The sequence below is a fragment of the Pseudomonas sp. genome, from assembly GCF_051660785.1.
GTDB lineage: Bacteria > Pseudomonadota > Gammaproteobacteria > Pseudomonadales > Pseudomonadaceae > Aquipseudomonas.
The window spans coordinates 1-57,072 of record NZ_JBOFQE010000012.1 but is presented as its reverse complement, the minus strand read 5'-3'; the positions used below and the strand labels follow the sequence as shown (position 1 = coordinate 57,072).

General features: G+C 59.3%; 47 protein-coding genes and 1 tRNA gene (1 of these 48 only partly in view). 18 read left to right on the top strand and 30 right to left on the bottom strand.

The features are described from left to right. The 3 genes from ACRC4F_RS03595 to ACRC4F_RS03585 form a co-directional block, all read left to right on the top strand. A protein-coding gene (locus tag ACRC4F_RS03595; RefSeq protein WP_438658126.1) for a GGDEF domain-containing protein crosses the window boundary here: on the top strand, window positions 1–1,105 show its 3' portion. The gene continues 185 nt to the left of window position 1, outside the view; only the last 1,105 of its 1,290 coding nucleotides appear in the window; its start codon lies off the left edge, out of view; it ends in the stop codon at window positions 1,103–1,105. Between the two features lie 90 nt (window positions 1,106–1,195). Next, window positions 1,196–2,992, top strand: coding sequence for an acyl-CoA dehydrogenase C-terminal domain-containing protein (locus ACRC4F_RS03590; RefSeq protein WP_438658116.1), 1,797 nt, complete (start codon window positions 1,196–1,198; stop codon window positions 2,990–2,992). A gap of 187 nt (window positions 2,993–3,179) precedes the next feature. Continuing rightward, the gene (locus ACRC4F_RS03585) at window positions 3,180–4,958 is read left to right on the top strand and encodes an acyl-CoA dehydrogenase C-terminal domain-containing protein (protein ID WP_438658115.1); all 1,779 of its coding nucleotides are present in this window, start codon (window positions 3,180–3,182) and stop codon (window positions 4,956–4,958) included. Window positions 4,959–5,190: 232 nt separating this feature from the next. Here the strand turns inward: ACRC4F_RS03585 and ACRC4F_RS03580 are convergent, their stop codons facing one another. Further along, on the bottom strand, window positions 5,191–6,105 hold the full coding sequence (locus ACRC4F_RS03580) for a LysR family transcriptional regulator (protein WP_438658114.1): 915 nt from the start codon (window positions 6,103–6,105) through the stop codon (window positions 5,191–5,193). A 169-nt stretch (window positions 6,106–6,274) separates the two neighbouring features. On the opposite strand from ACRC4F_RS03580, the gene ACRC4F_RS03575 reads away from it, so the two are divergent. Continuing rightward, window positions 6,275–7,516 (top strand): aspartate aminotransferase family protein, encoded by a 1,242-nt coding sequence (locus ACRC4F_RS03575; RefSeq protein WP_438658113.1) that lies wholly within the window; start codon window positions 6,275–6,277, stop codon window positions 7,514–7,516. 205 nt (window positions 7,517–7,721) lie between these two features. Next, a complete protein-coding gene (locus ACRC4F_RS03570) occupies window positions 7,722–7,880 on the top strand; it encodes a YqaE/Pmp3 family membrane protein (protein ID WP_007904205.1) in 159 nt (52 codons plus the stop codon). A gap of 136 nt (window positions 7,881–8,016) precedes the next feature. Here ACRC4F_RS03570 and ACRC4F_RS03565 read toward each other — a convergent pair whose 3' ends face one another. The 10 genes from ACRC4F_RS03565 to ACRC4F_RS03520 all read right to left on the bottom strand — a co-directional run bounded on the left by ACRC4F_RS03565 (window position 8,017) and on the right by ACRC4F_RS03520 (window position 18,973). Further along, window positions 8,017–9,843 (bottom strand): S9 family peptidase, encoded by a 1,827-nt coding sequence (locus ACRC4F_RS03565; RefSeq protein ID WP_438658112.1) that lies wholly within the window; start codon window positions 9,841–9,843, stop codon window positions 8,017–8,019. Next, a complete protein-coding gene (gene pqqE, locus ACRC4F_RS03560; protein ID WP_438658125.1) occupies window positions 9,809–10,951 on the bottom strand; it encodes a pyrroloquinoline quinone biosynthesis protein PqqE in 1,143 nt (380 codons plus the stop codon). The genes ACRC4F_RS03565 and pqqE overlap by 35 nt, the downstream gene beginning before the upstream one ends. 4 nt (window positions 10,952–10,955) lie before the next feature. Further along, window positions 10,956–11,231, bottom strand: coding sequence for a pyrroloquinoline quinone biosynthesis peptide chaperone PqqD (pqqD, locus tag ACRC4F_RS03555; protein ID WP_438658111.1), 276 nt, complete (start codon window positions 11,229–11,231; stop codon window positions 10,956–10,958). Further along, a complete protein-coding gene (gene pqqC, locus ACRC4F_RS03550; protein ID WP_438658110.1) occupies window positions 11,228–11,980 on the bottom strand; it encodes a pyrroloquinoline-quinone synthase PqqC in 753 nt (250 codons plus the stop codon). The genes pqqD and pqqC overlap by 4 nt, the downstream gene beginning before the upstream one ends. Before the next feature lie 139 nt (window positions 11,981–12,119). Beyond that, window positions 12,120–13,031, bottom strand: a complete 912-nt coding sequence (gene pqqB, locus ACRC4F_RS03545) for a pyrroloquinoline quinone biosynthesis protein PqqB (protein ID WP_438658109.1) — start codon at window positions 13,029–13,031, stop codon at window positions 12,120–12,122. A gap of 79 nt (window positions 13,032–13,110) precedes the next feature. Next, a complete protein-coding gene (gene pqqA, locus ACRC4F_RS03540) occupies window positions 13,111–13,185 on the bottom strand; it encodes a pyrroloquinoline quinone precursor peptide PqqA (RefSeq protein WP_009045898.1) in 75 nt (24 codons plus the stop codon). A 155-nt stretch (window positions 13,186–13,340) separates the two neighbouring features. Then, window positions 13,341–15,767 (bottom strand): pyrroloquinoline quinone biosynthesis protein PqqF, encoded by a 2,427-nt coding sequence (gene pqqF / locus ACRC4F_RS03535; protein ID WP_438658108.1) that lies wholly within the window; start codon window positions 15,765–15,767, stop codon window positions 13,341–13,343. Between the two features lie 48 nt (window positions 15,768–15,815). Then, window positions 15,816–16,610: a carbon-nitrogen hydrolase family protein gene (locus ACRC4F_RS03530; protein ID WP_438658107.1), complete on the bottom strand. Its 795-nt coding sequence runs from the start codon at window positions 16,608–16,610 to the stop codon at window positions 15,816–15,818. A 12-nt stretch (window positions 16,611–16,622) separates the two neighbouring features. After that, complete coding sequence (locus ACRC4F_RS03525) at window positions 16,623–18,305, bottom strand: flavin monoamine oxidase family protein (RefSeq protein ID WP_438658106.1); 1,683 nt, start codon at window positions 18,303–18,305, stop codon at window positions 16,623–16,625. Window positions 18,306–18,511: 206 nt separating this feature from the next. Continuing rightward, window positions 18,512–18,973 (bottom strand): Lrp/AsnC family transcriptional regulator, encoded by a 462-nt coding sequence (locus ACRC4F_RS03520; protein WP_007980298.1) that lies wholly within the window; start codon window positions 18,971–18,973, stop codon window positions 18,512–18,514. Between the two features lie 174 nt (window positions 18,974–19,147). On the opposite strand from ACRC4F_RS03520, the gene ACRC4F_RS03515 reads away from it, so the two are divergent. The 3 genes from ACRC4F_RS03515 to ACRC4F_RS03505 all read left to right on the top strand — a co-directional run bounded on the left by ACRC4F_RS03515 (window position 19,148) and on the right by ACRC4F_RS03505 (window position 22,639). Continuing rightward, window positions 19,148–21,502 carry a glucose/quinate/shikimate family membrane-bound PQQ-dependent dehydrogenase gene (locus ACRC4F_RS03515; protein ID WP_438658105.1) on the top strand — a complete coding sequence of 785 codons (2,355 nt, stop codon included), beginning with the start codon at window positions 19,148–19,150 and terminating at the stop codon, window positions 21,500–21,502. A 113-nt stretch (window positions 21,503–21,615) separates the two neighbouring features. Beyond that, complete coding sequence (locus tag ACRC4F_RS03510; protein WP_438658104.1) at window positions 21,616–22,293, top strand: peptidase M41; 678 nt, start codon at window positions 21,616–21,618, stop codon at window positions 22,291–22,293. 109 nt (window positions 22,294–22,402) lie between these two features. Continuing rightward, window positions 22,403–22,639 carry a DUF2188 domain-containing protein gene (locus ACRC4F_RS03505; RefSeq protein ID WP_438658103.1) on the top strand — a complete coding sequence of 79 codons (237 nt, stop codon included), beginning with the start codon at window positions 22,403–22,405 and terminating at the stop codon, window positions 22,637–22,639. Between the two features lie 189 nt (window positions 22,640–22,828). Here the strand turns inward: ACRC4F_RS03505 and ACRC4F_RS03500 are convergent, their stop codons facing one another. Beyond that, window positions 22,829–23,137, bottom strand: a complete 309-nt coding sequence (locus tag ACRC4F_RS03500; protein WP_438658102.1) for a DUF3077 domain-containing protein — start codon at window positions 23,135–23,137, stop codon at window positions 22,829–22,831. A gap of 451 nt (window positions 23,138–23,588) precedes the next feature. Here ACRC4F_RS03500 and ACRC4F_RS03495 point away from each other — a divergent pair, with 451 nt between their 5' ends. Beyond that, window positions 23,589–23,783, top strand: a complete 195-nt coding sequence (locus tag ACRC4F_RS03495) for a hypothetical protein (RefSeq protein ID WP_438658101.1) — start codon at window positions 23,589–23,591, stop codon at window positions 23,781–23,783. 125 nt (window positions 23,784–23,908) lie between these two features. Further along, window positions 23,909–24,094, top strand: coding sequence for a hypothetical protein (locus tag ACRC4F_RS03490; RefSeq protein ID WP_438658100.1), 186 nt, complete (start codon window positions 23,909–23,911; stop codon window positions 24,092–24,094). Window positions 24,095–24,414: 320 nt separating this feature from the next. Here ACRC4F_RS03490 and ACRC4F_RS03485 read toward each other — a convergent pair. The 5 genes from ACRC4F_RS03485 to rpsU form a co-directional block, all read right to left on the bottom strand. Then, window positions 24,415–24,491, bottom strand: a tRNA-Ile gene (locus ACRC4F_RS03485). A 15-nt stretch (window positions 24,492–24,506) separates the two neighbouring features. Then, the gene (locus ACRC4F_RS03480; protein WP_438658099.1) at window positions 24,507–28,253 is read right to left on the bottom strand and encodes a bifunctional diguanylate cyclase/phosphodiesterase; all 3,747 of its coding nucleotides are present in this window, start codon (window positions 28,251–28,253) and stop codon (window positions 24,507–24,509) included. Window positions 28,254–28,375: 122 nt separating this feature from the next. After that, on the bottom strand, window positions 28,376–30,223 hold the full coding sequence (gene rpoD / locus ACRC4F_RS03475; protein ID WP_438658098.1) for an RNA polymerase sigma factor RpoD: 1,848 nt from the start codon (window positions 30,221–30,223) through the stop codon (window positions 28,376–28,378). A 67-nt stretch (window positions 30,224–30,290) separates the two neighbouring features. Continuing rightward, window positions 30,291–32,270: a DNA primase gene (gene dnaG, locus ACRC4F_RS03470; RefSeq protein ID WP_438658097.1), complete on the bottom strand. Its 1,980-nt coding sequence runs from the start codon at window positions 32,268–32,270 to the stop codon at window positions 30,291–30,293. Between the two features lie 481 nt (window positions 32,271–32,751). Beyond that, on the bottom strand, window positions 32,752–32,967 hold the full coding sequence (gene rpsU / locus ACRC4F_RS03465) for a 30S ribosomal protein S21 (RefSeq protein ID WP_002551877.1): 216 nt from the start codon (window positions 32,965–32,967) through the stop codon (window positions 32,752–32,754). A 199-nt stretch (window positions 32,968–33,166) separates the two neighbouring features. Between rpsU and tsaD the strand changes: the two genes are divergently transcribed. Then, window positions 33,167–34,192: a tRNA (adenosine(37)-N6)-threonylcarbamoyltransferase complex transferase subunit TsaD gene (tsaD, locus tag ACRC4F_RS03460; protein WP_438658096.1), complete on the top strand. Its 1,026-nt coding sequence runs from the start codon at window positions 33,167–33,169 to the stop codon at window positions 34,190–34,192. Between the two features lie 35 nt (window positions 34,193–34,227). Here tsaD and plsY read toward each other — a convergent pair whose 3' ends face one another. Beyond that, a complete protein-coding gene (gene plsY / locus ACRC4F_RS03455; RefSeq protein ID WP_438658095.1) occupies window positions 34,228–34,797 on the bottom strand; it encodes a glycerol-3-phosphate 1-O-acyltransferase PlsY in 570 nt (189 codons plus the stop codon). A 74-nt stretch (window positions 34,798–34,871) separates the two neighbouring features. On the opposite strand from plsY, the gene folB reads away from it, so the two are divergent. After that, window positions 34,872–35,228: a dihydroneopterin aldolase gene (folB, locus tag ACRC4F_RS03450; RefSeq protein WP_008051601.1), complete on the top strand. Its 357-nt coding sequence runs from the start codon at window positions 34,872–34,874 to the stop codon at window positions 35,226–35,228. Next, a complete protein-coding gene (gene folK / locus ACRC4F_RS03445) occupies window positions 35,219–35,737 on the top strand; it encodes a 2-amino-4-hydroxy-6-hydroxymethyldihydropteridine diphosphokinase (protein WP_438658094.1) in 519 nt (172 codons plus the stop codon). Before folB ends, folK begins: the two co-directional genes overlap by 10 nt. A gap of 82 nt (window positions 35,738–35,819) precedes the next feature. Here the strand turns inward: folK and ACRC4F_RS03440 are convergent, their stop codons facing one another. The 11 genes from ACRC4F_RS03440 to ACRC4F_RS03390 form a co-directional block, all read right to left on the bottom strand. Further along, entirely contained in the window at window positions 35,820–37,049 is a 1,230-nt protein-coding gene (locus ACRC4F_RS03440) for a multifunctional CCA addition/repair protein (RefSeq protein WP_438658093.1), read from the bottom strand. A 63-nt stretch (window positions 37,050–37,112) separates the two neighbouring features. Beyond that, entirely contained in the window at window positions 37,113–38,675 is a 1,563-nt protein-coding gene (locus ACRC4F_RS03435; protein WP_438658092.1) for a SpoVR family protein, read from the bottom strand. Continuing rightward, a complete protein-coding gene (locus tag ACRC4F_RS03430) occupies window positions 38,672–39,943 on the bottom strand; it encodes a YeaH/YhbH family protein (RefSeq protein WP_149416529.1) in 1,272 nt (423 codons plus the stop codon). Before ACRC4F_RS03430 ends, ACRC4F_RS03435 begins: the two co-directional genes overlap by 4 nt. A gap of 204 nt (window positions 39,944–40,147) precedes the next feature. Further along, a complete protein-coding gene (locus tag ACRC4F_RS03425) occupies window positions 40,148–42,070 on the bottom strand; it encodes a PrkA family serine protein kinase (RefSeq protein WP_010467160.1) in 1,923 nt (640 codons plus the stop codon). Window positions 42,071–42,366: 296 nt separating this feature from the next. Beyond that, window positions 42,367–42,696 carry a thiosulfate sulfurtransferase GlpE gene (gene glpE, locus ACRC4F_RS03420; RefSeq protein WP_109635326.1) on the bottom strand — a complete coding sequence of 110 codons (330 nt, stop codon included), beginning with the start codon at window positions 42,694–42,696 and terminating at the stop codon, window positions 42,367–42,369. A 33-nt stretch (window positions 42,697–42,729) separates the two neighbouring features. Then, on the bottom strand, window positions 42,730–43,614 hold the full coding sequence (locus ACRC4F_RS03415) for a symmetrical bis(5'-nucleosyl)-tetraphosphatase (protein ID WP_438658091.1): 885 nt from the start codon (window positions 43,612–43,614) through the stop codon (window positions 42,730–42,732). Then, window positions 43,614–43,994: a Co2+/Mg2+ efflux protein ApaG gene (gene apaG, locus ACRC4F_RS03410; protein WP_438658090.1), complete on the bottom strand. Its 381-nt coding sequence runs from the start codon at window positions 43,992–43,994 to the stop codon at window positions 43,614–43,616. The genes ACRC4F_RS03415 and apaG overlap by 1 nt, the downstream gene beginning before the upstream one ends. Window positions 43,995–44,117: 123 nt before the next feature. Further along, window positions 44,118–44,936, bottom strand: coding sequence for a 16S rRNA (adenine(1518)-N(6)/adenine(1519)-N(6))-dimethyltransferase RsmA (rsmA, locus tag ACRC4F_RS03405; RefSeq protein WP_438658089.1), 819 nt, complete (start codon window positions 44,934–44,936; stop codon window positions 44,118–44,120). Further along, the gene (gene pdxA, locus ACRC4F_RS03400) at window positions 44,933–45,922 is read right to left on the bottom strand and encodes a 4-hydroxythreonine-4-phosphate dehydrogenase PdxA (protein WP_438658088.1); all 990 of its coding nucleotides are present in this window, start codon (window positions 45,920–45,922) and stop codon (window positions 44,933–44,935) included. The genes rsmA and pdxA overlap by 4 nt, the downstream gene beginning before the upstream one ends. Further along, entirely contained in the window at window positions 45,919–47,235 is a 1,317-nt protein-coding gene (gene surA, locus ACRC4F_RS03395) for a peptidylprolyl isomerase SurA (RefSeq protein WP_438658087.1), read from the bottom strand. The genes pdxA and surA overlap by 4 nt, the downstream gene beginning before the upstream one ends. Beyond that, window positions 47,216–50,029 carry an LPS-assembly protein LptD gene (locus ACRC4F_RS03390; RefSeq protein WP_438658086.1) on the bottom strand — a complete coding sequence of 938 codons (2,814 nt, stop codon included), beginning with the start codon at window positions 50,027–50,029 and terminating at the stop codon, window positions 47,216–47,218. Before ACRC4F_RS03390 ends, surA begins: the two co-directional genes overlap by 20 nt. Window positions 50,030–50,159: 130 nt before the next feature. On the opposite strand from ACRC4F_RS03390, the gene ACRC4F_RS03385 reads away from it, so the two are divergent. Genes ACRC4F_RS03385 through ACRC4F_RS03375 form a run of 3 tightly spaced genes read left to right on the top strand, consistent with a single transcriptional unit; the run spans window position 50,160 to window position 52,616 of the window. Beyond that, complete coding sequence (locus ACRC4F_RS03385; RefSeq protein ID WP_438658085.1) at window positions 50,160–51,179, top strand: aminoglycoside phosphotransferase family protein; 1,020 nt, start codon at window positions 50,160–50,162, stop codon at window positions 51,177–51,179. After that, window positions 51,176–51,847, top strand: coding sequence for an N-acetylmuramate alpha-1-phosphate uridylyltransferase MurU (gene murU / locus ACRC4F_RS03380; RefSeq protein ID WP_438658084.1), 672 nt, complete (start codon window positions 51,176–51,178; stop codon window positions 51,845–51,847). The genes ACRC4F_RS03385 and murU overlap by 4 nt, the downstream gene beginning before the upstream one ends. 1 nt (window position 51,848) lies before the next feature. Beyond that, window positions 51,849–52,616, top strand: coding sequence for a TerB family tellurite resistance protein (locus ACRC4F_RS03375; protein ID WP_438658083.1), 768 nt, complete (start codon window positions 51,849–51,851; stop codon window positions 52,614–52,616). 142 nt (window positions 52,617–52,758) lie between these two features. On the opposite strand, the gene ACRC4F_RS03370 is transcribed toward ACRC4F_RS03375, so the two are convergent. Then, on the bottom strand, window positions 52,759–53,751 hold the full coding sequence (locus ACRC4F_RS03370) for an alpha/beta hydrolase family protein (protein ID WP_438658082.1): 993 nt from the start codon (window positions 53,749–53,751) through the stop codon (window positions 52,759–52,761). A 73-nt stretch (window positions 53,752–53,824) separates the two neighbouring features. Here ACRC4F_RS03370 and ACRC4F_RS03365 point away from each other — a divergent pair, with 73 nt between their 5' ends. Together ACRC4F_RS03365 and ACRC4F_RS03360 are read left to right on the top strand one after the other, a co-directional pair. Next, window positions 53,825–56,221 carry a PAS domain-containing sensor histidine kinase gene (locus ACRC4F_RS03365; protein ID WP_438658081.1) on the top strand — a complete coding sequence of 799 codons (2,397 nt, stop codon included), beginning with the start codon at window positions 53,825–53,827 and terminating at the stop codon, window positions 56,219–56,221. A gap of 99 nt (window positions 56,222–56,320) precedes the next feature. Continuing rightward, on the top strand, window positions 56,321–56,974 hold the full coding sequence (locus ACRC4F_RS03360; RefSeq protein ID WP_438658080.1) for a response regulator: 654 nt from the start codon (window positions 56,321–56,323) through the stop codon (window positions 56,972–56,974). Window positions 56,975–57,072: the final 98 nt, after the last annotated feature.

Genomic DNA, 57,072 nt, shown 5'->3' with positions numbered 1-57,072 from the left:
GTTGTTTCTGATGGTGACGGTGTACATCGCCTACTTTCTGCTCGATACCCAGACCGACTATTACCGCGACAACGGCAAAGTCAGGGATGACGCGGCCGTGGTGTTCCATCTCTGCTGTCTGTTGCTCCCCCTGTTGTTCGGCGTGTTCGCGGCCTGGCAGGAACGCACTCATTTGTTTCAGGACATGGTGGCGCGTTTCGCGGTATTGCTGGCCGTCGGCAGTGTCGCGTTGGGGCTGGAGCAAAGTTATCCCCAGGCCTTGCTGATGTGGCTGTCGGAAATCCGTTGGCCGGCGCTGCATGGCGCCTGGATGAGCCTGATCCAGCTTTCCTATCCTGTATTCATCGCTTCGTTCCTGCTGCTGAGCTGGCAATACTGGCGCAACCCCAGACCTTTGCACGCTGCACAACTGGTGGGTTTGCTCGGGTTGTTCTGGGCATTGCCGAAAACCTTCATCCTGCCGTTCACCCTGAACATCATGTGCAGCCAGGTGATGTTGATGATTGCCGCAGCGGTCGCCCACGAGGCCTATCAAATGGCCTTCCGCGACGAGCTCACCGGCCTGCCGGGGCGCCGCGCCTTGAACGAGCGGATGCAGCGATTGGGGCGCAACTACGTGCTGGCCATGAGCGACGTCGATCACTTCAAGAAATTCAACGACACCCACGGCCACGATGTCGGTGACCAGGTCCTGCGACTGGTCGCCAGCAAGCTGTCGAAAATCGGCGGCGGCGGTAGGGCATATCGCTACGGCGGTGAGGAATTTGCCCTGGTGTTCGCGGGCAAGACCCTCGAAGAGTGCATGCCGCACCTGGAAGTCATCCGCGAGTCCATTGCCACCTACAACATCCAATTGCGCAATCAGGACGCCCGCCCGCAGGACGATCAACAGGGGCGTCAGCGTCGCGCGGGCTCCGGCGCTTCAAGTGTGTCGGTCACCGTCAGCATCGGTGTCGCCGAACGCGTGGAGCAGCGAACCCCCGAAAAGGTGCTCAAGTCCGCTGACGAAGCGCTCTATAGCGCCAAAGGCGCCGGGCGAAATTGTGTGGTGGCTTTCGGTCAGTCTCGTCGTGGCGCGGTTCGGATGGATGCTGCTGCGGGTTGAGTGATGATGGCGCATTCAGCGTCTGGACTGTGATTGTGAGGCAGGGTGGGCGGCAGTAGGTTTGAGGAATCTGCTGACGGAGAAACGACCATGCCCGAGTACAAAGCTCCCCTGCGCGATATGCGCTTTCTGATCGACCACGTCTTCGACTTCCATACGAACTACGCAGCGCTGGGTGCTACCGACGCCAGCCCGGACATGGTCAATGCGATCCTCGAAGAAGGCGCGAAGTTCTGCGAGAACGTTCTCGCACCGTTGAATCGCAGCGGCGACGAAGAAGGCTGCCATTTCGACAATGGCGTGGTGACAACGCCTACAGGTTTCAAGCAAGCCTTCGCACAATACGTGGAGGGCGGCTGGCATGGTCTGGCGGCTGATCCGGCGTATGGCGGACAGGGTTTGCCCAGCTCACTGGGCCTGGTCATCAGTGAAATGGTCGGCTCCAGCAATACCTCCTGGGGCATGTACCCCGGCCTGACCCACGGTGCGATGTCGGCCATCCACGCCCACGGCACCGAAGCGCAGAAAAACACCTACCTGAGCAAACTCACCGCAGGCCAATGGACCGGCACCATGTGCCTGACCGAGGCCCATTGCGGCACGGACCTGGGCATCATCAAAACCCGCGCCGTCCCTTCCGCCGACGGCAGCTACGCGATTTCCGGCAGCAAGATTTTCATCTCGGCCGGCGAACACGACATGAGCGACAACATCATTCATCTGGTGTTGGCGAAACTGCCGGATGCTCCGGCAGGCACCAAGGGCATTTCCCTGTTCATCGTTCCCAAATTCCTACCCGATGCCGAGGGTGAAGCCGGCGAGCGCAACGGCGTTTCCTGTGGCTCGATCGAACACAAAATGGGCATCAAGGCGTCGGCCACCTGCGTGCTGAACTTCGACGAGGCCAAGGGCTTCCTGATCGGCGAGCCGAACAAGGGCTTGAACTGCATGTTCACCATGATGAACCACGCGCGGCTTGGCACCGGCATGCAGGGGCTGTGTCTGGGCGAGGCGAGTTTCCAGGGTGCGATCAAGTACGCCAACGATCGCCTGCAAATGCGTTCGCTCACCGGTCCCAAAGCACCGGAAAAAGCCGCCGACCCGATCATCGTTCATCCTGACGTGCGCCGGATGTTGCTGACCATGAAAGCCTTCAACGAAGGCAACCGCGCGCTGACCTATTTCACCGCGCAGCTGCTGGACGCGGCGCACCTGAGCCCGGATGAAACGGCGCGCCAGGACGCCGAAGACCTGCTGGCGTTCCTGACGCCGATCTGCAAAGCCTTCATGACCGACACCGGGCTGGAAGTGACCAACCACGGCATGCAAGTGTTTGGCGGTCACGGCTTCATCCGTGAATGGGGCATGGAACAGTTGGTTCGCGACTGCCGGATCGCGCCGATCTACGAGGGCACCAATGGCATTCAGGCGCTGGATCTGCTCGGGCGCAAAGTGCTGGGCAGCCAGGGCAAACTGCTGCGTGGCTTTACCAAAATCGTCCACAAATTCTGCGCGGCGAATGCCGAGCATCCGCAACTGGGCAGCTATGTGGCGCAACTCAATGGCCTGAATCAGCAGTGGGGCGAGTTGACCACCCAGGTCGGCATGGCTGCGATGAAGAATCCGGATGAAGTAGGTGCTGCGTCGGTGGATTACTTGATGTACAGCGGTTACATCATCCTCGGCTATCTGTGGTTGCGTATGGCGCTGGTGGCTCAGGCGCAGCTCGACGCGGGCAGCGGCGATGCCGATTTTTGCCGGGGCAAACTGGCCACCAGCGAGTTTTACTTCAAGCGTTTGCTCCCGCGCACGGCCGCTCATCGGGCGGCTATTGAAGCGGGCAGCGATTGCCTGATGAAGCTGCCGGCGGAGTTGTTTGCGCTTTAATCCCTGAATCCACTGACAAAGGAGCCCGCGTTGTTGCGGGCTTTTTCATGACTGAATAGTCAGTGACTAAACATTACAAAACGGTCACTGGCTGACCCTATGTGTCGCAAAAGTTGTTGGGTTACACTCGGACCCAACGAAAAAATCATTCCCACGATTCACCTGTTTAGATCTTGCGAGGTTTGCCATGGCTGACTACAAAGCGCCCCTGCGCGATATGCGCTTCGTCCTCAATGAAGTTTTCGAGGTCGCCAAACTCTGGGCCGAGTTGCCGGCGCTGGCCGAGACCGTCGATGCGGAAACCGTCGAAGCCATTCTCGAAGAAGCCGGCAAGGTCACCAGCAAAAGCATCGCACCCCTGAGCCGCGCGGCTGACGAAGAAGGTTGCCATTGGGCGGACGGTGCCGTCACCACGCCGGCAGGTTTCCCACAGGCTTATCAGACTTATGCCGAAGGCGGTTGGGTCGGTGTCGGTGGCGATCCGACCTACGGCGGCATGGGCATGCCCAAGGCCGTTTCCGCGCAAGTCGAAGAAATGGTCAACTCCGCCAGCCTGTCCTTCGGTCTGTACCCGATGCTGACCGCCGGCGCCTGCCTGTCGATCAACGCCCACGCCAGCGAAGAGCTGAAAGCGGCGTACCTGCCAAACATGTACGCCGGGATCTGGGCCGGTTCCATGTGCCTGACCGAGCCGCACGCCGGTACGGACCTGGGGATCATCCGCACCAAGGCCGAACCTCAGGCCGACGGTTCCTACAAAGTCAGCGGCACCAAGATCTTCATCACCGGCGGCGAACACGACCTGACCGAGAACATCATCCACTTGGTGCTGGCCAAGCTGCCGGACGCACCGGCGGGGCCGAAAGGCATTTCGCTGTTCCTGGTGCCGAAGTTCATGGTCAACGCCGATGGCAGCCTGGGCGCGCGCAACCCGGCCAATTGCGGTTCGATCGAACACAAGATGGGCATCCAGGCGTCCGCGACCTGCGTGATGAACTTTGACGAAGCCATCGGTTACCTGGTCGGCGAGCCGAACAAAGGCCTGGCAGCGATGTTCACCATGATGAACTACGAGCGTCTGGGCGTTGGTATTCAAGGCCTGGCGACCGGCGAGCGCTCCTACCAGAACGCTGTTGAATACGCCCGCGATCGCTTGCAAAGCCGTTCGCCGACCGGCGCGCAGAACAAAGACAAGGTCGCTGACCCGATCATCGTCCACCCGGACGTGCGTCGCATGCTGCTGACCATGAAAGCCTCGAACGAAGGTGGCCGTGCGTTTTCTACTTACGTGGCCATGCAACTGGACACCGCCAAGTTCAGCGAAGATGCGACCACCCGCAAGCGTGCGGAAGATCTGGTGGCATTGCTGACGCCGGTGGCCAAGGCGTTCCTCACCGACCTCGGTCTGGAAACCACCGTTCACGGCCAGCAGGTGTTCGGCGGCCACGGTTACATCCGCGAGTGGGGCCAGGAGCAACTGGTGCGCGACGTGCGCATTACCCAGATCTACGAAGGCACCAACGGCATTCAGGCGCTGGACCTCGTAGGACGCAAGATCGTCGGCACCGGCGGCGCGTTCTACAACCTGTTCGCGGATGAGATCCGTCATTTCACCGCCACGGCCAGCGCCGACCTGGCTGAGTTCACCAAACCGCTGAACGATGCCGTGACCACCCTCGACGAATTGACTTCATGGCTGCTGGACCGGGCAAAAAACAACCCGAACGAAATCGGCGCGGCCTCAGTCGAGTACTTGCAAACCTTCGGTTACGTGGCGTACGCCTACATGTGGGCTCTGATGGCCAAGGCAGCCTTCGGCAAAGAAGCGCAGGACGATTTCTACGCGAGCAAATTGGGCACGGCGCGGTTCTATTTCGCCCGTCTGCTGCCGCGTATTCACTCGCTGAGTGCATCGGTGAAGGCGGGGAGCGAGTCGCTGTTCCTGCTGGACGCTGCACAGTTCTGACAAAGGCGCGTCATGTAAGCATTCTCTTACATGACGTGCTGCCGTTCTCCCATAGGCGAAGATTGGATCCAGAGCTAATCTACTTCACATGGACGTCGCGCAGGAAGCGCAAAGCAACAACACGGACACGTAGGATTCTGCCAGGACGGCGGAGTGAAATGGATGTCAGGGAAACAGTCTGCAAAGCCCCGCTTCGGCGGGGTTTTCTTTTGCCTCGAGAAAAGTATTCAGCTCAACCCGTCGAGTTGCTCAAGCGCTCGTCCGGCCGGTTCATCACTTCCTCCAACAGCGTACGTAACAAGGCCAGCGAGGCTTGTTGCCGTTGCACATCCCGACACACCAACCCGACTTTGAGCGGCACTCGCGGCTCGGTTAGTGGTTTCCACAGCAGTTCATTGTTGCCGAGCGCTTTTTGCGAGCGCCCGGGCAGGACAGTGGCCAGCCGGGTGTGGGGCAGACTGTCGAGAATCCCCGCCATGTTGTTCAGTTCTGCCTGCACCTGCGGGCGTCGTCCCAGATTGGCCAGTTGTGTCTGCCAGATCTGCCGCACCTGAAATTCTTCACCCAGCAACAGCATGGGCAACTCGGCGGCCTGACTCATCGAGACTTTCTTGAATTCACGCAGCGGATGGTCTGCCGGGATGACCAGGGTCAGTTCATCTTCGTACAACATGACGCCATGCAAACCCGGCTGACGGGGCGGCAGGTAGCTGATGCCGATGTCGAGTGAACCATTAAGCAGCCGCCGCTCGATTTCCAGGCCCGTCAGTTCATAGATCTGCACCACCAGATGTGGCTGCGCCTTGCGCACGCGTTCAAGCATCTGCGGCACCAGGCTGGTGTGGACCGTCTGCAACACGCCAATGGCCAAGGTGCGTAAAGCCTGGCCTTTGAAATTGCCCAACGCTTCGCGTGCCCGTTGCAAGCCATCGAGCAAGGGCAGGGCGTGGTTGTACAAAGTATGGGCGGCCAGGGTGGGCAGCAGGCGCTTGCTGCTGCGTTCGAACAGGCTCACATCGAGGTTCTGTTCGAGCTGGCGGATCTGCTGGGACAGTGCCGGCTGGGAAATTGAGAGTCGCTCGGCTGCCCGGCCTACGTGGCCCTCTTCGTAGACCGCGACGAAATAACGCAGTTGCTTGAAATCCATAAGGTGCGCTTATCGAAAATGCTGGGAAATCGAAATGGCTCAACGCCGTGCTTGACCCTAGTCTAACCGCATTCACAAGGCTTACAGGGCCAGAGCGCACGATGAATACCGTTTGCAGCAATGGTGTTTACATAGGTAAGGCAAAAAACCTCAAACGAGGTTTGTCCCGATGAATTTGTTCAGTTTGCGCCGCAGTCCACCGAGTCTCGATGACTTGGTCGCAGATACTTATCAGTCGTCCAGAAGCGACAGCCTTTCCAGCGAGTGCCTGATGCCTAGTGTCGAGCGGCCGAAACAGATTTTCGTCCGCGGCCAGGGCTCATGGTTGTGGGACAGCGATGACCGCGCTTATCTGGATTTTTCGCAGGGTGGCGGCGCCAATAGCCTGGGCCACAGCCCTTCGGTGCTGGTCAATGCGATTTCGGAGCAGGCTCAATCGCTGATCAACCCCGGTTGTGGCCTGCATAACCGCGGCATGCTCAACCTTGCCGAGCGGCTGTGTAGCAGCACTGGCAGTGATCAGGCGTACCTGCTCAACAGTGGCACCGAAGCCTGTGAAGCAGCGATCAAACTGGGTCGTAAATGGGGTCGACGACATCGTGGCGGGGCTTCGCGGATCATCGTTGCGAGCAACGGCTGCCATGGCCGTAGTCCCGAGACGATTTCAACGTCGGACTTGCACCACGTTCCCTTCAATGATCTTGCGGCGATGCACGCGGCGGTCGATGCCCGGACCGTGGCCATCATGCTCGAACCGATCCAGAACGAAGCCGGGGTGATTCCGGCCACCGAGTCTTACCTCAAGGGTGTCGAACACCTGTGCCGAGAACTGGGTATTTTGCTGATCCTTGACGAAGTACAAACCGGTATCGGTCGCTGCGGCACCTTGCTTGCCGAGCAATCCTATGGCGTTCGAGCCGATATCGTCGCCCTCGGCAAAGGGCTTGGCGGCGGCGTGCCATTGGCTGCGTTGATGGCGAGAGGCAAGGCTTGCTGCTTCGAGGTGCGCGAACTGAGCGGAACTCATCATGGCAATGCCCTGATGACGGCTGCCGGTCTTGCCGTGTTCAACACGATTCAGGACAAGGGTTTTCTCGATCATGTGAGCGAGACCGGTCAGCACCTGCGCGAAGGACTGACTCGGTTGTCCCATCGCTACGGTCACGGCGAACTGCGCGGGCAAGGACTGCTCTGGGGACTGACCCTGTCCGACGATTCAGCTGATGCCGTAGTCAAATCAGCATTGTACGAAGGCTTGTTGCTCAACGCCCCGCAACCCGATTGCCTGCGCTTCACCCCGGCCCTCACCGTCAGCAAAGCCAACATCGACGAAATGCTCCTGCGCCTGTCCCGCGCCTTTTCCCGCGTACGCACCGCGCAGCTGCAGTGCCGTAAAGGGATTGCGGTCTGATCAGACCTTTCCCGCACGAAATCCAGAACCGTCTCGCGGTAATAACGCATCGCCCCACGTTTGATTCTTTTCGCGTGGGGCGTTTTTTTGTCTGCGATTCATTAGGTCCCGGTATTCGGCCAGGTTCCTAGTGAACCCTGACGAACGGCGCAGGTCGATTAACAGTAGGACTCACACGAGCCCACTTCAAATCAGGAGCTGCCCCATGGATTTCATTCGCATCATCATTGCTATTCTGTTGCCACCACTGGGTGTGTTTCTGCAAGTCGGTTTCGCCGGCGCGTTCTGGCTGAATATCCTGCTGACGTTGTGCGGTTACATCCCGGGGATCGTGCATGCGGTGTACATCATCGCCAAGCGCTGAGCTCTGCAGCATTAGATAGATCGCCATCGCGAGCAGGCTCGCTCCCACATTGGATGTGTAAACGACGCAAATCCCCTGTGGGAGCGAGCCTGCTCGCGATGGAGGCACCGCAATTATCTGCACAGATCGCAGAAATTCAGTCCGACAACTCCATCACCCGCCGATAAAACAACCACTCCTGCTCCAGCGCATGGGCCTGGTTCCCCGCCTTGCGAAAGCCATGACGTTCGTCCGCGTAGTAATGCGCGTCAACCAGAATGCCGTTGCCCTGTAGCGCCTTGACCATGTCGCGAGTCTGTTGCGGCACGACCACGGCGTCCAGTTCGCCCTGAAAGAAAATCACCGGAACACTGATGTTGCTCGCGTGCAGCAACGGTGTGCGTGCGGCGTAGCGTTCGGCATCCTGTATCGGGTCGCCGATCAGCCAATCCAGGTAATCGCCTTCGAACTTATGGGTTGCGTGGCCGAGTGCTACTGGGTCGCTTACACCATAAAGGCTGGCACCCGCGCGGAAGACGTTGTGAAAGGCCAACGCACAAAGGGTGGTGTAACCGCCGGCACTGCCACCGCGGATAAAGGCCTTTTCGCCGTCGATCAATCCCCGTTCGGAGAGATGAGCGACTACGGCGCAGGCATCCTCTACATCGACTTCGCCCCAACTCAAATGCAGCGCCTGGCGATAAGCCCGGCCATAACCACTGCTGCCGCGGTAATTGAGATCGGCCACGGCGAAGCCGCGCTGCGCCCAGTATTGAATACGTGGATCGAGCATCGGGTAGCAGGCTGAGGTCGGGCCGCCGTGGATGAACACCACCAGCGGCGGTTTCGCCTCGCCGGTCATCGCCGGATAGAAGAAACCGTGGGCCTCGCCCGAACCGCTCGGGTAGCGCAGGGTTTGCGGGACGCTGATCTGCTCGGCGGGTAACGGTGCAATGCCCCCGGCGAGGATTTTGACCTGTCGGGTATCGCGCTCGATCGCGATCACCGCCGAAGAACTGACGGGTGATGCCGCGATGCAGTAGATGAATCGCTCATCCAGTGCGAGATGGCGAAAGCGGCTGTAATCAGCGGTGAAATCTTCAGCGGCGTCACCGCAAATGCCCAGTTTGCCAAACCCGTCTTCGGTCCAACTGGCCAGATAGTTGCCTTCGCCCAGCGGCATCCAGGTGTTGCCACCCAGCTGCCACGGCGCCGGACCGTGATCAGCGGCGGCGCTCGGCAACGGGCTCAGGCCTTCTGCGGATTCCACCCAAGGCTGCCAGTAGCCGGCACGATCCGTCAGGCAAAACAGACGGCCGTCGCTGTCGAAACGAGGTTGTTGCAGCGACTCCTGAATACCTTCGCCCGCCACACAACGCGGTTGAGCAAAGCCTCCATCGTCCCGGCGTTCGGCAACCATCAGCCGAGTCGCGGTCCATGGCTGATCCGGGCGGCTCCATTCGATCCACGCCAATCGTTGCGCGTCGGGACTCAGCGTCGGCGCAGCATAGAAATCGGCGCCTTCGGCCAGCAGATGACGCCGGCCGTCAGCCACATCGATCGCGACCAGACGATGCCGGTCACGGTTCTCTTCAACCGCGAGCACCTGGCCATTGGTAAATTGCAGATCGCCGAAACGGCATTCACTCGAGGTCAGTACCTCAGGTGTCTCGCCCGCCAGGGATTGCCGATAGAGCTGTTGGTCCGCCTCGTTGACGAAAACAATCCCGTCATCGGTCAGACAAAACGCGCCACCGCCATATTCGTACACTCGACTGCGGACGCTGAAGCCGGCCGGCGTAAGGCAACGGGCCTGACCGTCGCGCCAATGCCAGATCCTGCACGCGGCATCTTCGGGTCGGTATTCGTTCCAGAACAGGCCATGCTGGCCGACCAGCAACTCGGCGAAGTCGATACCGGCCGCGACGGCCCGGGAGGCGCTGAAGGGTTCAGCTTTTGGCGATGAGGCGTGAGTTTCGTTCATTGCGAAAGGCCAGTTGTTCGATGGTCTGGGTCGCGTGCTCGGCTTCTTCGCGGGCCTTGAGAATCACGCCGTGATGTTCCGACTTGCTGCACACCGGGTCGGCGTTGCTCGCGTCACCCGTGAGCATGAACGCCTGGCAGCGACAGCCGCCGAAGTCTTTTTCTTTCTCGTCGCAGGAGCGGCACGGCTCGGGCATCCAGTCGTAACCGCGATAGCGGTTGAAGCCGAACGAGTCGTACCAGATGTGCTGCATGCTGTGGTCGCGCACGTTGGGAAACTGCACCGGCATTTGTCGGGCGCCGTGGCAGGGCAGGGCAGTGCCGTCCGGCGTGACGGTCAGAAAGATGCTGCCCCAGCCATTCATGCAGGCTTTCGGGCGTTCTTCGTAGTAGTCCGGTGTGACGAAAATCAGCTTGCACGGATGCCCTTCGGCTTCCAGCTTGGCGCGGTATTCGTTGGTGATGCGTTCGGCGCGGACCAGTTGTTCCTTGGTCGGAAGCAGGCCGACCCGATTGAGCTGCGCCCAACCGTAAAACTGGCAGGTGGCGAGTTCGACGAAGTCGGCCTCAAGGGCGATGCACAGCTCGATGATCCGGTCGATCTTGTCGATGTTGTGCCGATGGGTGACGAAGTTCAGCACCATCGGATAACCGTGGGCCTTCACCGCGCGTGCCATTTCCAGCTTCTGCGCGAAGGCTTTTTTCGACCCGGCCAGCAAGTTATTCACTTGCTCGTCGCTGGCCTGAAAACTGATCTGGATATGGTCCAGGCCAGCCTTTTTGAAATCGCTGATTTTCTGTTCGGTGAGACCAATGCCGGAGGTGATCAGGTTGGTGTAGAAACCCAGTTTGCGCGCCTCGGCGATCAGCTCGGCGAGGTCCTGGCGCACCAGCGGTTCACCACCGGAAAAGCCCAATTGCGCGGCGCCCATTTCCCGCGCTTCGCGGAACACCTTGATCCACTGTTCGGTGCTCAACTCTTTGCCTTGCTCAGCGAAGTCCAGCGGATTGGAGCAGTACGGGCATTGCAGCGGGCAGCGATAGGTCAGCTCGGCCAGCAGCCACAAGGGCAGGCCGATTTCCGGTTTGGGCGGTAACTTGCCTGACATGGAATCAGGCAAGTTCGATCCAGTGCTGAGCACGGGCAACCTCCATGAACTGCTCGATGTCCTCAGCGAGCTCGGGTACGCCGGGGAACTGCGTGTCCAGTTCGGCGATGATCGCCGCAACATCACGCTGGCCATCGATCAAACCGCCAATCAATGCGGCACTTTCATTGAGCTTGATCATGCCTTCCGGGTAGAGCAGCACATGGCCTTTCTGTGCCGGTTCGTACTGGTAGCGGTAGCCCTGACGCCAGGTCGGGATCTTGCTGCGATCAAAACTCATAAGGTGATTCCTTTATGCCAGACCCGCTGGTCGGTCACGCTGTGATACGGCGGGCGGTTCAATTCGTAGGCCATGCTCATGGCATCGAGCATGCTCCAAAGGATGTCCAGTTTGAACTGGAGAATTTCCAGCATGCGCTCCCGGCCTTCCCGCGTCGTGTAGTGCTGCAAGGTGATGGCCAGACCGTGCTCGACATCCCGGCGCGCCTGACCCAGGCGGGTACGGAAATACTCGTAGCCGGTCGGGTCGATCCACGGGTAATGCTGCGGCCAGCTGTCCAGGCGTGACTGGTGGATCTGCGGCGCAAACAATTCGGTCAGTGAGCTGCTGGCAGCTTCCTGCCAACTGGCCCGGCGGGCGAAGTTGACGTAGGCGTCCACGGCAAATCGCACGCCGGGCAGCACTAATTCCTGCGACCGTAGCTGATCCGGGTCGAGGCCGACCGCCTGGCCCAAACGCAACCAGGCTTCGATGCCGCCGTCTTCACCGGGGGCGCCGTCGTGATCGAGCAGGCGCTGAATCCACTCGCGACGGATCTCGCGATCCGGGCAGTTGGCGAGGATGGCCGCGTCCTTCAGGGGGATGTTCACCTGATAGTAGAAGCGGTTGGCGACCCAACCCTGGATCTGCTCGCGGCTCGCCCGGCCTTCGTACATCGCCACGTGATAGGGGTGGTAGATGTGGTAATAGGCGCCCTTGGCGCGCAGGGCCGCTTCGAATTCGGCGGGGGACATTGGGGTGTCAGTCATTGCGGTTCTCCGGGGACGACCGGTGGATTTTGTCGTGTCTGGACCGGCCTCATCGCCAGCAGGCTGGCTCCCACAGTTGATCGCATTCCCCTGTGGGAGCCAGCCTGCTGGCGATAGACCGCGCAGCGGTCTCGTTGCCCTACAACACTATACTCATGCCGTCATAAGCCACTTCAACCTTGCGCCGAACCAGCTCGGCCCGTTCCGGCGAATCCTCATCAAGAATCGGATTGGTGTTGTTGATGTGGATAAGCACCTTGCGCTGCTTGGGCAACTGTTCCAGCACTTCGAGCATGCCGCCGGGGCCGTTTTGCGCCAGATGGCCCATTTCCCGTCCGGTACGCGTGCCGACGCCACGGCGCTGCATTTCGTCGTCATCCCACATCGTGCCGTCCACCAGCAGGCAATCGCTGCCGGCCATGATGTCCAGCAACGGCGCATCGACTCTGCCCAGGCCCGGGGCATAGAACAGTTTGCCGCCGGTGTTCAGGTCTTCGACGATCAGGCCGATGTTGTCGCCCGGGTGCGGGTCGAAGCGGTGCGGCGAGTACGGTGGCGCAGCGCTGCGCAGGGGCAGCGGGGTGAAGCGCAGGCTCGGGCACGCGGGGATGGTGAAGCTGCGGTCGAGTTCAATGCGGTTCCAGGTCAACCCGCCATTCCAGTGGGTGAGCATTTTGAACAGCGGAAAACCGGTGCTCAGGTCTTCGTGGACCATATCGGTGCACCAGACCTGATGCGGGCAACCTTCACGCAGGCTGAGCAGGCCGGTGGTGTGGTCGATCTGGCTGTCCATCAGGATGATCGCACTGATGCCGGTATCGCGCAGGGCGCGGCCCGGTTGCATCGGGGTATAACTCTGGAGTTGGGCGCGGATGTCCGGCGATGCGTTGCACAGAATCCAGTTCACGCCGTCATCGGAAATGGCGATGGACGACTGGGTCCGCGCCTTGGCGTTCAGGCTGCCGTTGCGAAAACCGGCGCAGTTCACGCAGTTGCAGTTCCACTGGGGGAAACCGCCGCCGGCGGCGGAACCTAGAATCTGGACAAACATGGACGCTCCATCATTTCAACGCTGAAAATAAAAACGCCCCGGTAAACCGAGGCGTTGCACATCATGACAACGACAGACCTTAGCGGCTTGCGAAGTACATGGTGACTTCAAAGCCGATACGCAGGTCGGTGTAAGCGGGTTTGGACCAGGACATGGGAGCGCTCCTTCAGGTGATGAGACAGTTGAGATCTATACATATAGTCCACCTCCAGCCGGAGATGTTCAGATAGTTAGGTGGCTATGTTACTCAAAATTTCAGAGCGATTGGCCGCGAATCTTTGAGAAAGCTAATTGCAGCGTCGGTAATGATCATTTTGCCGCTTGCCAGGGCGCCGTTGTGCAGGCGCTGCTTGCCAAGCAGCGCCAACCACCTTCGGCTTGATTCAGTCGTCGGGTGGCGGCTTTCAACTCTTCGCGATCGATCACCTGAATCGCTTCAGGCAGATGCTCCAGATAATCCGACGAGTGGCCGGCCAGTTTCCCCTGCCAAAGCAGCTCGGCCGCCTGAGGATGGGGCAGTGCGGTGCAGTGGAATTGATCGGCCAAGGCCTGTCGCTGGGCGATGAAGGTCGCGTCATCGATGCCCTCAATCATTGCAGGCATTTCGCTCAAGAAGCGTTCGATGTGTTGCAGCAGATCCTGAGGAGTAACGCTCGGTGATTGAACGCCGAACAACAGCCCGGTTTGCCCATTGATCTGACGTAGGCCGCTGAACACGGCATAACCCAATTGCAGCTCAACTCTCAGGCGCTGATAGAACGGAGTCTGGCACAGGTGCGCGAGCAATCGCCACGCGGCTTCGTCCGCGATGTCCGGCGTGGCCGTCGGACAAAACAGCAACAGTGCGTGTTCGCTGGAGCCGGTGTCGATCGCGCTCCACAGACGCCGAGAGTTTATCGAGGCGGGCGGCGACGGTTGATCGTCCGCAACACCTGGCACGCGGCTCAGAGCCAGGCCCATCGCCGCTTGAGTTTGTACCGACAGGCCCGTCGCCAGACCTTGCCAGCGTGCGCTCGTCCACAGCTGCTGCACGTCATCACTTTCAGCGGTGCGCTCAAGACAATGCTCGGGCAGCGCCTTCAGCAGCTGTCTGATCGGCATCAACGGCACGCTTGGCGGTTCTTCCTGTGGGAAACCGGCGTCAGCTTTTGTCAGCTCTTTCAGCGCATGTTCGAGGACGGTCGGCATCGGCTCCTGCAGTCCTGTCATCTTCAGCAGCCATTCATTGCCGGATGCACTGAAGGAAAAGTCGACGCCCGCCTGACAGGCATCTTCGCTCAAGGGTTGCAGGCGATGTTCCAGGTTCGATTGAAGACGAGGGTGAGGTTTGGCCTGCAATCGCCAGCGCAAATAAATCGCGCCTTCGTCGGTGTTATCCGGTAACGCCTGACTGAACTGCATCGGAGAGTTTTCGCGACGGCTGCGCGAGCGGTCCTGGGCAAATGTCCGCAGGCCGCGGTGTTTGCTGGTCTGGCCACGAATCAGCCCGGCATTGGCCACTAGCGCTTCAGCACGTAAAAAAGGGTTGGGCGTTGGCAATTGCCATTCACTGCTGAAGTTATCCACAGCGCCGATTTTCTTCAGGATGTCCTGGAGCGCTACGACGCCCTGTTCGGATAAGCCTGCTTCAAGCTGCTCGCTGTCCAGTCGCACCCGTTGCAGGGCGCTGCTGACTTGTTGCTGACGGTCGAGCAGGGCGGTGTACTCTTTGCGCAACTCGGTCCAGTTCTGGTGAGCAGCAAAAAAGCCCAGCCAATCCACAAGCCGCTCGCGGATCGTGCTCCCCGGTTTATCTGTGGTGAACTCGACGTGCAGCAACGCTTGCCCGGCGAACTGATACAGCGGCGTGGCCTTCAGGCTGTCCGCCAGCCCTTGCTCGCGCAATTCAGCCAGCAGACCGCCAGGTTTCGCGGCGTTCAGCCAATGACACAGGAACGCTAAAGCTTCGCGGGATGAGTCGGGCAACGCTTCGAACGCGAACAGAAGATCGAGCCGATGTTCGCCAGCCTGTTGATAACTTTTGTCGGAAGAATCCATCAGCGGTGCAGGCGCTTGTTGCGCGACCTTTTCCCCGACGGCAATCGCATCGCCAAAGTGCTGAGCCATTGCCCTCAACTCATCGAGACTTTGTGGGCCAGTCAGGCTCAACGTCATCTGCCCGGTCTGATAAAACTGCCGATAGAAATCCTTCAACGCTTGCTGAAACTCCGGCTGCGGCACCGGCAGGCTGTACCGGTTGCCTGCATGAAATGCCCGAAGCGGATGAGCGGCCGACAATCCATCGAACAACGCGAACTGCTGCTGAGCGGTGGCATCCCGGGACCATGCGACAAATTCAGCGTGCAGCACTTCCCGTTCCCGCTTCTGATCGTCCAGATTCATACGCGGATGAGCGAGCATGTCTGACAGACGCTCCAGCCCACCGTTAAACGCCTGAGGCGGCAGTTCGAAAAAGAAGTCGGTCGTGCGTTCGCTGGTGCGCGCATTGACCTGGCCGCCATGGCCTTGCACGTAGGCCATCAGCCCTTGCCCTGCAGTAAAGCGCTCCGTACCCAGAAACAGCAAGTGCTCAAGAAAATGCGCGAGGCCGGGCCATGCCAGCGGCACGTCGTGACTGCCCGCGAAAACCCGCAACGCAGCGGCGCAGCGCTTCAAATCGGGAGCATGACGCAGCGTCACCCGCAGGCCGTCGGCCAGGGTTTCAGTGTGGGGGCGAGGGTGATTCAGCGCAGGCATGAGCACTTCCAGAGCAGAGAAGTGCCAATGCTAGCGGATAACGATGGATCAGCGCTTGTTCAGCTCGCCGTAAAGCTCTGGGCGGCGATCGATCAAGTAACGATTGGCGGCGCGGGAATCGACCATCAACTGACGATCCAGCTCACCGACAATCAGTGCTTCATCCAGGCCCGCCTGGGCGATGCGGCTGCCATCCGGCGCGGCGATGCTGCTTTGGCCGCAGTAATTGATCTCGCCTTCCTTCCCGCAGTAGTTGGCGTAGGCCACATAACACTGGTTTTCGAAGGCGCGGGCACGGACGGTGACGTCGGCAACGAAGTCGAAGGGAATCATGTTCGCCGTCGGCACCAGGATCAGCTCGGCGCCGGCCAGGGCCAGGCGTCGGGCGTTCTCCGGGAATTCCAGGTCGTAGCAGATCAGAAAGCCGAGTTTCCAGCCATTGAGCTCCACCAGCGGAAACTGATCTTGACCGGCGCTGAACATCGAGTGATCGAGGTCGCCGAACAGGTGAGTCTTGCGGTAGTTGCACAGGCGCTCGCCGTTGGCGTCGATCAACTGCACGGCGTTGTAGATCTGCCCGCCCTCGGTACGCTCGGGGTAGCCGTACAAAATGGCGATCCCGGCCGTCTTGGCAATGCGCGCGATCTGTTGCGCCGACTCACCGTTGTGCACCTCCGCGAGGACACTGACGGCATCGACGCCGATGTTGTAGCCGGTCAGGAACATCTCCGGCAGCACCAGCAAATCTGCGCCTTTGGCCTCAAGCGCCAATTGATGCAGGCGGTGCAGGTTGCCGGCGACATCCAGGGGCAGCGGCGGACATTGGTAAAGGGCTACGCGCATTTAGAACTCCTTTTACTCGGGCAGGGCGATCGGACCGATCTCGTTGAACACATCACCTGGACCCGGGTTCTCGGCGTGAGTTTCACCGCCGAAGTGTTTCATGATGCCCCACACCGCATTGAGCGAGGTCTGCACCGCGCCTTCAACCCACGCCGGCGTCCATGAAACGTCGTCGCCCGCGATGAAAATCCCGCGTTGTTCGGCCGGCATGTCGTCCTGCATGAAGTGCGCGTACATGCGCTGGTTGTACCGGTAGTGGCCGGGCAGGGCGCCTTTGAACGCGCCGAGGAAGTGCGGGTCGGCTTCCCAAGACACGGTGATCGGATCGCCGATGATCCGCGCGGCGATGTCGACTTTCGGGTAGATCTTTTTCAACGCGTTCAACGCGAGTTCTACGCGTTTTTCCACGGGGTGCGGGAGCATTTTCAACGCATCGCTCATCCACGAGTACGAAAGGCAAATCACGCCCGGCTTGTCGTCGCCGTTGTCGAACAGGTAAGTGCCGCGGGTCAGGCGATCGGTGAGGGTCATGCTCATCAGGTCGCGGCCGGTTTCCGGATCCTTGTCTTTCCAGAACGGGCGGTCGACCATCACGAAGGTTTTCGACGACTGCATGTAGCGGGTGCGGTCGAGGGCCATCCACATCTTTTGCGAGAACAGGGTTTCGTCGCATTCGATCTGCGTGGTCAGCAGCCAGCTCTGGCAGGTGGTCAGCACTGCTGCGTATTCGCGGGTGTCGCCGTTGTTATCGGTGACCGCAAAACGGCCGTCCGCAGCGTGGGCGATTTTCTTGACTCCGGAGCGTGGCGCACCTCTGTGCAGCGACTTGAGGCTGGTGCCTTCGGGCCAGTGCACGCAACGTTCCGGCACATGGCGCCAGATGCCTTGCGGCACTTGTTCGACGCCGCCGACCACCAGGTGTTGGTGATCGTCGCAGTTGGTCATCACGACGCGGAAGATTTCCAGCATCGAGTTCGGGAAGTCCGAGTCCCAGCCGCCGGTGCCAAAACCAACCTGGCCGAACACTTCGCGGTGATGGAACGAGAGCTTGGCGAAGGCTTCGGAGGTGGCGACAAAGTCGTAGAAAGTGCGGTCGTCCCACAACGGAACCAGCGTGTTCCAGAGCTCTTTGAGACGCGGCACGTCACGGTCGCGGATCGCTTGCTGGATATCGGAGAACTGCGAGCCGGCCTCCAGCGCATCCGCCCACGCGTCAGCGACTTCCTGGAACAGTGCAGGAAGATCCGCCAGTTTCTGTGCGTAGTGGGTTTTGCCTTCCAGGTCGATCACGGTGCTGCCAGAGGCCGGCGTCAGCGGATTGGGAAAAGGTTTGGTCTCGAGACCGAGCTTATCGACATAGTGATAAAACGCCGTGGACGACACCGGGAAGCGCATGCCGCCCAGTTCGGCGACGATGCCATCGGTCCCGTTGAACGCCTGCGAGCGTAGCCGGCCACCCATTTTCGAGGCTTCGTAGACGACTGGTTTGAGGCCCAGTTTCATCAACTCGTATGCCGCCACCAGCCCGGCGATTCCCGCGCCGACAATCGCCACTTCGGCGCCATGATTGTGCGCCGGAATGCTGCCCAGGCCGGCCGGGTGTTCGATCCAGTCGTCAAAGGCGAAAGGAAAGTCCGGGCCGAAAATGGTGACTGGTTTTTTACCGTCTGCAGGATGGCGATTGTTCTTGTTCATGACTGACCTTACTGGCGAACCGACGCGGAATGCGCATCTGAGTATAGGAAAAGATGGCAGCCATTCTAGAGAGCGTAGAACACGTTAATAAGACGCAATGTGTCGTCGTTTTGCCAATTACTTGATCACTATGACGATCTATTGCTACATACTGACCACTGTGGGAGCGAGCCTGCTCGCGATGAGGCCCTCAAGGTCACTGCAAATCAAACCGGCTGCCCCCGATCTATCTTGCTACTCAAGATGATCGAAGTCGTGGTCTTCTCCACCCCATCCACACTGCCAATCTGATCCAGCAACTGATCCAGCTGCTCCGGCGAGTCCGTGCGCAACCACGCCACATAATCAAATTCGCCACTCACCGCACATAACTGCTGCACCTGGGCCATGGCGCTGAGCCGACGCAGCACTTCCTTGCCCGAGCGCGGTTGCACCGTGATCCCGACATACGCCTGCAATCCACCGTCCACCACCCGTTGACCCAGACGCACACCGTAACCGGTGATGACTTTGGCCTTCTCCAGCCGCGCCAGACGTGAAGTCACCGTGGTCCGTGCGATGCCTAATTGGCGAGCAAGCATGGCCACGCTTTCGCGGGCGTTGATCTGCAACGCCGCGATCAATTGGCGGTCGATTTCGTCAAGAACAGGCGGGCGGGTGTCAGGCAAGGGGCGTCTCCGGCAACACAAATCAGTGAGTCGGCATGTTACAGCACGGCTCGCACAGCGGATGTGTGATCTGGCATCAGTACCGTTCGGGACATTTTCATCTGCGACAAATTGCCATAAGTAACTAGGTAGTACATCATTCCGCGCTTGTCAGAAACGGGGAAAATGATCGACATGAATAATTCTGGGGCTGCCACCGGCGGCAAATGGTTACTGGTGGGGCTGGGTGTCCTGATTGCCTTGATCGGGCTTGGTCTGGCCGGTGGCGGTGGTTATCTGGTGGCGCTTGGCGGGAGCTGGTACTTCCTGCTGATGGGCCTGGCGATGTTGGTGTCCGGGCTGATGATTGCCCGTCGTAAACCGCAAGGCGCGTGGTTGTATGGCGTGGCGTTGATCCTGACGGCGATCTGGGCTGTGTGGGACAGCGGTTTTGAATACTGGCCGCTGGTTTCGCGAGTGTTGACCTTTGCCGTGATCGGCCTGGTGATCGCGCTGATTTATCCAGCGCTGGCGCGTGCTTCGGGCGCGACGGCGGGCCGTGGGGCTTATGGCTTGGCCGGCATCTTGGGCGTTAGCGTTGTTGCAACCATGGCCTACATGTTCGTGCCGACCCACGTTGTCGAAGCCACGACTGAGCCGGCCGTAACGCCGGTCAAACCGGGCTCCGAGCAGAAAGACTGGGCCCACTGGGGCAATACCACCGCTGGCAACCGCTTTGCCGCGCTGGACCAGATTAACAAAGGCAACATCGACAAGTTGCAGGTGGCCTGGACCTTCCGCACCGGCGACATCCCGCAAAGCACGGGCGCCGGCGCCGAAGACCAGAATACGCCGCTGCAGATCGGCGACACGGTCTACACCTGCACCGCCTACGGGAAAGTCTTCGCCCTGGACGCTGACACCGGCGCCCAACGCTGGAAGTTCGACCCGCAAGGCACCGCGCCGAACTGGCAGCGTTGCCGTGGCCTGGGCTATTCCGAAACCCCCGCGTCTTCGGACAATCAGCCGACTGCCTGTACGAAACGTCTGTTTCTGCCGACCGGCGATGCGCGTCTGATCGCGATCAATGCCGACACCGGCAAGCCATGTGAAGAGTTTGGCAACCAGGGCACGGTCGATCTGACCACCGACATGGGCGAAGTGAAACCGGGTTACTACCAGCAGACCTCGACGCCGCTGGTCGCCGGTGATGTGGTGATCGTCGGTGGCCGTGTGGCCGATAACTACTCCACTGGCGAACCGCCAGGCGTGGTCCGCGCCTACGACGTGCGCAGCGGCGAATTGGTCTGGGCGTGGGATCCGGGCAACCCGAACACCACCAAACGCCCGCCCGCTGGCGAGACGTACTCCCGTGGCACGCCGAACGTCTGGTCGGCCATGTCCTACGACGCCAGACTCGGTCTGGTGTACCTGCCCACCGGCAACGCCACGCCGGACTTCTTCGGCGGTCAGCGCACCGAGTTCGACGACAAGTGGAACTCGTCCATCGTCGCCATCGACGTGAAGACCGGTCAGGTGCGCTGGCACTTCCAGACCACTCACCACGACCTGTGGGATTTCGACCTGCCGGCGCAACCGTTGCTGTACGACGTGCCGGACGACAAGGGCGGAATGCAGCCAGCCCTGGCGCAAGTCACCAAACAGGGCGAGATCTTCCTGCTCAACCGCGAGACCGGCGTGCCGATCGCCCGCGTCGAAGAACGTAAGGTGCCGCAAGGCAACGTGCCTGGTGAGCGCTACTCGCCGACCCAGCCGTTCTCGGTGGACATGCCGTCAATCGGCAATAAAACCCTGACCGAATCCGACATGTGGGGCGCCACGCCGTTCGACCAGTTGATGTGCCGCATCCAGTTCAAAGGCATGCGCCACGAAGGCGTCTACACCCCGCCAGGCCTTGATCGTGCGTTGCAATTTCCGGGCTCGCTGGGCGGCATGAACTGGGGCAGCGTATCGGTGGACCCGAACACGAATTACATGTTCGTCAACGACATGCGCCTGGGCCTGGCCAACTACATGATCCCGCGCGACAAGATCGCCGCCGGGGCCAGCGGTATTGAAATGGGCGTGGTGCCGCAGGAAGGCACACCGTTCGGTGCGATGCGCGAACGTTTCCTCTCGGCAGCAGGCATTCCGTGCCAGAAACCGCCGTTCGGCACGATGTCGGCCATCGATCTCAAGACCCACAAACTGATGTGGCAAGTCCCGGTCGGCACGGTGCAAGACACCGGTCCGCTGGGCATCCGCATGCACCTGCCGATTCCGATCGGCATGCCGACCCTCGGCGCTTCGCTGGCGACTCAGTCGGGCCTGTTGTTCTTCGCGGGCACTCAGGATTTTTACCTGCGCGCTTTCGATACCGGCAATGGCAACGAGATCTGGAAGGCGCGCTTGCCTGTGGGTAGTCAGTCCGGCCCGATGACTTACGTTTCGCCGAAAACCGGTAAGCAGTACATCCTGCTGACGGTAGGTGGCGCACGTCAGTCGCCGGATCGGGGGGACTATGTAATTGCGTACGCCTTACCCAAGTAAAGACTGAATCGCAGGTACGAAAAAGCCGCGCCATTGCGCGGCTTTTTCTATTGGATGGACACCCACTGTCAGTCATAGTCGAATGAGAAATCGAGGGATGCGAGGTGACCAAAATGACGAAGAAGATGCCTCCCGCTGTCCGGGATCACGCCGTGCAGATTGCCAATCACGAAATGGGCCACTACGTCGTTGCCCGGGCCCTGGGATTTGAAACGGGTGGCGTGAGCCTGACCATCACCATGGACTTGAGGCATCAAGCCGGCGCCTCCATTACCTTGGCGCGTTCGATTTCCTCCATTGAGGCAATGAAGGAGCATCTGGAAGCCCGGATGATGGTCCTCTTTGCTGGCGCTATGGCGCAGGCATTGGCTTTAAAGCATTCGTCCGGGAGTCGCGTCGATAAGCCGAAGGCGACCGCCATTCTGAGGGGTGAGCTTGGGGCGGAACAGGACTACGCAAAAATAAGGGAATTACGGCACTTACTGCGCAACATCACCTACCCGGAGACGGATCCGGCTTCGTCTGCCCGTATAGCGGCAGAGCTGAAAGAGATTACGGATCGCCTGTGGTTACGCACTCAAACCATCGTGGAGGCATTGGCCGATACGATTAGCGGCTTGGGTGAGGCGTTGGTAGATGGCCTGGGTATCGTCGAGCAATGGGGCAGGGCGACGGATACGTATGAGGGCGTGTTGACGAGGGAAGTGCTTGAGCGGATGGGGTTGGTGCAGGCTATTCCGGCGGTGAGTGTTTGGGCTGGCAATTCCCATCATGGCGATCATCATTCGTAGACAGTGAGTAGTTGAGAGGTAGCGAGAAAACGGTTTCCGAGATCTTGACTACATTTCATCTGCGACATCATCGCTACGTATCTGAAAACCTTTATGGAGCAAAATTTACATGGGCGACAAGAAAGATATTCATGTTGTTCCGCATCCGGACGGTTGGGCTACAAAGAAGGAGGGAGCGGGGCGCGCAGGAGTTGTTACCGACACCCAACAGCAAGCGATCGATCGTGCCCGGGAACAAGCAAAGCGCGATCATGTTGAAGTCGTTATTCACAAAAAGGACGGAACAATTCGAGATAGCGATAGCTATGGCAATGATCCGTCGTCACCGAAAGACAAAAAACACTAATTCGACAGACCGCCAAGTGAGAGAGAGCGGCGGGCGGTGTTGTGTTTTGCTTTTATAGAAATGCCAACACTCAGATTTACAAAAAGCCCTGATACGAAAGCATCGGGGCTTTTTGCTTTCTAGCTGCTATCCCAGTCGTGATTTAAAGACTCCAGAAAATCGAGGCGCCTACTTGGGGATAGTTCGTCGCTATTCTTCAGACTCCGTTGCGGTCCGAGGCGGTCTCGGTGTCAGCACCTTCACCACATCATCAATCACCGCCTTACCCATCGCCGTCAGATAGTGCGCGGCCCAGGCGTGGCGGTCGGTGTCTCTTGCGCAGGCTGCGTCCTCGGCAAATGATTTTGCGAGGAACAACAGATCGGAGGCTTGTGACAATGCATCAACGATGGGGACGCCGGCGCGGACGTTGAACAACGCCTGATCCGAGCAGTAGATGAGTGGGGTGAAACCGATGGTTTTCAGGTCTGACGGTGCAGAGGAATTGGTTTTGCTCATTGTTTCGCTCCTTAAAACGAGGAGCTGCCGCATTCGTTACCACACGAATGGGTGGCAGCTGTACGCAGGGTGGTAAACCGGGAGAGCAAAGAAACCGGCAGACCCGAAGGTCTCCCACGCACAGCCGCCATAACTCAGGATTACAGGCGTAAAAACACATGAAACCGTGATGGGAGCACTGCTGCACTTTGTCTAGCCGGGTTACCACACCCGATCGCTACATTTGCAGCGACGTCCGGAGAGTATCCCGTCGAAGAGAACGCCAACAAGGCGGAAAAGTGCCCAAACGCATCCGCTACGCAATTCTCGGAGTTTGCCTACAACCTTGGCAGACGTCATCCGATAATCTGCCGTCAGCGCAAAATGTAACCTAGACGGCAGACAGGAAAAAACGCATTTCCCGCCGCGGAGTAGCGCACTGGACGCGACCCGAGCCCCGACAGGATGACTGATGCTACAAAATGACCGCGATAATCTGGAGCTCGATAGGCTTCAAGTCGAAATCCGGAAATTCATGGCCGAGACCCGCAAGTTTATGGCCGAAGAAAGCAAACTCAGGCAGGAGGCTTTTTGGTATCCGTTTGCAGTGGGCGCCGGTCTCGTGACCGCCGTTGTCGCCGCCGTCGGACTGTGGTCCAAGCTTTAAAATCCCTAACATACGGAAGCGACCAATGATCGGAGGTGCTTGAGTTTTACCGCTTAGCAGCCCACCTTATCTAACAAGGGTTAGCGCATTAGGCGTGACCCGTGATCCCTGCAGGAAGACGCAGTATGTCCACACCTCCCACGATTCAAGCCAGCATTGAACAGTTACACCGTGACGTGGCTGCCTTGGCCGAAGACATGCGTAGCCCGTCCCCCACCGCGACCCGAGCAATCCTACTGCCGTTTGGACTCGGTGCCGCACTGGCGCTCGTGACCTTTGTTGCTGTTGCCTTGGTGGTTCGGCTGGTCTGATCTCTTAGCCCGAACGTTAGTCTCAGAAAAAAGCCGCGCATTTGCGCGGCTTTCGTGTTTGATGGGTACACACCGAGGAATCGTGGACCAAAGGATGATGAGCAGGACTGTATTGCTAGGCCAGAAACGAAAAAAGACGCCCTAGGCGTCTTCTTCGATTTGCTAAAGCAGATCCGGACACCACTTGCGAACCGCCTTGCGCGGTTACGGCTTTCGCCGCTGGGAAGCGCTCCATCTCATCCGGTCAGTCGCTTCGATAGCACTATTTACGTGATTCGTTAAATCAAAAGAAAGCCGCGCATCAGCGCGGCTTTCTTGTTTGGTGGGCCCACACGGATTTGAACCGTGGACCAAAGGATTATGAGTCCTCTGCTCTAACCAACTGAGCTATAGGCCCTCAGTAGGCCGCGGATTATAACGATGGTTTCTCGGCTGTGCTATCCGAAAAATCCGATACGGCAATACGAAGAAACGTCGCGGCGAATTCGTCGGGGGGAAGAGGCAGGCTGACGATGTAGCCCTGGATCTGTTCGCAGCCTTCTTCGGCAAGGAATTGTTGCTGCGCCACGGTCTCGACGCCCTCTGCAATGATGGTGAATTGCATGCTGCGACCCAAGGCGATGATGGCGCGAACGATGGCCGCATCGTGGGGATCGTCAGGCAGGCCGCGGACGAAGGACTGGTCGATCTTGAGGATGTCCAGCGGCAGACGCTTGAGGTAGCTCAGGGATGAGTAGCCCGTACCGAAGTCGTCGATCGCCAATTGCACGCCCAGGTTTTTGAGTTGGTGCAGCACGGCCAGCGCTTCTTCGGCCTGGCTCATGATGAAGTTTTCGGTAATCTCCAGTTGCAGAAAACCGGGCGCCAGGCCGTTATCCTTTAGCAGTTGTTCGATTCGCCCGAGCAGGTTTGGCTGGCGCAGTTGAGCGCCCGCGAGGTTGACCGACAGTGGGCCGAGGCACTCATAGACCTGATTCCACTCGTACATCTGCCGGCAGGCTGTCTCGAGCACCCAGTCGCCGATTTGCAGGATCATGCCGTTTTCTTCGGCCAGGGGAATGAAGTGTTCCGGCGGCACTGCACCGAAGGTCGGGTGATGCCAGCGAATGAGCGCTTCGGCACCGACCAGTCGATGGTCGGCGAGGCTGATTTTCGGTTGGTAATAGAGAAATAGCTCATTGCGCTCGATGGCGCGTCGTAATTCATGTTCCAGCGCCACGCGCTCGCTGGCCTGGGCCGTGAGGTCGCGGGTGTAGCTTTCCACCCGGTTGCGGCCCTTGGCCTTGGAGCGATACATCGCGGCATCGGCGTTCTTGACCAGCGTGGCGACGTCGCAACCGTCCTTGGGATACAGGCTGGTGCCGATGCTGGCGCTGATGAAAAACTCGTGCTCGCCGGCCTGGAAAGGGGCGGCGAAGCAATTGAGCAGCTTGGTGGCAATGTTGTCGGCATCGCTGGATTGTTGCAGGCCGGGCAGCAGGATGATGAATTCGTCACCGCCAAGGCGCGCGACGGTATCTATATCGCGCAGTTGCTCTTTGAGGCGCACGGCGATGCCTTTGAGCAGCAGGTCGCCCACCGGGTGGCCAAGGCTGTCGTTGATGTGTTTGAAGCGGTCCAGGTCGAGGAACAGCACCGCGCCCTGGCCGCCGTTCTCCTGTTGGGTGTTGAGTGCGGTCTGCAAACGGCTCTCGAACAGCGTGCGGTTTGGCAGGCCGGTCAGCGGATCGTGGTGCGCCTGATAGTCGAGTTTGGCCTGCGCGTGCTTGAGGCTGGAAATGTCCGCGAACACCGCGACGAAGTGGGTGATGAACTTCTCCCGGTTACGCACGGCGCTGATGGTCAGCCAGCTCGGATAGAGTTCGCCATTCTTGCGCCGGTTGGAAATCTCGCCTTGCCAGTGCCCTTCGTCCGTCAATTGGTGCCACATCGCCGCGTAGAACGCACTGTCGTGCAGGCCCGAGGCGAGCAGGCGAGGAGTGTGGCCCAATGCCTCGTTCTCGCTGTAGCCGGTGATCTCGGTGAAAGCCCGGTTGACCGCGCTGATGTGTTGTTGGGTGTCGGTGATCAGCACGCCCTCGGCGGTGCTCTCGAACACCGTGGCGGCCTGTTGCAGTTTCTCCTGCATCAGGTGCCGTTCGGTGATGTCTCGGGCAATGGTCAGCATGCAGTCCTCATCACCGATGGGCAGCGGACGGCTTGAGACCTCGCAGAGGCGGATCTGCCCGTCACTGCGGCGGATATGGCAGCTGAAGTCACGAACAAAGCCGTCCCGGTGCAGCAAATCGAGCATCTGCTTGCGTTCGTTGAGATTGACCCATATCCCCAGTTCCAGGGCCGAACGGTCCACGGACATCGCGCTGTTAAAGCCCGTGATGCGGCTGAAGCCTTCATTGACCTCCAGCAGCAGCCCGTCGCTCTGTCGGGACAGCAGCAGACCGTCCGGGGAAGCGTGGAAGGCCTTGGCGAATTTTTCTTCCGAGGTTTGCAGTTGTTGCTGGGTTTCTTTCAGCTGACTGATATCGCGTACCACGACAACCAGGGCAGGAGTCGTATCGAGGTCGAAGGGCTCGGCGGAAATCAGCCCGGTAAACACTTGACCGTTGTTGCGGCGAAAGGGCATCTCCAGGTTGCGGATGCTGCCGGCCTGCAGGCGCTGCAGCAAACCCGGACCCACACCGGGGATACCCCAGATGTTCAGGTCGGTGGCGGTCTGGCCAATGACGTCTTCGGCCTTGAGGCCAATCTGTTCTTCGAACGCTTTGTTGACTTCGAGCAGGCAGCCGTCGGAAAGACGTGCGATCACCAGAATGTCCGGGCATTGCTGGAACACGGAGGCGAACTTTTGCTCGGAAAGGCTCAGGGCCTCCTCGGTGCGTTTGGCGTCGCTGATGTCGATCATCAAGCCGCGCATCACCGGCTCATGACCGTGCTCGATCAGGCTGACGATATCGCGCACCCACAAACAGCGGCCGTCGGCGGTGATGACCCGATAATCGATGCTGTGATCGCGCCCGGCCAGCACTTCGTGATCACAGAATGTCTGGGCCCGGGTCAGGTCCGCCGGGTGGATGATGTTGCGCCAGAAGCCCGGAATCAGCCAGTGGGACAGGGGATAGCCGAGGAGTTCTTCGGCATGTGGCGACACATAGCTGTAAGTGAAATCGCTGATCCGCGCTTCCCAGGCAATCGCGGAAAGGCTCTCTACCAGCCCGCGGTAATGGTATTCGCTGCTGCGTAGTTCTTGCTCCAGATCGACCCGCCGGGCAATTTCCGAACTCAAACGGCGGTTAATCCGGATGACCACTGCCAGCATGATCATCAGAAACAGCAGCCCGGGCAGGCCGTAAACCAGCAGATCCGACCAAAAGGTTCGATGATCCAGGACATTGCCGACCCACTGTTCCTGGATGGCGTTGATTTCGCTTGAGGTCATGTCAGCGAGGACTTTGTCCAGGATGCCGACCAGGATCTTGTTGTTGGGGGGCACAGCCATCGCCAATTGGTAGCGATAGGGCGTTTCACCGCTGACGTACAGGCCGTCGAGCTTAAGCTGACGCAAGCTCCAGACGCTGGAGGCAAGATCGCCCACGACCGCGTCCACTTCATCGGTGGCCAGTGCCTGCAAGGCAGAGCTGACATTGGGCATTGCCACCAGATTCAGGTCGGGGTGGTGCGTGCGCAACAACTCATGGGGGGCATAGTTTTCCACCACGGCGATTTTCAGTCCGTAGAGCTCTTCGAGTTTGTGCGGCTGAGGGCCTCCGACATGGGCGAGGATGACAATCGGAAAATCCAGATAGGGGCGAGTGAACGACAGGTACGACTGGCGCTCCGGGGTCGACATGATGCCCGGCAGGATGTCTAGTTTGCCTTGTTTGGCCTGCTGCAGGACTTCGGTCCAGCTGACCGGTTCGATGGGCGTCAGCTTGACGGCCAGTCGTTGGCGAATCACGTTGATATAGTCCGCCGCCAGGCCCTGATAACGGCCCTGGTCATCACGAAATTCGAACGGTGGCCAGGATGCATCGACACCCAGGCGCAAGTCCGGGTGAGCCGCAAGCCAGCTACGTTCTTCGTCGGTCAGAGTCAGCGCGCCAGCCGTTGCGGTCCAGGTCATCAGCGACAGCAAAAAAAGCACGGTCGGCAGTCTGGGCATAACGGTCTCGTTATGGCTCGGGGGAATGGTTCGAGTGTAGACGGGCAATTCGGCGGGAGGGAAGTGCGGGGAATTTTATCTGTAGAAAGCAAAACCCCCGGCCTGGGCCGGGGGTTTTGTGATCACTCGTCGAGGAAGGAGCGCAGATGCTCGCTTCTCGTCGGGTGGCGCAGCTTGCGCAGCGCCTTGGCTTCAATCTGACGAATCCGTTCACGGGTCACGTCGAACTGCTTACCAACCTCCTCGAGGGTGTGGTCGGTATTCATGTCGATACCGAAGCGCATGCGCAGAACTTTGGCTTCACGGGCAGTAAGGCCGGACAGTACTTCGCGAGTCGCTTCTTTAAGGCTCTCAACAGTGGCGACATCGATTGGCGACTGCATGGTCGAGTCTTCGATGAAGTCACCCAGATGGGAGTCTTCGTCATCACCGATCGGGGTTTCCATGGAGATCGGCTCTTTAGCGATCTTCAATACCTTGCGGATCTTGTCCTCAGGCATTTCCATGCGTTCGCCCAGCTCTTCCGGGGTCGGTTCGCGACCCATTTCCTGCAACATCTGCCGGGAAATACGGTTGAGCTTGTTGATCGTCTCGATCATGTGCACCGGAATACGGATGGTGCGGGCCTGGTCGGCGATCGAGCGAGTGATCGCCTGACGGATCCACCAGGTGGCATAAGTCGAGAATTTGTAGCCGCGGCGGTATTCGAACTTGTCTACCGCTTTCATCAGGCCGATGTTGCCTTCCTGGATCAGATCGAGGAACTGCAAGCCACGGTTGGTGTACTTCTTGGCGATGGAGATCACCAGACGCAAGTTCGCTTCAACCATCTCTTTCTTCGCGCGGCGGGCCTTGGCCTCACCGATCGACATGCGACGGTTGATGTCCTTGATCTCGGCGATCGTCAAACCGGTTTCGGTTTCCAGTGCGGTCAGCTTTTGCTGGCAACGAATGATGTCCGGTTGCAGGCGACCAATGGCTTCAGCGTATTTGCTTTTGCCTTTGGCCAGTGCGTCGGTCCAGCTTTCGTCAACTTCGTTGCCCGGGAACTGGCGCAGGAAGTCGGCACGCGGCATGCGGGCATCACGAACGCAAAGTTGCATGATCGCGCGCTCTTGCTGACGCAGACGATCCAGGGCACTGCGAACACGCTCGACCAGGCCTTCGAATTGCTTCGGAACCAGTTTGATCGGCATGAACAGCTCGGCCAGCAGCACCAGCTCGGCGATTGCCAGCTTGTTGCCACGACCGTGCTTTTTCAGCGCCTTGCGGGTGATTTCCATCTGATCGGAGACAGCGCCAAAGCGCTGAGCTGCGATGACCGGATCCGGACCGCTTTCGGCTTCTTCTTCGTCATCCGTCGCTTCGGCGTCATCGTCGTCGGTATCGTCGTCCGCTTTCACGGCTTTCGGATCGACAGGCGGCGGCACTTCTGCAGCAGGCGGCGCAATGCCGTCGTCCGGGTCGATATAACCGCTCAGGACGTCGGACAGGCGGCCACCTTCGGTGGTGACGCGAGTGTACTCGGACAGAATGTGGTCAACCGTGCCAGGGAAGTGCGCGATTGCGCCCATCACTTCACGGATACCCTCTTCAATACGTTTGGCGATTTCGATTTCGCCTTCACGTGTGAGGAGCTCTACCGTACCCATTTCACGCATGTACATGCGCACTGGGTCGGTGGTGCGACCAATGTCGGTCTCGACCGCTGCCAACGCTGCCGCTGCCTCTTCGGCCGCGGCTTCGTCGGTATCGGCGTCGGCCAGCATAAGGGAATCCTTATCTGGCGCAACCTCGAATACGTTGATCCCCATGTCATTGATCATGCGGATGATGTCTTCCACCTGTTCCGGATCTGAAATATCCTCCGGCAGGTGGTCGTTGACCTCCGCGTAAGTCAGGTAACCCTGCTCACGACCAAGTGTGATCAACTCTTTGATACGAGACTGCTGTTGCGCTTTTCCGGACATAACACCCTATCCACTGAAGGTCTTGGCGGGCAAAAAACAAGCCGAGGATTATACCTGAGCTATGACCTCACGCGCCAGTTGAGGTCGGGTCTGATACAGCCATATTGCGTTTTAATAGGTCGCGCATCTGATTTGCGATCTGATTTGCTTCCTCCGCAGTCAATCCTGGCTGCCTTGCTTTCCTGATGAGTACTTCCAGGCTATCCGTGTGCTGACTTGCCGATAACCTAGTAATGGTGTCTAAAAACTGTTGTTCAAGGTTGTCGCCGTCAATCAGCCATTCCTTTTCCGCCAAAGCCTTGAGCAGTCGACCCTGTTCAGTCCCATGCCAACGGGCCATCAACTGAATAGAGTTTAGCTTAGGATTTTTCTGCACCGCCCCGATGAGGGCTACCAGCAGTTGCGCGTACGTGTTGCTCTCATTCGCGAAGTGATCGGCGGTTTCTACCTTGCCTGCCAGTTCCGGGTGATGAATGAGCGTGCGCAGCGCTATCAGAGTTGGCGCTTCGACAGCGATCGGTGTGCGTGGTGCGCTGTGTTGGTCGCGATCACCGCCGCGTTTGCCGTTCTTGTCCCACGGCTTCTTGTCCCATTTCTTGCCGCCTGCACCGGGTTTCTTCGGCGTCCATTCCTGCTGCGGCACATACATCTCTTGTGCCTGCGGCTGATGGTAGTCGCTGTAATCCGGCATGGCGTCGTAATCGATGCCCGGGTCGTAGGCCGGTGGCGCATCCTGAGGTGCGCTTTGCACCAGCTGGCTCACGGCTTCACCGCTGAGGCCGGTGATTTCGGTCAAGCGTTGACGCATCAGGATGCGCAGGTTTGCGCCCGGGACCTTGTCGATCAGCGGCGCGGCGAGGGTGGCCATATGAGCCTTGCCTTCGAGGGAGCGCGGATCCGATTCCTCGGTCAGCTGCTGAAAGAAATAATCCGCCAGCGGCTGCGCGTGCTGGTTGATTCGTGCGCGGAAAGCGTCAGTGCCTTCAGAGCGGACCAGCGTGTCCGGGTCCTCTCCTTCGGGCAGGAACAGAAAGCGCGCGCGCCGTCCGTCTTGCAGGCAAGGCAAGGTGGCCTCCAGTGCCCGCCATGCAGCGTTGCGTCCAGCCTGGTCACCGTCGAAACAGAACAGCACATTGGGCACGACGCGAAACAGCCGCTTCAAATGCTCTTCGCTGGTGGCGGTGCCCAGGGTCGCGACGGCATTGCGCAACCCTTGCTGGGCAAGGGCGATCACGTCCATGTAGCCTTCGACGACGATGATTTCGTCGAGGTTACGGTTGTTCTTGCGTGCTTCATAAAGGCCGTAGAGTTCCTGGCCCTTATGGAATACCGGGGTTTCCGGCGAGTTCAGATATTTGGGCTTGTCATCGCCCAGCACGCGTCCGCCGAAAGCGATGATGCGCCCGCGGCTGTCGCGGATCGGGAACATCACGCGATCGCGAAAGCGGTCATAGCGTTTGCCGGATTCGGCGTTCTCGATCAGCAGGCCGGCATCGACCATGGCTTTCTGCTGCAGGGTGTCGCTGCTGAGGTGCTTGAACAGGTTATCCCAGCCGGGCGGGGCAAAACCGAGGCCAAAGTCCCGGGCGATTTCGCCGGTCAGCCCGCGGCCTTTCAAGTAATCCACAGCGGCCTTGCGCGATGGATGACTTTTCAGGGCTTGACGGTAAAAGTCGGCAGCCGCAGTCAGCAGCGGGTACAACGGCGAATCGGTCGGCTGTCGCGGTTTGTGCGGACGACCGCTTTCTTCGCGGGGGATTTCCATGCCGGCGGCTTTGGCCAGTTCTTCGACAGCCTGGACGAAATCCAGGTTGTCGTGGTCCATCATGAAGCCGAGAGCGTTGCCACCAGCGCCGCAGCCAAAGCAGTAATAGAACTGCTTGTCCGGACTGACGCTGAAGGACGGAGTTTTCTCTTTATGAAAAGGGCAGCAGGCGGTGTAGTTCTTCCCGGCCTTTTTCATTTGCAGGCGCGAGCTGACCACATCGACGATGTCGGTGCGGTTCAGAAGGTCGTCAATGAAGCTCTGGGGAATTAGCCCGGCCATGGCGTTCTCGTCATCTGCGCTTAAATGGATCCAAAACGAAGAGCGGCCGAACGTGGGTCGTTGTTTGAGGCGCGCAAAATGTGCGGCTCGACCGGTGTCGTCTGCGTAATCGCTGTCGGGAAGTGTATCTGCCGAAAATCCACTGACGTTAGTACCAATCAGTATTCGACTATATGAAAGTGTTTCGCTGAATCCGGCTGCGGCCAGTCAAGGGCCTCGGATAGCTCATAAGCGGGCACGCAAGAGGTGCCTTGGGCTGATCGTCGTGAGAGGAATCAGTGGGTGTGCTCGTCAGTAGCCTTGGAAGGCTCGTCAGAAAAGACGTGCACCGCTGGCAAAAGAGCCAGGTCTGACGCTGTGAAGCAGGTTTGTCTTGGTCGCGTCTGCGGCTTTGACGGTGAAGCATCAAGCGTTTTCCGCAAATGCCATTAGCCCGGCTGAGGGCCGGGCTTGGCAGAAGCTTGCTACGAACGTCTGTGTATTAGTACAGACGAACGGCGCGGCGCTGTTCGCGCTGTACTTTCTTGGCGTGACGCTTAACAGCGGCTGCTGCTTTACGTTTACGCTCAGAAGTAGGCTTCTCGTAGAATTCGCGGCTACGAACTTCAGCCAGTACACCGGCTTTTTCGCAGGAGCGCTTGAAACGACGCAGAGCTACGTCGAAGGGTTCGTTCTCTTTTACTTTGACGGCTGGCATCCAGAGCTACCTTCATTCATTACCGGGGTCAACATCCTCGTGGCAAAAGAGCACTTGAAGACGTCGGTTTTTAAGGGTTGCGGATGTTAACCCCTCATCGACCGGAATGCAAAGCCTCTGATCGAAAACCGCTAGTCGGGGCATCCCGTGGCGACTATTATGCGCGCCTTCGAATTCAGCCTAAACAAGGCGCAAACCCATGCTAGTACTGGGATTAGAAACCTCCTGCGACGAAACCGGTGTCGCATTATATGACAGTGAGCGCGGCCTGCTGGCCGACGCGCTGTTCAGCCAGATCGACCTGCATCGCGCCTATGGTGGCGTGGTGCCGGAGCTGGCCTCTCGCGACCATGTCAAACGCATGCTGCCCTTGATCCGTCAGGTGTTGGCCGAAGCTGACTGTGTGCCGACCGAGATCGACGCCATCGCTTATACCGCGGGTCCTGGCCTGGTCGGTGCCTTGCTTGTAGGGGCTTCCTGCGCCCAGGCGCTGGCGTTTGCCTGGGGTATTCCAGCCCTCGGTGTGCACCACATGGAAGGTCACCTGCTGGCGCCCATGTTGGAGGCGCAACCACCGCAATTCCCGTTCGTCGCTTTGTTGGTGTCGGGCGGTCATACGCAGCTCGTTCAGGTCGACGGAATCGGCCAATACACGCTGTTGGGCGAGACCCTCGACGATGCCGCCGGTGAAGCGTTCGACAAGACGGCGAAGATGATGGGGCTCAATTATCCGGGCGGTCCGGAAATCGCCAAGCTGGCAGAGCGCGGCGTTTCAGGGCGTTACACCTTTCCGCGTCCGATGTGCGACCGCCCAGGCCTGGCTTTCAGCTTCAGTGGCCTGAAAACCTTCGCGCTGAACACCTGGCAACAGAGCGTCAGCGCCGGGGACGACAGCGAGCAAGCCCGTTGCGACATCTCGCTGGCGTTCCAGCAGGCCGTGGTGGAGACTTTGACCATCAAGTGCAAACGTGCCCTGAAACAGGCCGGCATGAAGCGTCTGGTGATCGCTGGAGGCGTCAGCGCCAATAAAGCATTGCGCACGTCCCTGGAAAAAATGCTCGGTGACCTGAAAGGCGATGTGTTTTATGCCCGTCCGGAGTTCTGCACCGATAATGGCGCGATGATTGCGTTTGCCGGTTGCCAGCGCTTGCAGGCCGGTCAGCACGAAAGTCTGGCGATCAGCGTGCAGGCACGCTGGCCGATGGAGCAGTTGTCGGCACTGTAACGACGCGCGGGATGAGCGGTGCTCATGTCCGGTATTTAAAAATGCCGTTCGCGCCCGGCAAACAGGTCGCGTAGATTGCCGCGATGACGCCAGACGATCAGTCCCGTGAGGACACTCATGGGCAGCAGCGCCGCCGGTTCTTGCCAAGCCAGCAGTGGCAGGGTCAGGGGCGTGGCGATCAGTGCGGCGAGTGAGCTGGTGCGGGTCAAGTAGAACGTCAGCAGCCAGGCGCAGACTGCCAGCAGGGCGGCGGGCGGGTAGAGTCCCACTAACATTCCGGCAGCGGTGGCGACACCTTTGCCGCCGCGAAAGCGAAAGTACAGCGGGAACAGGTGGCCGATAACGGCACAGACGCCGATCCAGGCTTGTTCTTGCAGCGAAAGGCCTGCAAGACCTGCGATCAGTACCGGCAGCAGCCCTTTGCAGAGGTCGCCGATCAACGTCAGGATGGCGAGCTTCTTGCCAGCCAGGCGCAACATGTTGGTGGCACCGGCATTGCCCGAGCCACTCATTCGCGGATCGGGGTTACCGGTCAGGCGGCTGAGCAATATGGCGAAGGACAGAGAGCCGAGCAGGTAGGCGAGGGTCGCCAGTAACCAAAACATGCTAACTATTCCGGGCGAGGACGCCCTGATTCTAACGGCGCATTGCGCCCTTGTCGTGCAGCGGAGAAAAGTGCTTGGACAGAGTGTTTATCGAGGGCCTGGAAGTCGACACCGTGATCGGTGCCTACGACTGGGAGCGAGGCATCCGACAGTGTCTGCGTCTTGATCTGAGCTTCGCCTGGGACAATCGTCCGGCAGCTGCTGGCGATGACCTGACCCTGGCGCTCGATTACGCGAGCGTTTCTTCGCGCATCCAGGCCTTTGCCGAGCAGGCGCAGTTCCAGCTGGTCGAGACCTTCGCCGAGCGTCTGGTCGAAGTGTTGATGAGCGAATTCAAGATCACCTGGATGCGCCTCAAGCTGACCAAGCCTGGCGCCGTCCCGGCGGCCACCGGTGGTGTGGGCGTGGAGATCGAGCGCGGATGTCGCTGACTCAGGTGTATCTCGGGCTCGGTAGCAATATCGAGCGCGAAGCCCATTTGCAGGCTGGCCTAGAAGCGCTGGCGGGTTTTCTGGTGGATATCCGTTGCTCGGCAGTGTTCGAAAGCCAGCCAGTGGGGATCAAGAGCGGCCCGTTCTTCAATTTCGTGGTCTCGGCTTACACCGATCTGCCGCTGATGGAGCTGGACCGTCGATTGAAATTCATTGAGGCGGACAATGGCCGTTATGCGCCGGACCGCAAGGGTCTGCCGCTGGATATCGATGTGCTGCTGTTTGGCGATCTGGTGGGCAATTTCGACGGATTGATCCTGCCGCGGACAGAGATTCTGAAAAATGCCTTTGTGTTGTGGCCGTTGTCGTTGATTGCGCCGGACAGAGTGCATCCGGGCGTAGGCAAAAGCTTCGCAACGTTGTGGGATGAAGCGCAGATTGATCAGGTGTTGGCGCCGGTGGCGTTCGAGTGGCGCGGGGAGCAGCTGACGCCTTCGGATTTATTGTGAGTCGGATGCCGCCTTCGCGAGCAGGCTCGCTCCTACAGGGGTAGCGCAAAACCTGTGGGAGCGGGCTTGCTCGCGAAGCTTCTCAGGCAGACGCCGCCTCTTTGTAGGCCTTCAGCGCCTTCAGCCGCTCACGCTTTATCGCCTCACCCAGCTCCGGCCCCTTGAATCCCTTCTCCAGCAACGGCTGAACCGCCACGCTCCTAGCGGCTGTGGCCGCCCCGCGCAAATAATCCGCCTGTGGATAACTTCTCTGCTCCAGCCCTTTGCGGCCCCGCGCGTCCATCTCGCACGCCGCAATGAACTCTTCAAACCGCTGAGGCCGACGGTACACGTCAAAACTCTGCAGCAATTCCAGCAACGTCGAGGGTTTGAGCTCCAGGGCACGATGGCCGTGGGTGTGATATTGGCCCACCAGCAATGCCAGTTCCTGACAATCCTTCGGTGCCTTGAAGCGTTCATTGACCGCTTTGATCAGTTTCAGGCCCGTGTGTTCATGGGCGATATGGCGAGGCCACTCTTCCTCGGGGGTTAATCCTTTGCCCAGATCATGCAGCAGGCACGCCCAGCGTACGGTCAGTGGCTGTTTGTGTAGGGCCGCTTGCTCGAGCACGCTCAGGGTGTGCACACCCGTGTCGATTTCCGGATGATGGGCGGCAGGCTGGGGCACGCCAAACAGGGCGTCGACTTCCGGCATCAACACCTTGAGTGCGCCGCATTCACGCAGCACTTCGATGAACACCTGTGGCTGATCTTCCATCAGCGCCCGGGAAATCTCCTTCCAGCTGCGTTCCGCAGTCAACGCCTCCAGTTCGCCTGACTCACTGAGTTGACGCATGAGCCCCAGTGTTTCAGGTGCGACGGTGAAACCCAACCCGGCATAACGAGCAGCGAAGCGGGCAACGCGCAGGACCCGGAGCGGATCTTCGGCGAATGCGGGGGAAACGTGACGAAGCACCCGGGCTTCGAGATCGCGCTGGCCGTGGTAAGGATCGGTCAGGTCCTGCTGATCGTCTTCGGCCATGGCGTTGATCGTCAGATCACGACGGATCAAGTCTTCTTCGAGGGTGACTTCGGGGCTGGCGTGAAAGGTGAAGCCGCCGTAACCGCGTCCGCTTTTGCGTTCGGTACGGGCGAGGGCGTATTCCTCACCACTCTTGGGGTGTAGAAATACCGGGAAGTCAGCGCCCACTGGGCGAAAGCCCCTGGCGAGCATTTCTTCGGTGGTGGCACCGACCACGACCCAGTCGATATCAGTGACAGGTTTGCCCAGCAGGCGATCGCGTACCGCTCCGCCGACTTTATAAATCCGCATAAAAAACCTCCGTTTGCTCGACAGAATAACCTTTGCGTCGAACTTGCGGAGGCAGAAACAGGATCAAAGATGGATGACGGCGAGGTCCAACCGGCCGTAATCCCCCTCGGCGTGTTCACCTCTGGGCGGAACGTGATGAACTTTCATCACCTGGTCGCCTTGCAGCGTTTCCAGGTGAATGTCGAAACCCCAGAGGCGATGCAGGTGTTTGAGCACTTCCTCGGTGGACTCGCCCAGCGGTTTGCGGTCATGTTGCTGATGACGCAGGGTTAGAGAGCGGTCGCCGCGTCGATCGATGCTGTAGATCTGAATATTGGGTTCACGATTGCCGAGGTTGTACTGGGCCGCCAGGGTTTCACGGATAGTCCGGTAGCCCGGCTCATCGTGGATGGCTGGCACCAGCAGGTCGTCCTTCTGGTCGTCATCGAGAATGCTGAACAGTTTCAGGTCGCGGATCACTTGGGGTGACAGGTATTGGAGGATGAAACTCTCATCCTTGAAGCTGCTCATGGCGAACTTGATGCTGGATAACCAGTCAGTGCCGGCAATTTCCGGGAACCAGCGGTAATCCTCTTCGGTTGGGTGTTCACACATGCGCCGGATGTCCCGGTACATGGCAAAACCCAGCGTGTAGGGGTTGATGCCGTTGTAGTAGGGGCTGTCGAAGCCGGGTTGAAAGACTACGCTGGTGTGCGAAGTCAAAAACTCCATCATGAAGCCGTCAGTCACCAGCCCTTCGTCATACAGGTCGTTCATCAGCGTGTAGTGCCAAAACGTCGCCCAACCTTCGTTCATCACCTGAGTCTGGCGTTGAGGGTAGAAATACTGAGCGATCTTGCGCACGATCCGCACGATTTCCCGCTGCCAGGGCTCCAGGAGCGGCGCGTGTTTTTCGATGAAATACAGAATGTTTTCCTGGGGTTCGGCGGGGAAGCGTGCATTGTCCTTGTCGCTGTACTTGTCCGCGCCCTTGGGAATGGTGCGCCACAGATCGTTGATCTGTTTCTGCAAATGTTCTTCCCGGTCTTTCTGCCGACGGCGTTCTTCTTCCGCCGATATCGGATACGGGCGTTTGTAGCGGTCGACCCCGTAGTTCATCAACGCATGGCAGGAGTCCAGGAGGTCCTCGACCGCGTCGATGCCGTGGCGCTCTTCGCATTGCATGATGTACTGCTTGGCGAACACCAAATAATCGATGATCGAACTGGCGTCGGTCCAAGTGCGGAACAGGTAATTGCCCTTGAAGAAGCTGTTATGGCCGTAGCAGGCATGAGCAACCACCAGGGCCTGCATGCAGATGGTGTTTTCTTCCATCAGATAGGCGATGCACGGGTCGGAGTTGATCACGATTTCGTAGGCCAGCCCCATCTGGCCGCGACTGTAGGATTTCTCGGTGCTGAGGAAGTGTTTGCCGTAGGACCAATGGTGATAACCCAGCGGCATGCCGACGGAGGCGTAGGCGTCCATCATCTGCTCGGCGGTGATCACTTCGATCTGGTTGGGATACGTATCGAGTGCGTAGCGAGCCGCCAGGCGACTGATTTCCTTGTCGTAGGCCTGGATCAGCTCGAACGTCCATTCGGAGCCGGTGGAAATGGGTTGGCGCTTCTGCTCTTTGGCGGTCATGTCACTAACCTGCGCTGGAAGAGTTCACGGAAGACCGGGTAGATATCCCCGGCCGAGACCAGTTGCTGTTGGGCAAAAGTGTCAGAGAAGGCTTCGGCAATGCGTTCGTACTCGAACCACAGGGCCTGGTGTTCACGCGGGGTAATCTCAACGTAAGTGTAGTACTGCACGAACGGCATGATCTGGTTGATCAGGATGTCGCGGCAGATCGGTGAGTCATCGTTCCAGTTATCGCCGTCGGACGCCTGGGCCGCGTAGATATTCCATTCATTGCTCGGATAACGCTCGGCCATGATTTCCTGCATCAATTTCAAGGCGCTGGAGACAATGGTGCCGCCGGTTTCCCGGGAGTAGAAGAACTCTTCCTCATCCACTTCGCGGGCGCTGGTGTGGTGGCGGATGAACACAACGTCGATCTTGTCGTAGTTACGCTTGAGAAACAGGTACAGCAGGATGAAGAAGCGCTTTGCGATGTCCTTGGTCGCCTGGGTCATGGAGCCGGACACGTCCATCAGGCAGAACATCACCGCTTTGGAGCTTGGGTTCGGCTGCTTGATGAGCAGGTTGTACTTGAGGTCAAAGGTGTCGAGAAAAGGTACGCGATGGATGCGCGCACTAAGTTTTTCGATTTCTGCTTCGATTTCCTGAATATCGCCGAAGTTATCCGGTTCATCCCGCTTGAGTCGCAGCAGTTCGTCTTTGGCTTCACGCAATTTTGCCCGGCTGCTGCCGGACAGGGCGATCCGTCGGGCATGGGCCGAGCGCAGGGTTCGGATGATGTTGATTCGCGACGGGTTACCTTCGTTGCTGATGCCCGCGCGCACGGTCTTGAAGGTGTCGGTGCCGGTCAGATTGCGCTTGACCAGGTTCGGCAGCTCGAGGTCCTCGAACATGAATTCGAGAAATTCTTCCTGGGTAATCTGGAAGACGAACTCGTCCATGCCTTCGCCTGAATTGCCAGCCTTGCCCGGGCCTCTGCCGCCACCACCGCCGGGTGGACGGGCAATGTGCTCGCCGCTGGTGAATTCCTTGTTGCCGGGGTGCACGACGGTCTGCTTGCCACCGCGTCCGTGGTGAAGCACCGGCTCGTCGATGTCGCGGCCGGGTATGCTGATTTGTTCGCCGTGTTCCATATCGGTAATGGAACGCCGACTGACCGCCTCTTCGACGGCTTTTTTGATGTGATCACGATAACGCCGCAGAAACCGCTGACGGTTAACCGTGCTCTTGTTCTTGCCATTGAGACGTCGGTCGATCACATAGCTCATGACTGCTCCTTAGAAGCTGTCCTGAAAGGGGCGAGCGGTGATGCAGCATCGGACCGAGTGCCAAGGGATATTCAACGCTCCCCCAAGCGCTTTGGATGCTGCCTGAACTCGCTACCGACTTTCGAACACCTTCCAGAGGCCTGTGTATCAGAAAAAGCACGCACAGGTCTCTGGCTGACGACAACCGGTCTGACCGGCAGCGGGTTATTGTGATTTTCTGACCCGCAGGTACCACTCGGACAGCAGTCGTACCTGTTTGTCGGTGTAGCCCCGCTCGACCATCCGTGTGACGAAGTCGTTGTGCTTCTGCTGGTCCTCTTTGCTGGCCTTGGCATTGAAGCTGATGACTGGCAGGAGGTCCTCGGTGTTGGAGAACATTTTCTTCTCGATGACCACCCGCAGTTTTTCGTAGCTGAGCCAGGTCGGGTTCTTGCCATTGTTGTTGGCCCGGGCGCGCAAGACGAAGTTGACGATTTCGTTGCGGAAATCCTTCGGATTGCTGATGCCAGCCGGTTTTTCAATTTTCTCAAGCTCTTCGTTCAATGCGACGCGGTTGAGAATTTCGCCGGTTTCCGGATCGCGGTATTCCTGGTCCTGAATCCAGAAGTCCGCATACAGCACGTAGCGATCGAAGATGTTCTGGCCATACTCGCTGTAAGACTCGAGGTAGGCGGTCTGGATCTCCTTGCCGATGAATTCGATATAACGCGGTGCCAGGTATTCCTTGAGGAAGCGCAGGTACCGTTCGCGGGTTTCGGCCTGGAATTGTTCCTGTTCGATCTGTTGTTCCAGCACGTAGAGCAAGTGCACCGGGTTGGCGGCGATTTCGTGCGGGTCAAAGTTGAAGACCTTGGACAGGATCTTGAACGCAAACCGGGTCGACAGACCGTTCATGCCTTCATCTACGCCAGCGTTGTCGCGGTATTCCTGGATCGATTTGGCTTTTGGATCCGTGTCCTTGAGATTCTCGCCGTCATACACGCGCATCTTGGAGTAGATGTTGGAGTTTTCCGGCTCCTTGAGTCGCGAGAGCACAGTGAACTGGGCAAGCATCTTCAGGGTGTCGGGCGCGCAATGGGCCTTGGCCAGGGAGCTGTTGAACAGAAGCTTGTCGTAGATCTTCACTTCGTCGCTGACCCGCAGGCAGTACGGCACTTTGACGATGTAGATCCGGTCGATGAACGCTTCGTTGTTCTTGTTGTTACGGAAGGTGTGCCATTCCGATTCGTTGGAGTGAGCCAGCAGGATCCCGGTGAACGGAATCGCCCCGAGGCCTTCGGTACTGTTGTAGTTGCCTTCCTGAGTGGCGGTCAGCAATGGGTGCAGCACCTTGATCGGCGCCTTGAACATTTCGACGAATTCCATCAGGCCCTGGTTGGCCCGGCACAGTGCGCCCGAATAGCTGTAGGCGTCGGCGTCGTTCTGTGGGTATTCCTCCAGTTTGCGGATATCGACCTTGCCCACCAGCGCCGAGATGTCCTGGTTGTTCTCGTCGCCCGGTTCGGTTTTGGCCACCGCGATTTGATTGAGGATCGACGGATAGAGTTTCACCACGCGGAACTGGCTGATGTCGCCGCCGAATTCGGCCAGGCGCTTGGTGGCCCATGGCGACATGATGGTGTTGAGGTAGCGCCGTGGAATACCGAAGTCTTCCTCAAGGATCGCGCCATCTTCGGTGGCGTTGAACAGACCCAGTGGCGACTCGAATACCGGCGAGCCCTTGATGGCGTAGAAGGGCACTTTTTCGATCAGTTGTTTCAGCTTCTCGGCCAGGGACGATTTACCGCCACCGACGGGACCGAGCAGGTAGAGGATTTGTTTCTTCTCTTCCAGGCCCTGAGCGGCATGGCGGAAATACGACACGATCTGGTCAATGCATTCTTCCATCCCGTGGAAGTCTTCAAAGGCCGGATAGCGGCGGATCACCTTGTTGGAGAAGATTCGCGACAGCCTCGAGTTGGTCGAGGTGTCGAGCAGCTCCGGTTCTCCGATGGCCAGCAATAGACGCTCGGCGGCGGAGGCGTAGGCGCTGCGGTCCTGTTTGCACAGCTCAAGATACTCTTGCAGCGAGAGTTCTTCCTGGCGTGTGGACTCGAAGCGTTGTTGGAAGTGGCTAAAGATACTCATGACGTCACCTCGCTCGATACGTGGAGCCGACGCCGGATCATTCAGTCGATGCTGGCAGCAACCGGATATGCAGTCGCTGTTTACCCCCCAGAACTCTTTCGAAGCTGACTACCTCGAAAGCTACTCCCGATGATCCGCGCGCCGGTGTACCGGCTCTCCCCTGTTTTGGATGGCCTGCGCTTAAGGATAGTTGCTTATTCGGGAGGTAAAGGCGAGATACGTAATTAGTTGTGGCAGACCGTTCGTCTGCCACCGTGCGAGCCCGCGGGGGCCGGGGCTTGCACGTTACAAAAAAATTATTCGGACGTGCCTTGCGCTGTTTCCGCAGGGTAAGTCGTACGCCACAGCTCAAAACCGCCATCCATGCTGTACACGTCGGAAAAGCCCTGGCTGATCAGGTAGGCGGCGGCACCCTGGCTGGAATTGCCGTGGTAGCACACCACGACGGTCGGTGCGTCCAGATCGGCAGCCTGAATAAAGGCATGCAACGAATGATTGTCCAGATGCTTCGAGCCGCTGATGTGCAGCGCGGCAAAAGTAGCAGGGTCGCGGACATCAACCACCACAGCGCCTTGTTCGCGCAGGGCCTGTGCCTGTTCTGGGGGGATACGTTTGAATTCGCTCATGGCGGGCTCCTGTGGCTCGGCTGAAAGCGCAGTCTAGCGCTGGGCGCTGGCTGGCGTTTGTTCGCAAGTTCGTGGGGCGACTGGTGGCGTGGCAGCATGGCCATGCTCGTCGCATTTGCAGGACAGGCGTTCCCCGCTGTCGACATTCATCATCGTCAGGGCACCGCCCCAGACGCAACCAGTGTCGAGGGCAGAGATGCCCGGCTCGTCGCACTGGCCTTCAAGCGCGGCCCAGTGCCCGAATATGATTTTCACGCCCTTGGTCTTGCGTTCCTTGTGCTGGAACCAGGGTTTGTAGCCGGGTGGCGCAGTGCCCACGCCTTCCTTGCTCTTGAGGTCCAGCTTGCCTTGCGCCGTACAGAAACGCATGCGGGTGAAATAGTTGGTGATCACCCGAAGGCGCGTGATGCCCTGGAGATCGCTGTCCCATTTCGCCGGATCGTTGCCATACATGCCGTCGAGGTAGGGCGGCAGCAGATTATCGTCGCGCAACGCCGTCTCGACCTCGGCGGCGCATTTCAGGGCTTTGCGCAGCGACCATTGCGGCGGAATACCGGCATGCACCAGCGCAACGTTACGTTGCTCGTCGTAGTGCATGAGTTTTTGCTGGCGTAACCATTCCAGCAGTTCGGCGCAATCGGGGGCTTCGATAATCTCGCGAAGGGTATCGGTTTTCTTCAGGCGTTCGATGTTCTTCCCGGCGGCCAGCAAATGCAGGTCATGGTTGCCGAGCACGCACACCAGCGATTCGCGGATGCTGTAGAGGAAACGCAAGGTGTCCAGCGACTGCGGGCCACGGTTGACCAGATCGCCCACCAGCCACAGACGATCCTTTGCCGGATCGAACGCGACTTTTTTTAGCAGACATTGCAGGGCTTCAAGGCAGCCTTGAAGGTCGCCAACGGCGTACGTTGCCATCAGTGCAGGGCTCCGGGCACCGCCAGGCGGAATGGAGCGATGATGGCATCAAAATGTTTGCCGTCGTCGGCGATCATTTCGTAAGTGCCTTGCATCGTGCCGACCTTGGAGGTCATGACGGTGCCGCTGCTGTAGGTGTGGCTCTTGCCCGGTTCGATCAACGGTTGCTGGCCAACAACGCCCGCACCGCGAACCTCTTCGACATGCCCGTCGCCATCGGTAATGACCCAGTGCCGTGACAGCAACTTGGCCGGCAGCTCGCCGTTGTTCTGCACAGTAATGGTGTAGGCGAAGGCAAAGCGGTCTTGCTCGGGTTGCGATTGTTCTGCCAGATAGCGGGTGACGACGCTGACGTCGACCTGATAACGAGGATCGGACATGCGAGAGGCCTTAAAAACGAAGCGGGACGCGGGGCGTAGCTGATTGAATTCAGTCTAGGCCAAGTACCGGGTAGTAAACCAGACATGGGCGCTGGTGTCCTACCCGATAACGCTCGTCGCCTGTCAGTCGACGGCGGGGGAGTGCGGAACTTGTTCACTGAGCTTGTCGGCCAGGCGCACGAAAGCGGCAAGGTCGAGCTGCTCTGGACGAAGGCTGCCGTCGACTCCGGCTGCGGTGATTTCGTCGTTGCTCAGCAGCAATTTCAGGGTGTTGCGCAGGGTCTTGCGGCGCTGGTTGAAGGCTTCGCGCACCACTCGCTCCAGCAGTTTGTGATCCTTGGCCGGGTGCGGCAGGACTGTGTGAGGCACCAGGCGCACGATCGCCGAATCGACTTTCGGAGGCGGGTTAAACGCGCCCGGGCCGACGTTGAACAGGTGTTCTACACGGCAGTGATACTGAACCATGATCGACAGGCGACCCCAGTCACCGCCGCCCGGGCCTGCCGCCATGCGCTCGACCACTTCCTTTTGCAGCATGAAGTGCATGTCGCGAATCAGGCTGGCGTTATGCAGCAAGTGAAAGATCAGCGGCGTAGAGATGTTGTACGGCAGGTTGCCGACGACCCGAAGGCTGCCCGGCGCTGCGTTCAGGCTGTTGAAGTCGAACTTCAGCGCGTCACCCTGATGCAGGTTGAAATTGCTCTTGCCGGCGAACTGCTGATTGAGGATCGGAATCAGGTCCTTGTCCAGCTCCACCACGTCCAGTTGCGCGCCGCTGCCGAGCAGGCCTTGGGTCAACGCACCCTGGCCCGGGCCGATTTCCAGCAGACGGTCCTCAGGCTTGGCGTGGATGGAACGCAGGATGCGGTCGATAACGCCGGCATCGTGCAGGAAGTTCTGGCCGAAACGCTTGCGCGCCCGGTGTTGGTAATGCTCGGTCATAAACGGGTCTCGGCCATCTGGTAGGCGGTTTCCAGGGCGACTTGAAGGCTGCCGGTGTCGATGTTGCCGCTGCCGGCCAGATCCAGGGCGGTGCCGTGGTCGACTGACGTGCGGATGATCGGCAAGCCCAGGGTCACGTTGACTGCCGCGCCGAAGCCTTTGTATTTCAGCACAGGCAGGCCCTGGTCGTGGTACATCGCCAGCACCGCGTCGCAGTGCTCCAGATATTTTGGGGTAAACAGAGTGTCGGCGGGCAGGGGGCCGCGAAGGTCCATGCCCTCGCCGCGCAGGCGCTCTAATGTAGGTTCGATGATGTCGATTTCTTCATGGCCCAGGTGTCCGCCTTCACCGGCGTGCGGGTTTAGTCCGCAAACCAGGATACGTGGCTGGGCGATGCCGAATTTTTGTTGCAGATCGGTGTGCAGGATGCGTGTGACCCGTTCCAGACGCTCTGGCGTGATCGCATCGGCAATCTCCCGAAGGGGCAGGTGAGTGGTGACCAGCGCCACGCGCAAACCGCGGGTGGCAAGCATCATCACCACTTGCGCGGTATGGGTCAGGTCAGCAAGAAATTCGGTGTGTCCGGAGAAGGCAATCCCGGATTCATTGATCACGCCTTTGTGCACAGGGGCGGTGATCATGCCGGCAAAATGCCCGTCCAGGCAGCCTTGGCCCGCACGGGTCAGGGTTTCCAGAACGAAAGCCGCATTGGCCTTGTCCAGTTGCCCGGCGCTGACCGGTGCATTAAGCGGTGTATCCCAGACGTACAGGCTGTTGGCGGGTGCCGGAACATCCGGCCAGCTGTCCGGCGTAACCGTCAGCAAATCGACGACCACACCCAGCTGCGCGGCCCGCTCAAGGAGCAGGTCGCGGCTGGTAATGGCAATCAGGGGGTGCGGCTGGGCTTGCGAGGCGAGCAGCAGGCACAGGTCAGGGCCTATGCCGGCCGGTTCGCCGGGTGTCAGCGCGAAACGCTTGGGTTTCACTGCGCTGCCTGGTCTGCACCAGGGAGTTTGATCTCTACGTACGCTTCGTCACGGATCTGACGCAGCCAGGTTTGCAGCTCTTCGTCGTATTTGCGGTTACGCAGTACGGTCATCGCTTGCTGCTCACGGGCCTGGCTGGTGCTGTCGGTGGCGCGGCGGCCAAGGACTTCCAGAACGTGCCAGCCGTATTGGGTCTGGAATGGCTTGGACAGCTGACCTTGCGGGGTCTTGGCCATCACTTCGCGGAATTCAGGCACCAATGCATTCGGGTCGATCCAGTTCAGGTCGCCACCGTTGAGGGCGGAACCCGGATCTTCCGAGAAGCTTTTCGCCAGCTCGCTGAAATCTTCGCCCGCTTCGATACGGGTGTAGAGCGACTGGGCCAGGGCCTTGGTTTTCGCTTCGTCGCGGATCGGGCTCGGTTTCACCAGGATGTGACGCACGTGCACTTCGTCACGCGTCTGGGTCTCGCCGCCACGCTTGTCGAGGATCTTCAGGATGATGAAGCCGCCCGGCGTACGCATTGGCTGGGTGATGTCGCCAACCGTCATGGTGCTCAGCAGGCGATCGAACGGAGGAGGCAGTTGAGCGGCTTTGCGCCAGCCCATGTCGCCGCCTTCCAGTGCGGTTTCGCTGGCGGATTTGGCGATTGCCAACTGACCGAAGTCAGCGCCTTGCTTGAGTTGCTGGTAAACCGCATCAGCCTGTTTGGCCGCATTCTGAATCGCGTCGGAGTTGGCGCTTTCCGGCGTAGGGATCAGGATGTTGGCCAGGCGGAATTCTTCCGACAGCTGCATTTTGCCGAGGTCGGAAGCCAGGAAGTTCTTCACTTCCTGTTCAGATACCTGGATGCGCTCTGCCACCCGACGCTGACGCACACGGCTGATGATCATTTCGCGACGGATCTGTTCGCGGGCGTCGTCGTAAGACAGACCGTCGCGAGTCAGGGCGGCGCGGAATTGATCAAGCGACATGTTATTGCGCTGGGCAATGGTGCCGACGGCCTGGTTCAGTTCTTCATCGGTGATGCGGATGCCGGAACGCTCGCCGATCTGCAATTGCAGGTTTTCGACGATCAGACGCTCAAGTACCTGCTGGTCCAGCACGCCGGCAGGAGGTACTGCGGCACCGCGCTTGGCGATGGTTTGCTGAACTTCATGAACACGCTGGTCCAGTTGGCTCTGCATGACCACGTCGTTGTCGACGATGGCCACCACTTTATCGATGGACTGTACTGCGGCGTTCGCCGCAGTACCCAGGAACAGCGCGCCCAGCACTAGCGGGCGCAGACAATCAGAAAGCTTGGTCTTCACGTTCACGATAACCTTGGATGCCTTTGTCGAGGAAGCTCTCTACTTTGGCGCCGGTGAGGCCGCCGAGTCCCTTCAGAACAATTTGTAGGAAGATGCCGTGGTCGCCTTTTTCGTTTTCAGGGGCGTTCTGACTGAATTCGTCATAGGAAACCCAGTAACGGTTGATCAGGCGCAGTTTCCAGCAGCAGTTGTCGTACTCGAAACCACCGAAGGCTTCCAGGGTACGGTTGCGGTTGTAGTCGTACTGCCAGCGGCTGATAGCGTTCCATTGCGGCACGATCGGCCAGATCACCGAGAAGTCGTGCTGTTCGATCTTGTAGTAGTCCTTCACGTAGTTAGGCTGGCCAGGGGTGCCATAGTCACCGCCGCCTACCGACCACTTACCGGTGTTCTGGTCATAACGGACCTGGTCATTACGATAGCGATAGCCGGCGTTGATGACCTTGTTCGGGTTGTCTTCAGGCTGGTAGTGGAACATCGCGCTGCCTGAGCGAGGGCTGCGGCTGTCCGGGTCCCAGTTGTAGTCGGCCGTGGTGCGCCAATCGCGGTTCCAGCGATATTCGTATTCCAGCGCATACGGTGAAACGTTGGAGTGCGCGTCGTCGCGGGTTTTTGCATCGATACCCGGCAACTGGACTTCGCGGTCCTTGAAGTACAACGCCTGGCCAACACTGATCCGTTGACGTTCGAAACCGTCTTCTTCGATCCAGCGGTTGGTAACGCCCAGGGACAGCTTGTTCTCGTCGCCGACACGGTCGGAGCCGGAAAAACGGTTGTCACGGAACAGCGACGCATAGTTGAAGGTGTATTCGCCGGTGTCGAAAACCGGAATGTCTTCCTGATTTTCTTCTGGAACGTAGAGGTAGTACAGACGCGGTTCCAGGGTCTGGCGATAGTTCTTGCCGAACCATTGGGTATTGCGATCGAAGTACAGGCCACTGTCGATGCTGGCGATCGGCACGCCGCGGTTCTGATTGCGGCTGAACGTACCGTTGACGTTGTCGGTACCCGTTGCCGCAGCGAAATTCTCCTGGGCAACGATTTGATCCTTGCCGGTGCGGTCCAGATCAAGATCGTACTGGGTGTACTGGTATTTGAGCGATGGCTTGATGAAGCCATAGGTCCAGTCCAGCGGAAGGCTGACCCCCGGCTTGAGGTTCAGACGGTTGCCGTTGGCGCGAGCCAGGCCAGCGACGTTGTTATCAAGACGGGACTCGGCGGTGCCGTCTTCATTGATGAAGTCCCCGTCCTTCAGGTCGCGATCGAACCGTACTAGCTCGGTTTCGTAATCGAAATCCAGGCCGGCTGGATGCGTGGGCAGCTGGCCGTTGAAGGTGATCTGCGGCAAGCGATCATACGGCGTGATGTTCGTAACGGTTGCCAGTTGATAAGCCTGGGCGTTCAGCGTTGCGGTGTAGCTGTCGCCACGGTAGCTGACCAAACCCTGCTGATTCACATAGTCAGCGCTTTTCACGCCGATCTGGTCAGTTTCCAGGTCCTGGAAGTAGTAAGGATCGCTGATTTTTGTGTAGTCCACTTTCGTGAATACACGCGAATCCAGACCGCCCTTGTGCTGCCAGTTATACATGTAGCGGTTTTTCTGGTAGTCGGTCTGATTGCTGCGATCAGTGTCTTCGTCGTTGAGGTACGCTGCGCCGAACTGACCTTCACTGGACTTGGTCAGGTAGCGGAATTCGCCTTCCATCAACAAACCGTGCTTGGCCATGTAACGCGGATACAACGTGGCATCGTAATTCGGCGCCAGGTTGAAGTAGTACGGTGTTACCAGCATGAAGCCGGTATCGCTGCCGGTGCCGATAGTCGGCGGCAGGAAGCCGGACTGGCGACGGTCATCGATCGGGAAGTAGATGTATGGCGTGTACAGGACTGGAATGTCCTTGACCCGCAGTGTCACGTTGGTCGCGGTGCCGAAGCCGGTCGCCGGGTTCAAGGTGATGTTGTTGCCCTTGAGCTGCCAGGCGTTGCTGTTCGGTTCGCACGTGGTGTACGTACCATCCTTGAGACGGATGATCGCGTTTTCTGCACGTTTGGCGTACAGCGCGTTACCGCGGATACGGGACTTGTGCATCACGTATTCGGCGTTATCGACCTTGGCTTCACCGGTATCGAGCTGCACGTCGGCGTGGTCGCCCACGATCAGCGCGCCGTTGTCGCGAATGCGCACGTTGCCGCTCAGTTCGCCACGGCTTTCAGCCTGGTACAGGTTCGCTTCGTCGGCTTCGACCTGCATGCTGCCCTGACGCATGACGACGTCACCGGCCAGGGTCGCAACTTGCTCATCCTGCTTATAGCGGGAAGCTTTGGCGCCGATAAAGGTTGGAGCGTCGCTTTTATTCGTCTTGTCATTCATGCCAGGACGAATTGGTTCGATATAGGAACCAGAGCAGTAAGGACCAGTCTCGGCCAGTTGCGCTGCCGTGAGGTTCTCGCGCGGAACCCAGTCGAGGTGACTGTAGTCTGCACTACGCGACTTCAGGCCGCGGCCTTTGGACTCGGTAACCAGCACGGGTTTGGCGCCGGTGTCTTCACTGGTGCCACTCTCGGTCGCAGGTTCGCCGGTGGCGGAAACTGCGCTGCCGTCATGGACGGGACGCGGAGGCAATGCCGCCGCTGGCGCTTTTGGCGCACAGTCCCAGGCACCCGAAGCAGAGACTGAGCAGTCATACTGTTCCGCGGCGACCACGAATGAAGTGGCTAGAGGTTGCAGGGCCAGCAGACTGCCGGTAACCAACAACGGAAATTTTTTACGAAACGCGGGGGATTTCAATGCCATCTTATTAGTCCGGGCTTCCTGCGTGCCATCTGCCCGCGGTGTGGGCCGCACGCCTCTCGATGGTCTGAAAAAGATGCTGGATAATAAAGCATGACCCGCTTGACGGCTAGCGCCGTCGGAGACCCTTGCAATGCCTGACCAAGATGTACGTTTGCAACACCTGAAAGTTTGGCTCGATGAGCAGTTGGCAATCCTCTTTGCAGAACAGGGTTGGGGTGCCGTACCCCCGGCCACGTTGACCGCGGCCAGTAGCGACGCGAGTTTTCGGCGCTATTTCCGCTGGGAAGGCGAGGGCCGCAGCTTCGTCGTGATGGATGCACCACCGCCCCAGGAAAACTGCAAACCCTTCGTGGATATCGCCTTTTTGCTGGCGAAATCCGGAATAAATGTGCCGAAAATTTATGCCGAAGATCTCGAACGCGGTTTTCTTTTGCTCAATGACCTGGGCAACAAGACGTATCTGGACGTAATCGACAGCGAAAATGCCGACGATTTGTTCAAGGATGCCCTGCAGGCATTGCTGGCTTTTCAGCAATTGCCGATGGTCGCACCGTTACCGAGTTATGACGTGGCATTGCTGCGTCGCGAGCTGGAACTGTTCCCCGAGTGGTACGTGAAACGCGAGTTGGGCATCGAGTTCGATTCCGCACAACAAATGCTCTGGCAGAACGTGACCGAGTTGCTGATCGACAGCGCCCTGGCCCAGCCAAAAGTGCTGGTGCACCGCGACTACATGCCACGCAACCTGATGCTCAGCGAGCCGAATCCTGGCGTGCTGGACTTCCAGGACGCGGTCTATGGCCCAGTGACCTATGACGTGACCTGCCTGTTCAAGGACGCGTTCCTCAGCTGGCCCGAAGAACGTGTGTACGCCTGGCTGGAAGATTACTGGCAACAAGCGGGTGCGCTCGGCATTCCCGTGCAGCCTGATTTCGAAGACTTCCTGCGCGCCAGCGACCTGATGGGCGTGCAGCGCCACCTGAAAGTGATTGGCATCTTCGCCCGCATTTGCCATCGCGACGGCAAGCCGCGCTACCTGGCTGATGTGCCGCGCTTCTTTGCTTATATAGAAGCGGTGGTCGCCCGTCGTCCTGAACTGGCTGAGCTGGATGTGTTGCTGCTGAGCCTGCGCGCCGGAGCCCATGCATGAAGGCGATGATTCTGGCGGCAGGCAAAGGCGAGCGCATGCGCCCGCTGACCCTGACCACACCCAAACCGCTGGTTCGTGCCGGCGGCGTGCCGTTGATCGAGTACCACTTGAAAGCCCTGGCGAGCGCCGGGTTTACCGAGATCGTGATCAATCACGCCTGGCTGGGTCAGCAGATCGAAAGTTACCTGGGTGACGGTTCGCAATACGGCTTGCGTATTCAGTACTCGCCAGAAGGCGAGCCACTGGAAACCGGCGGCGGCATCTTTCGTGCGCTGCCGTTGCTGGGCGATGACGCTTTCCTGGTGGTCAATGGTGATATCTGGACTGACTACGACTTCAGCGTGCTGCATCAACCCATCGTCGGGTTGGCGCATCTGGTGTTGGCGGACAACCCGGCCCATCACCCGACCGGCGATTTCACCCTGGCCGACGGGCAAGTACGTGACGGTCAGCCCGATACCGCGAACCTGACTTACAGCGGCATTGCCGTGCTGCATCCGCAGTTGTTCGACGGTTGCTCGGCCGGAGCCTTCAAACTGGCACCATTGCTGCGCAAAGCCATGGCCGATGGACAGGTCACCGGCGAACGCCTGAACGGGCACTGGGTGGATGTCGGTACGCACGAACGCCTGGCCGAAGTTGAAACCCTGATAGAAGCGAGACGCTGACATGTTGTGGCCAGGGACTCTGATTGGAGCCGGAGCGGGCTTTGCCATAGCCAGCATTCCGGGGGCCATGCTCGGCGCTTTATTGGGACAGGCGCTGGATCGGCGCTTGCACCTGCAAAGCTGGGGGCATTTACGTGAAAAGCTCGGCGGTCGCCCGATGCTGCGCAACGATGAGCTGTTGTTCGTGTTGCTGGGGCGGCTGGCCAAGAGCGACGGGCGCGTGGGAGAGGGACATATCCAGCAGGCGCGCCAGGAAATGCACGCGCTGGAGATGACCGAGCCGGCAAGGCGCCGGGCGATTGCTGCATTCAATCGCGGCAAGTCCGGCAACGACCGGTTACGCGGCTATCTGCGTCGCTTGAGCGCTCAGCCCCATGCAGCGGAAGGCGTGTTGCGCGCATGTTGGCGGATGGTCTGGGCCGATGGCCGTGCGGGCAATGCCGAGCGTGAACTGATTGCGCAATGGGGCAAGTGGCTGGGCTGGAACCGACATCAGGTGCAGGCGCTCGCGGCGGACTATGAGCCACATCTGCGGCCGCCAGTCAGCAGTGCCCTGACTTATCAAGATGCCTTGCGGCTTTTGGGGGTGTCGGCAACCAGCGAGCCGGCGCAGATCAAGCGTGCCTATCGACGCCTGCTCAGTCGTCATCACCCGGACAAGATAGCCGGCAGCGGTGCGACGGCGTTGCAGGTGCGTGAGGCGACTGACAAGACTCGCGAACTGCATACGGCGTACAGTTTGATACGTGAGCGGCGGGATTTTCGGTAGCGGTAAAGAAATGTGTTGTCTGTAAGCCCCATATCGCGAGCAGGCTCACTCCCACACTTGATCCCGGTTGCACACACATTCTGTGTCCAGTGAAGATCAAATGTGGGAGTGAGCCTGCTCGCGATGGGGGCGACGCGGTCTGTCAGTCCGCCGCCTTCTGCGGATTCAACCACCCGCGTACCCGGCGCACCAGCTGCTCTTGCTCAGCCTTGGCATTACCGGGCAACGCCTTGAGCGATACCTGGCTGAACGCCGAAGTCTTCAAGCGTTTGCTGGCCTGCATCCGCTCCAGCGCTGCATTGCGATCCAGCGGTTTATCCATATAGAAAATATCGACGGTCGGCAGCTTCAACGTTGGCGTCAATTGCGCCAGTTCGGGTTTCGCCGCAGCGGGTGTCTGCACCGCCACCATCACAAACTTCTCCACTTGCGACGGCTGCTTCTCGCTCAGATAACGCGCAGCCCAGTAAGCGCCGGTGCCATGGCCCAGCACGACGATGCTGCGAGCGCTTTGCTGTTCGGCATAAGCGACGGCAGCGTCAATCCGCGCAAAGATTCGATCGGCGTCAGCCTTCGCTTGCTCTTCTGTGGTTTCGGCGATGGCCTTGTCGGCAACTTCCGCTTCGCCACCAGCGGCTTGTTCGATGGGTGCTGCCGTGGTCGAGTCCTTGCTGCCGGTTTCCGGCGCCTTGAGCGTTGGCGGCATTTCCACGACGCGTGGCGCAATGGCATCGCTTTGCAGGTCCGGCAAGGTGATACTCAGGCTGCTCCACTTCGCGTCGGGCAATTTGTTGCGCAACGGGCCGATTGCTTGCGGCCAGTCAACGGTTTCACCTGCGCCCGGGATGATAATCACCGCGCCTTTGGGCTCGGCGGTGTTGGCCGGTTTCCACAAGGCAAGAAAAGTGTCGGCACCGGCTTGCAGTTGTTGCTGTTCCTGCGCCGGGATTTTTCGCTCAAGTGCTGTCGCTTCTTCCTGACTACGCTCAAGCAGTGGCTGGCGTTCGACCGGTTTTTCTTCCGCGGGTTTTTCCGCAGCGGCAGGTGCCGGATCGGCCGCCTCGACGGAAAAGGCACAAGGCAGGATCAGCGACAGGCACAATGCTGGCAGTGCCAGGCGGTAGACAGGGGGCATCGGATATTCCAGGCCAGAAGTTATTCCGGCAGCCTAATGGGTTGGTCAGTATTTGTCAGTGTGTGAGACTTCAATGATGCGTTTTCGCTGCCTGTGGGTTATCGGCTGTTTGTGGTTTCCCTTGATCAGTTGGGCGGCTTCCGCGCCACCGACGCACGTCGCACCCTTGTCGCCCAAGCAGCAACAGTGGCTGGCAGACCATGGCGAATTGCGCGTGGGGCTGGTGTTGCAGGCACCGTACGCGCAATACGATCGCCGCTTGCAGCGCTTGTCCGGGGTGAATGTCGAGTTGATGAAATGGCTGGCAAAGGCTCTCAAGGTCGAGCTGAGCTGGCGTAATTTTCCTGACCTTGAGCAATTGGAAGCCGCCGCACGCGAGGGCGAAATCGACATCGCCCCCGGGCTGACCCAAACCCCTGCGGGACTGCGACTCTGGCAATTCTCCGACCCTTACATGCGGGTGCCGCAACTGGTGGTCAGCGACCAGAAAAGCACCGGTGTTGTAGAGCTGGAAAAACTCGACAGCCAAACCCGTGTCGCGGTGCGCATGCCCAGTGCGACGGCCGACTATCTGCGCGGCAACTATCCCCATCTGAACCTGCAAGGCGTCCCGATGGAGCGCCAGGCATTGCAGCTATTGCTGAGCCAGCAGGCCGGTTACGCCGTGGTCGATGAAGCGCAATTGGGGCGTCTGTCTGTCGAGCCTGAGTTCGCCGGGCTTGTCGTGGTGGGCGACATCGGCTTGCCGCAATTGCTGCGTGTGGCCACACGCCGGGACTTGCCGGAACTGGCCGGCATCGTCGAAAGCGCACTGCGGGCGATCCCGGCCAAGGACCTGGAGCACCTGCACAACCAATGGCTGCAACCGAAATACCCGCGCCTGACCGAGTCCCCGGGATTCTGGCAAAACCTCTGCCTGCTGATGGCGGTGCTGATGCTGAGCAGCATGGCCATCGTGTTCTGGCAACGCCGCCAGCAGCACAGTCTGGAGCAGCGTCTATTGGCTGCCCGCGAAGACATTGCCCTGCGCGAGGCCAGTGAAGAGGCATTGCGCCTGACGCAGTTCTCCATCGATCAAAGCACCGTCGGCATCCTTTGGGTCAACTGGGACAGCCACGTGCGCTACGCCAATCGCGCGGCGGAAACCATGCTCGGTTATCCGTCAGGCGGAATCATCGATCGGCCATTGATCGACTTCGAGCCGGGCCTGCACATGGACCGCTGGCTGAACCTGTGGAAGCGCGCCCGGGCCAGCGAAGAGGGGCCGCAAAGTTTCGAAACCAACTGTGTACGGGCCGATGGCAGCATCCTGCCGACCGATGTCTCGTTGAGCTTCATGCGCTTTCGCGGCGGTGAATACCTGGTGGTCTATCTCAACGACGTCACCGAGCGTCGTCGCGCCTTGGCCGCGTTGCAGGAAAGCGAAGCGCGGTTACAGGGGATTGCCGCCAACGTTCCCGGATTGGTCTTCCGCCTGGAACGGGCTCCGGTGACAGGGCAGATCGACTTTGCCTACATCAGTGAAGGCAGCGAGAGTCTGGTGGGCTACTCGCCGGCGACCCTGGCCCATCGCGACAAAGGCCTGCGCAGTCTGGTGCATCCGGACGACAAGGCCAGCTATCACCAGACTCAGGACCACGCGCTGGATACGGACAGTGACTGGTCGTGGCAGGGGCGAATACTCACCCGTTCGGGTGAGCAACGCTGGGCCGAGATCAAGGCCATCACCCGCCGGCTCGAAGACGGCGCCTACGTTTGGGACGGGATTGTCTGGGACATCAGCGAGAGCAAGCGTATCGAACTGGAATTGGCCAGCTCCCGCGAACAACTGCGTGAGCTGTCCGCTCACCTGGAGAGCGTGCGGGAAGAGGAGAAAGCGCGCATCGCCCGGGAAGTGCACGATGAGTTGGGTCAGATGTTGACCGTGCTCAAACTGGAAACTTCCATGTGCGAATTGGCCTACGCTCAGCTCGACCCCGGTCTGAATGAACGGTTGAACAGCATGAAACGGCTGATTGCTCAACTGTTCCAGCTGGTGCGCGATGTGGCGACCGCGTTGCGCCCGCCGATTCTCGATGCCGGGATCGCCTCGGCCATCGAGTGGCAGGCCCGGCGCTTCGAGTCGCGCACGCAGATTCCGTGTCTGGTGCAGGTGCCGGAAAATCTGCCGGTGCTCAGTGACGCCAAGGCAATCGGTCTGTTCCGGATCCTTCAGGAAGCGCTGACCAATGTCATGCGCCATGCCCAGGCGCATACTGTTGAACTGACGCTGGCGCTGGAAGGCGACGAGTTGTGTCTGACGGTCAGTGATGATGGCGTAGGATTTGTCCCCGCTACCGGCAGGGCGACTTCCTTCGGGGTGGTCGGCATGCGCGAGCGGGTGTTGATCATGGGTGGGCAGTTGTCGCTGGAGAGTGAGCCGGGGGAGGGCACGACGTTGAGTGTGCGAGTACCGGTGAATGAGGCCTGAGGTATTTGTTGTCTGTACTGACGCCTTCGCGAGCAGGCTCGCTCCCACATTGGATCTGCGGCGTTTACAAAACCCCTGTGGGAGCGAGCCTGCTCGCGAATGATCTTGAATCTGGAGAAACTTGTGATCCGTGTACTGGTAGCCGAAGACCACACCATCGTCCGTGAAGGCATCAAGCAATTGATTGGCCTGGCCAAGGACTTGCTGGTGGTAGGGGAGGCGAGCAATGGCGAGCAGTTGCTCGAGACCCTGCGGCATGTGCCCTGCGAAGTGGTGTTGCTGGACATCTCCATGCCGGGCGTCAATGGCCTGGAAGCGATCCCGCGGATTCGTGCGCTGAACAATCCGCCGGCCATCCTGGTGCTGTCGATGCACGACGAAGCGCAAATGGCCGCCCGGGCGCTGAAGGTTGGCGCTGCGGGTTACGCGACCAAGGACAGCGATCCGGCGCTGCTGCTGACGGCGATCCGCAAAGTCGCGGCGGGCGGTCGTTACATCGACCCGGACCTGGCCGACCGCATGGTCTTCGAAGTCGGCCTGACCGATTCGCGGCCGTTGCACTCGTTGCTGTCGGAGCGCGAATTCTCGGTATTCGAACGTCTGGCCCAGGGCGCCAACGTCAACGATATCGCCCAGCAACTGGCCCTGAGCAGCAAAACCATCAGCACCCACAAGGCGCGGTTGATGCAGAAACTCAACATCACCTCGCTGGCTGAACTGGTGAAGTACGCGATGGAACACAAACTCCTCTAAGGCCCACCGCCATCCCAATGTGGGAGCGAGCCTGCTCGCGATAGCGGTGTGTCAGTTGGCATAGCTTTGCCTGATTCACCGCTATCGCGAGCAGGCTC

What these genes read in the sequence shown, in the direction of transcription:
- ACRC4F_RS03590 (WP_438658116.1), top strand. Translation starts at nt 1,196, where the DNA reads ATGCCCGAGTACAAAGCTCCCCTGCGCGATATGCGCTTTCTGATCGAC.
- ACRC4F_RS03585 (WP_438658115.1), top strand. Translation starts at nt 3,180, where the DNA reads ATGGCTGACTACAAAGCGCCCCTGCGCGATATGCGCTTCGTCCTCAAT.
- ACRC4F_RS03580 (WP_438658114.1), bottom strand. Translation starts at nt 6,105, where the DNA reads ATGGATTTCAAGCAACTGCGTTATTTCGTCGCGGTCTACGAAGAGGGC.
- ACRC4F_RS03575 (WP_438658113.1), top strand. Translation starts at nt 6,275, where the DNA reads ATGAATTTGTTCAGTTTGCGCCGCAGTCCACCGAGTCTCGATGACTTG.
- ACRC4F_RS03570 (WP_007904205.1), top strand. Translation starts at nt 7,722, where the DNA reads ATGGATTTCATTCGCATCATCATTGCTATTCTGTTGCCACCACTGGGT.
- ACRC4F_RS03565 (WP_438658112.1), bottom strand. Translation starts at nt 9,843, where the DNA reads ATGAACGAAACTCACGCCTCATCGCCAAAAGCTGAACCCTTCAGCGCC.
- pqqE (WP_438658125.1), bottom strand. Translation starts at nt 10,951, where the DNA reads ATGTCAGGCAAGTTACCGCCCAAACCGGAAATCGGCCTGCCCTTGTGG.
- pqqD (WP_438658111.1), bottom strand. Translation starts at nt 11,231, where the DNA reads ATGAGTTTTGATCGCAGCAAGATCCCGACCTGGCGTCAGGGCTACCGC.
- pqqC (WP_438658110.1), bottom strand. Translation starts at nt 11,980, where the DNA reads ATGACTGACACCCCAATGTCCCCCGCCGAATTCGAAGCGGCCCTGCGC.
- pqqB (WP_438658109.1), bottom strand. Translation starts at nt 13,031, where the DNA reads ATGTTTGTCCAGATTCTAGGTTCCGCCGCCGGCGGCGGTTTCCCCCAG.
- pqqF (WP_438658108.1), bottom strand. Translation starts at nt 15,767, where the DNA reads ATGCCTGCGCTGAATCACCCTCGCCCCCACACTGAAACCCTGGCCGAC.
- ACRC4F_RS03530 (WP_438658107.1), bottom strand. Translation starts at nt 16,610, where the DNA reads ATGCGCGTAGCCCTTTACCAATGTCCGCCGCTGCCCCTGGATGTCGCC.
- ACRC4F_RS03525 (WP_438658106.1), bottom strand. Translation starts at nt 18,305, where the DNA reads ATGAACAAGAACAATCGCCATCCTGCAGACGGTAAAAAACCAGTCACC.
- ACRC4F_RS03515 (WP_438658105.1), top strand. Translation starts at nt 19,148, where the DNA reads ATGAATAATTCTGGGGCTGCCACCGGCGGCAAATGGTTACTGGTGGGG.
- ACRC4F_RS03510 (WP_438658104.1), top strand. Translation starts at nt 21,616, where the DNA reads ATGACGAAGAAGATGCCTCCCGCTGTCCGGGATCACGCCGTGCAGATT.
- ACRC4F_RS03505 (WP_438658103.1), top strand. Translation starts at nt 22,403, where the DNA reads ATGGGCGACAAGAAAGATATTCATGTTGTTCCGCATCCGGACGGTTGG.
- ACRC4F_RS03500 (WP_438658102.1), bottom strand. Translation starts at nt 23,137, where the DNA reads ATGAGCAAAACCAATTCCTCTGCACCGTCAGACCTGAAAACCATCGGT.
- ACRC4F_RS03495 (WP_438658101.1), top strand. Translation starts at nt 23,589, where the DNA reads ATGCTACAAAATGACCGCGATAATCTGGAGCTCGATAGGCTTCAAGTC.
- ACRC4F_RS03490 (WP_438658100.1), top strand. Translation starts at nt 23,909, where the DNA reads ATGTCCACACCTCCCACGATTCAAGCCAGCATTGAACAGTTACACCGT.
- ACRC4F_RS03480 (WP_438658099.1), bottom strand. Translation starts at nt 28,253, where the DNA reads ATGCCCAGACTGCCGACCGTGCTTTTTTTGCTGTCGCTGATGACCTGG.
- rpoD (WP_438658098.1), bottom strand. Translation starts at nt 30,223, where the DNA reads ATGTCCGGAAAAGCGCAACAGCAGTCTCGTATCAAAGAGTTGATCACA.
- dnaG (WP_438658097.1), bottom strand. Translation starts at nt 32,270, where the DNA reads ATGGCCGGGCTAATTCCCCAGAGCTTCATTGACGACCTTCTGAACCGC.
- rpsU (WP_002551877.1), bottom strand. Translation starts at nt 32,967, where the DNA reads ATGCCAGCCGTCAAAGTAAAAGAGAACGAACCCTTCGACGTAGCTCTG.
- tsaD (WP_438658096.1), top strand. Translation starts at nt 33,167, where the DNA reads ATGCTAGTACTGGGATTAGAAACCTCCTGCGACGAAACCGGTGTCGCA.
- plsY (WP_438658095.1), bottom strand. Translation starts at nt 34,797, where the DNA reads ATGTTTTGGTTACTGGCGACCCTCGCCTACCTGCTCGGCTCTCTGTCC.
- folK (WP_438658094.1), top strand. Translation starts at nt 35,219, where the DNA reads ATGTCGCTGACTCAGGTGTATCTCGGGCTCGGTAGCAATATCGAGCGC.
- ACRC4F_RS03440 (WP_438658093.1), bottom strand. Translation starts at nt 37,049, where the DNA reads ATGCGGATTTATAAAGTCGGCGGAGCGGTACGCGATCGCCTGCTGGGC.
- ACRC4F_RS03435 (WP_438658092.1), bottom strand. Translation starts at nt 38,675, where the DNA reads ATGACCGCCAAAGAGCAGAAGCGCCAACCCATTTCCACCGGCTCCGAA.
- ACRC4F_RS03430 (WP_149416529.1), bottom strand. Translation starts at nt 39,943, where the DNA reads ATGAGCTATGTGATCGACCGACGTCTCAATGGCAAGAACAAGAGCACG.
- ACRC4F_RS03425 (WP_010467160.1), bottom strand. Translation starts at nt 42,070, where the DNA reads ATGAGTATCTTTAGCCACTTCCAACAACGCTTCGAGTCCACACGCCAG.
- glpE (WP_109635326.1), bottom strand. Translation starts at nt 42,696, where the DNA reads ATGAGCGAATTCAAACGTATCCCCCCAGAACAGGCACAGGCCCTGCGC.
- ACRC4F_RS03415 (WP_438658091.1), bottom strand. Translation starts at nt 43,614, where the DNA reads ATGGCAACGTACGCCGTTGGCGACCTTCAAGGCTGCCTTGAAGCCCTG.
- apaG (WP_438658090.1), bottom strand. Translation starts at nt 43,994, where the DNA reads ATGTCCGATCCTCGTTATCAGGTCGACGTCAGCGTCGTCACCCGCTAT.
- rsmA (WP_438658089.1), bottom strand. Translation starts at nt 44,936, where the DNA reads ATGACCGAGCATTACCAACACCGGGCGCGCAAGCGTTTCGGCCAGAAC.
- ACRC4F_RS03390 (WP_438658086.1), bottom strand. Translation starts at nt 50,029, where the DNA reads ATGGCATTGAAATCCCCCGCGTTTCGTAAAAAATTTCCGTTGTTGGTT.
- ACRC4F_RS03385 (WP_438658085.1), top strand. Translation starts at nt 50,160, where the DNA reads ATGCCTGACCAAGATGTACGTTTGCAACACCTGAAAGTTTGGCTCGAT.
- murU (WP_438658084.1), top strand. Translation starts at nt 51,176, where the DNA reads ATGAAGGCGATGATTCTGGCGGCAGGCAAAGGCGAGCGCATGCGCCCG.
- ACRC4F_RS03375 (WP_438658083.1), top strand. Translation starts at nt 51,849, where the DNA reads ATGTTGTGGCCAGGGACTCTGATTGGAGCCGGAGCGGGCTTTGCCATA.
- ACRC4F_RS03370 (WP_438658082.1), bottom strand. Translation starts at nt 53,751, where the DNA reads ATGCCCCCTGTCTACCGCCTGGCACTGCCAGCATTGTGCCTGTCGCTG.
- ACRC4F_RS03365 (WP_438658081.1), top strand. Translation starts at nt 53,825, where the DNA reads ATGATGCGTTTTCGCTGCCTGTGGGTTATCGGCTGTTTGTGGTTTCCC.
- ACRC4F_RS03360 (WP_438658080.1), top strand. Translation starts at nt 56,321, where the DNA reads ATGATCTTGAATCTGGAGAAACTTGTGATCCGTGTACTGGTAGCCGAA.